This is a genomic window from Actinomadura sp. NPDC048394 (assembly GCF_040651755.1).
GTDB lineage: Bacteria > Actinomycetota > Actinomycetes > Streptosporangiales > Streptosporangiaceae > Spirillospora > Spirillospora montaniterrae.
The window spans coordinates 1-56,065 of sequence record NZ_JBEZJL010000001.1 but is presented as its reverse complement, the minus strand read 5'-3'; the positions used below and the strand labels follow the sequence as shown (position 1 = coordinate 56,065).

At 73.4% G+C, this 56,065-nt stretch carries 58 protein-coding genes and 1 pseudogene (1 of these 59 cut by a window edge); 27 read left to right on the top strand and 32 right to left on the bottom strand.

The window, feature by feature from the left end:
- The 7 genes and pseudogenes from AB0C78_RS00295 to AB0C78_RS00265 form a co-directional block, all read left to right on the top strand.
- On the top strand, positions 1-407 hold the final stretch of the coding sequence (locus tag AB0C78_RS00295; protein ID WP_360739984.1) for an EamA family transporter. It extends 460 nt beyond the left edge of the window; 407 of the gene's 867 nt are visible here — the last part of the coding sequence; its start codon lies off the left edge, out of view; the stop codon is at positions 405-407.
- Positions 408-561: 154 nt separating this feature from the next.
- A complete protein-coding gene (locus AB0C78_RS00290) occupies positions 562-1,911 on the top strand; it encodes a hemolysin family protein (RefSeq protein ID WP_360739981.1) in 1,350 nt (449 codons plus the stop codon).
- Complete coding sequence (locus tag AB0C78_RS00285; RefSeq protein WP_360739978.1) at positions 1,908-2,924, top strand: CNNM domain-containing protein; 1,017 nt, start codon at positions 1,908-1,910, stop codon at positions 2,922-2,924. The genes AB0C78_RS00290 and AB0C78_RS00285 overlap by 4 nt, the downstream gene beginning before the upstream one ends.
- Positions 2,925-2,985: 61 nt before the next feature.
- Entirely contained in the window at positions 2,986-3,273 is a 288-nt protein-coding gene (locus AB0C78_RS00280; RefSeq protein WP_225992568.1) for an RNA polymerase subunit sigma-70, read from the top strand.
- 3 nt (positions 3,274-3,276) lie between these two features.
- Positions 3,277-3,453, top strand: a pseudogene (locus tag AB0C78_RS00275) (Clp protease N-terminal domain-containing protein); the annotation flags it as partial.
- Between the two features lie 36 nt (positions 3,454-3,489).
- Positions 3,490-3,834 carry a Clp protease N-terminal domain-containing protein gene (locus AB0C78_RS00270; protein ID WP_360740448.1) on the top strand — a complete coding sequence of 115 codons (345 nt, stop codon included), beginning with the start codon at positions 3,490-3,492 and terminating at the stop codon, positions 3,832-3,834.
- Between the two features lie 33 nt (positions 3,835-3,867).
- Positions 3,868-5,247 carry an FAD-linked oxidase C-terminal domain-containing protein gene (locus tag AB0C78_RS00265; RefSeq protein WP_360739975.1) on the top strand — a complete coding sequence of 460 codons (1,380 nt, stop codon included), beginning with the start codon at positions 3,868-3,870 and terminating at the stop codon, positions 5,245-5,247.
- A 40-nt stretch (positions 5,248-5,287) separates the two neighbouring features.
- On the opposite strand, the gene AB0C78_RS00260 is transcribed toward AB0C78_RS00265, so the two are convergent.
- The 6 genes from AB0C78_RS00260 to AB0C78_RS00235 form a co-directional block, all read right to left on the bottom strand.
- A complete protein-coding gene (locus AB0C78_RS00260; RefSeq protein ID WP_360739972.1) occupies positions 5,288-6,238 on the bottom strand; it encodes a hypothetical protein in 951 nt (316 codons plus the stop codon).
- A gap of 41 nt (positions 6,239-6,279) precedes the next feature.
- Positions 6,280-6,996 (bottom strand): hypothetical protein, encoded by a 717-nt coding sequence (locus AB0C78_RS00255; RefSeq protein ID WP_360739969.1) that lies wholly within the window; start codon positions 6,994-6,996, stop codon positions 6,280-6,282.
- 102 nt (positions 6,997-7,098) lie between these two features.
- Positions 7,099-7,941 carry an LLM class flavin-dependent oxidoreductase gene (locus AB0C78_RS00250; protein WP_360739966.1) on the bottom strand — a complete coding sequence of 281 codons (843 nt, stop codon included), beginning with the start codon at positions 7,939-7,941 and terminating at the stop codon, positions 7,099-7,101.
- Positions 7,942-8,039: 98 nt separating this feature from the next.
- Positions 8,040-8,840 carry a carbon-nitrogen hydrolase family protein gene (locus tag AB0C78_RS00245; RefSeq protein WP_360739964.1) on the bottom strand — a complete coding sequence of 267 codons (801 nt, stop codon included), beginning with the start codon at positions 8,838-8,840 and terminating at the stop codon, positions 8,040-8,042.
- A gap of 31 nt (positions 8,841-8,871) precedes the next feature.
- Complete coding sequence (locus AB0C78_RS00240) at positions 8,872-11,379, bottom strand: DUF3516 domain-containing protein (RefSeq protein ID WP_360739961.1); 2,508 nt, start codon at positions 11,377-11,379, stop codon at positions 8,872-8,874.
- A gap of 75 nt (positions 11,380-11,454) precedes the next feature.
- Positions 11,455-12,051 carry an HD domain-containing protein gene (locus AB0C78_RS00235; RefSeq protein ID WP_360739958.1) on the bottom strand — a complete coding sequence of 199 codons (597 nt, stop codon included), beginning with the start codon at positions 12,049-12,051 and terminating at the stop codon, positions 11,455-11,457.
- A gap of 87 nt (positions 12,052-12,138) precedes the next feature.
- Here AB0C78_RS00235 and AB0C78_RS00230 point away from each other — a divergent pair, with 87 nt between their 5' ends.
- On the top strand, positions 12,139-12,330 hold the full coding sequence (locus AB0C78_RS00230) for a hypothetical protein (RefSeq protein ID WP_360739955.1): 192 nt from the start codon (positions 12,139-12,141) through the stop codon (positions 12,328-12,330).
- Between the two features lie 139 nt (positions 12,331-12,469).
- Here AB0C78_RS00230 and gndA read toward each other — a convergent pair whose 3' ends face one another.
- Positions 12,470-13,894, bottom strand: coding sequence for an NADP-dependent phosphogluconate dehydrogenase (gndA, locus tag AB0C78_RS00225; RefSeq protein ID WP_360739952.1), 1,425 nt, complete (start codon positions 13,892-13,894; stop codon positions 12,470-12,472).
- 152 nt (positions 13,895-14,046) lie between these two features.
- Here gndA and AB0C78_RS00220 point away from each other — a divergent pair, with 152 nt between their 5' ends.
- Positions 14,047-14,796 (top strand): beta-phosphoglucomutase family hydrolase, encoded by a 750-nt coding sequence (locus AB0C78_RS00220; RefSeq protein ID WP_360740446.1) that lies wholly within the window; start codon positions 14,047-14,049, stop codon positions 14,794-14,796.
- Positions 14,793-17,198 carry a glycosyl hydrolase family 65 protein gene (locus tag AB0C78_RS00215; protein ID WP_151545131.1) on the top strand — a complete coding sequence of 802 codons (2,406 nt, stop codon included), beginning with the start codon at positions 14,793-14,795 and terminating at the stop codon, positions 17,196-17,198. The genes AB0C78_RS00220 and AB0C78_RS00215 overlap by 4 nt, the downstream gene beginning before the upstream one ends.
- A gap of 124 nt (positions 17,199-17,322) precedes the next feature.
- Here the strand turns inward: AB0C78_RS00215 and soxR are convergent, their stop codons facing one another.
- From soxR to AB0C78_RS00175, 8 genes are all read right to left on the bottom strand, one after another.
- A complete protein-coding gene (soxR, locus tag AB0C78_RS00210; RefSeq protein WP_360739950.1) occupies positions 17,323-17,874 on the bottom strand; it encodes a redox-sensitive transcriptional activator SoxR in 552 nt (183 codons plus the stop codon).
- Positions 17,875-17,912: 38 nt separating this feature from the next.
- Positions 17,913-18,497, bottom strand: coding sequence for an HdeD family acid-resistance protein (locus AB0C78_RS00205; RefSeq protein ID WP_360739947.1), 585 nt, complete (start codon positions 18,495-18,497; stop codon positions 17,913-17,915).
- A 114-nt stretch (positions 18,498-18,611) separates the two neighbouring features.
- On the bottom strand, positions 18,612-19,181 hold the full coding sequence (locus AB0C78_RS00200) for a YetF domain-containing protein (protein WP_360739945.1): 570 nt from the start codon (positions 19,179-19,181) through the stop codon (positions 18,612-18,614).
- A gap of 116 nt (positions 19,182-19,297) precedes the next feature.
- The gene (locus tag AB0C78_RS00195) at positions 19,298-21,115 is read right to left on the bottom strand and encodes a phosphoenolpyruvate carboxykinase (GTP) (protein WP_360739943.1); all 1,818 of its coding nucleotides are present in this window, start codon (positions 21,113-21,115) and stop codon (positions 19,298-19,300) included.
- A gap of 177 nt (positions 21,116-21,292) precedes the next feature.
- Positions 21,293-22,375, bottom strand: coding sequence for an ABC transporter ATP-binding protein (locus AB0C78_RS00190; RefSeq protein WP_360739940.1), 1,083 nt, complete (start codon positions 22,373-22,375; stop codon positions 21,293-21,295).
- The gene (locus tag AB0C78_RS00185) at positions 22,372-23,157 is read right to left on the bottom strand and encodes an ABC transporter permease (RefSeq protein ID WP_360739938.1); all 786 of its coding nucleotides are present in this window, start codon (positions 23,155-23,157) and stop codon (positions 22,372-22,374) included. Before AB0C78_RS00185 ends, AB0C78_RS00190 begins: the two co-directional genes overlap by 4 nt.
- A complete protein-coding gene (gene modA / locus AB0C78_RS00180; RefSeq protein WP_360739935.1) occupies positions 23,154-23,930 on the bottom strand; it encodes a molybdate ABC transporter substrate-binding protein in 777 nt (258 codons plus the stop codon). The genes AB0C78_RS00185 and modA overlap by 4 nt, the downstream gene beginning before the upstream one ends.
- Positions 23,931-23,962: 32 nt before the next feature.
- Positions 23,963-24,370 (bottom strand): helix-turn-helix domain-containing protein, encoded by a 408-nt coding sequence (locus AB0C78_RS00175; protein ID WP_151545126.1) that lies wholly within the window; start codon positions 24,368-24,370, stop codon positions 23,963-23,965.
- 180 nt (positions 24,371-24,550) lie between these two features.
- Between AB0C78_RS00175 and AB0C78_RS00170 the strand changes: the two genes are divergently transcribed.
- From AB0C78_RS00170 to AB0C78_RS00160, 3 genes are all read left to right on the top strand, one after another.
- Positions 24,551-25,576, top strand: coding sequence for an alpha/beta hydrolase (locus AB0C78_RS00170; protein ID WP_360739932.1), 1,026 nt, complete (start codon positions 24,551-24,553; stop codon positions 25,574-25,576).
- 64 nt (positions 25,577-25,640) lie between these two features.
- Positions 25,641-26,066, top strand: coding sequence for a PPOX class F420-dependent oxidoreductase (locus AB0C78_RS00165; RefSeq protein WP_360739930.1), 426 nt, complete (start codon positions 25,641-25,643; stop codon positions 26,064-26,066).
- Between the two features lie 103 nt (positions 26,067-26,169).
- Positions 26,170-26,820, top strand: coding sequence for a hypothetical protein (locus AB0C78_RS00160; RefSeq protein WP_360739927.1), 651 nt, complete (start codon positions 26,170-26,172; stop codon positions 26,818-26,820).
- 98 nt (positions 26,821-26,918) lie between these two features.
- On the opposite strand, the gene AB0C78_RS00155 is transcribed toward AB0C78_RS00160, so the two are convergent.
- The 12 genes from AB0C78_RS00155 to xerD form a co-directional block, all read right to left on the bottom strand.
- The gene (locus tag AB0C78_RS00155; RefSeq protein ID WP_151546846.1) at positions 26,919-27,122 is read right to left on the bottom strand and encodes a hypothetical protein; all 204 of its coding nucleotides are present in this window, start codon (positions 27,120-27,122) and stop codon (positions 26,919-26,921) included.
- Between the two features lie 179 nt (positions 27,123-27,301).
- Positions 27,302-28,693: a ribosome biogenesis GTPase Der gene (gene der / locus AB0C78_RS00150; protein WP_151546845.1), complete on the bottom strand. Its 1,392-nt coding sequence runs from the start codon at positions 28,691-28,693 to the stop codon at positions 27,302-27,304.
- 29 nt (positions 28,694-28,722) lie between these two features.
- Positions 28,723-29,385 carry a (d)CMP kinase gene (cmk, locus tag AB0C78_RS00145; RefSeq protein ID WP_225992601.1) on the bottom strand — a complete coding sequence of 221 codons (663 nt, stop codon included), beginning with the start codon at positions 29,383-29,385 and terminating at the stop codon, positions 28,723-28,725.
- A gap of 197 nt (positions 29,386-29,582) precedes the next feature.
- Positions 29,583-30,674, bottom strand: coding sequence for a prephenate dehydrogenase (locus AB0C78_RS00140; RefSeq protein WP_360739922.1), 1,092 nt, complete (start codon positions 30,672-30,674; stop codon positions 29,583-29,585).
- Between the two features lie 178 nt (positions 30,675-30,852).
- Positions 30,853-31,215, bottom strand: a complete 363-nt coding sequence (aroH, locus tag AB0C78_RS00135; RefSeq protein WP_151546844.1) for a chorismate mutase — start codon at positions 31,213-31,215, stop codon at positions 30,853-30,855.
- 34 nt (positions 31,216-31,249) lie between these two features.
- Positions 31,250-31,981 carry a pseudouridine synthase gene (locus tag AB0C78_RS00130; RefSeq protein WP_360739918.1) on the bottom strand — a complete coding sequence of 244 codons (732 nt, stop codon included), beginning with the start codon at positions 31,979-31,981 and terminating at the stop codon, positions 31,250-31,252.
- Positions 31,978-32,679 (bottom strand): SMC-Scp complex subunit ScpB, encoded by a 702-nt coding sequence (gene scpB, locus AB0C78_RS00125; RefSeq protein WP_360739915.1) that lies wholly within the window; start codon positions 32,677-32,679, stop codon positions 31,978-31,980. Before scpB ends, AB0C78_RS00130 begins: the two co-directional genes overlap by 4 nt.
- Positions 32,672-33,628 (bottom strand): segregation/condensation protein A, encoded by a 957-nt coding sequence (locus AB0C78_RS00120; protein ID WP_360739913.1) that lies wholly within the window; start codon positions 33,626-33,628, stop codon positions 32,672-32,674. The genes scpB and AB0C78_RS00120 overlap by 8 nt, the downstream gene beginning before the upstream one ends.
- A gap of 123 nt (positions 33,629-33,751) precedes the next feature.
- Positions 33,752-34,498, bottom strand: a complete 747-nt coding sequence (locus tag AB0C78_RS00115) for a hypothetical protein (protein WP_360739911.1) — start codon at positions 34,496-34,498, stop codon at positions 33,752-33,754.
- A 29-nt stretch (positions 34,499-34,527) separates the two neighbouring features.
- Positions 34,528-34,842, bottom strand: coding sequence for a hypothetical protein (locus AB0C78_RS00110; RefSeq protein ID WP_360739909.1), 315 nt, complete (start codon positions 34,840-34,842; stop codon positions 34,528-34,530).
- 110 nt (positions 34,843-34,952) lie between these two features.
- Positions 34,953-35,819, bottom strand: a complete 867-nt coding sequence (locus AB0C78_RS00105) for a ParA family protein (RefSeq protein WP_225992232.1) — start codon at positions 35,817-35,819, stop codon at positions 34,953-34,955.
- Positions 35,820-36,016: 197 nt separating this feature from the next.
- Positions 36,017-36,931: a site-specific tyrosine recombinase XerD gene (gene xerD / locus AB0C78_RS00100; RefSeq protein WP_360739906.1), complete on the bottom strand. Its 915-nt coding sequence runs from the start codon at positions 36,929-36,931 to the stop codon at positions 36,017-36,019.
- On the opposite strand from xerD, the gene AB0C78_RS00095 reads away from it, so the two are divergent.
- Positions 36,911-37,165: a hypothetical protein gene (locus AB0C78_RS00095; RefSeq protein ID WP_360739903.1), complete on the top strand. Its 255-nt coding sequence runs from the start codon at positions 36,911-36,913 to the stop codon at positions 37,163-37,165. The two genes, xerD and AB0C78_RS00095, sit on opposite strands and share 21 nt — an antisense overlap.
- 413 nt (positions 37,166-37,578) lie before the next feature.
- Here the strand turns inward: AB0C78_RS00095 and AB0C78_RS00090 are convergent, their stop codons facing one another.
- The 3 genes from AB0C78_RS00090 to AB0C78_RS00080 all read right to left on the bottom strand — a co-directional run bounded on the left by AB0C78_RS00090 (position 37,579) and on the right by AB0C78_RS00080 (position 41,567).
- Positions 37,579-38,244: an NUDIX hydrolase gene (locus AB0C78_RS00090; RefSeq protein WP_360739901.1), complete on the bottom strand. Its 666-nt coding sequence runs from the start codon at positions 38,242-38,244 to the stop codon at positions 37,579-37,581.
- On the bottom strand, positions 38,241-39,923 hold the full coding sequence (locus tag AB0C78_RS00085) for a CTP synthase (RefSeq protein WP_360739899.1): 1,683 nt from the start codon (positions 39,921-39,923) through the stop codon (positions 38,241-38,243). Before AB0C78_RS00085 ends, AB0C78_RS00090 begins: the two co-directional genes overlap by 4 nt.
- Before the next feature lie 180 nt (positions 39,924-40,103).
- Positions 40,104-41,567, bottom strand: coding sequence for a hypothetical protein (locus tag AB0C78_RS00080; protein WP_360739897.1), 1,464 nt, complete (start codon positions 41,565-41,567; stop codon positions 40,104-40,106).
- A gap of 503 nt (positions 41,568-42,070) precedes the next feature.
- On the opposite strand from AB0C78_RS00080, the gene pip reads away from it, so the two are divergent.
- From pip to ehuA, 9 genes are all read left to right on the top strand, one after another.
- A complete protein-coding gene (gene pip / locus AB0C78_RS00075) occupies positions 42,071-43,039 on the top strand; it encodes a prolyl aminopeptidase (RefSeq protein ID WP_360739894.1) in 969 nt (322 codons plus the stop codon).
- 606 nt (positions 43,040-43,645) lie between these two features.
- A complete protein-coding gene (gene ectA, locus AB0C78_RS00070; protein ID WP_360739892.1) occupies positions 43,646-44,194 on the top strand; it encodes a diaminobutyrate acetyltransferase in 549 nt (182 codons plus the stop codon).
- 154 nt (positions 44,195-44,348) lie between these two features.
- A complete protein-coding gene (gene ectB / locus AB0C78_RS00065) occupies positions 44,349-45,611 on the top strand; it encodes a diaminobutyrate--2-oxoglutarate transaminase (RefSeq protein ID WP_360739890.1) in 1,263 nt (420 codons plus the stop codon).
- 53 nt (positions 45,612-45,664) lie between these two features.
- Positions 45,665-46,060, top strand: coding sequence for an ectoine synthase (locus AB0C78_RS00060; protein WP_151544656.1), 396 nt, complete (start codon positions 45,665-45,667; stop codon positions 46,058-46,060).
- Positions 46,057-46,965, top strand: coding sequence for an ectoine hydroxylase (gene thpD, locus AB0C78_RS00055; RefSeq protein ID WP_360739888.1), 909 nt, complete (start codon positions 46,057-46,059; stop codon positions 46,963-46,965). Before AB0C78_RS00060 ends, thpD begins: the two co-directional genes overlap by 4 nt.
- Before the next feature lie 121 nt (positions 46,966-47,086).
- Positions 47,087-47,980 carry an ectoine/hydroxyectoine ABC transporter substrate-binding protein EhuB gene (gene ehuB / locus AB0C78_RS00050; protein WP_151544658.1) on the top strand — a complete coding sequence of 298 codons (894 nt, stop codon included), beginning with the start codon at positions 47,087-47,089 and terminating at the stop codon, positions 47,978-47,980.
- Positions 47,981-47,983: 3 nt separating this feature from the next.
- A complete protein-coding gene (gene ehuC, locus AB0C78_RS00045) occupies positions 47,984-48,700 on the top strand; it encodes an ectoine/hydroxyectoine ABC transporter permease subunit EhuC (RefSeq protein WP_360739886.1) in 717 nt (238 codons plus the stop codon).
- Positions 48,700-49,353: an ectoine/hydroxyectoine ABC transporter permease subunit EhuD gene (gene ehuD / locus AB0C78_RS00040; RefSeq protein ID WP_360739883.1), complete on the top strand. Its 654-nt coding sequence runs from the start codon at positions 48,700-48,702 to the stop codon at positions 49,351-49,353. Before ehuC ends, ehuD begins: the two co-directional genes overlap by 1 nt.
- A 100-nt stretch (positions 49,354-49,453) precedes the next feature.
- Entirely contained in the window at positions 49,454-50,236 is a 783-nt protein-coding gene (gene ehuA / locus AB0C78_RS00035; RefSeq protein WP_360740444.1) for an ectoine/hydroxyectoine ABC transporter ATP-binding protein EhuA, read from the top strand.
- A 103-nt stretch (positions 50,237-50,339) separates the two neighbouring features.
- Here ehuA and AB0C78_RS00030 read toward each other — a convergent pair whose 3' ends face one another.
- Both AB0C78_RS00030 and AB0C78_RS00025 read right to left on the bottom strand, forming a co-directional pair.
- Positions 50,340-50,984 (bottom strand): TetR family transcriptional regulator, encoded by a 645-nt coding sequence (locus tag AB0C78_RS00030; protein ID WP_360739880.1) that lies wholly within the window; start codon positions 50,982-50,984, stop codon positions 50,340-50,342.
- Between the two features lie 217 nt (positions 50,985-51,201).
- Positions 51,202-51,855: an HD domain-containing protein gene (locus tag AB0C78_RS00025; protein ID WP_360739877.1), complete on the bottom strand. Its 654-nt coding sequence runs from the start codon at positions 51,853-51,855 to the stop codon at positions 51,202-51,204.
- A gap of 102 nt (positions 51,856-51,957) precedes the next feature.
- Here AB0C78_RS00025 and AB0C78_RS00020 point away from each other — a divergent pair, with 102 nt between their 5' ends.
- The 4 genes from AB0C78_RS00020 to AB0C78_RS00005 all read left to right on the top strand — a co-directional run bounded on the left by AB0C78_RS00020 (position 51,958) and on the right by AB0C78_RS00005 (position 55,766).
- Positions 51,958-52,926 carry a helix-turn-helix domain-containing protein gene (locus tag AB0C78_RS00020; protein WP_360739874.1) on the top strand — a complete coding sequence of 323 codons (969 nt, stop codon included), beginning with the start codon at positions 51,958-51,960 and terminating at the stop codon, positions 52,924-52,926.
- Between the two features lie 76 nt (positions 52,927-53,002).
- Entirely contained in the window at positions 53,003-54,163 is a 1,161-nt protein-coding gene (locus AB0C78_RS00015) for a thiolase family protein (RefSeq protein WP_360739871.1), read from the top strand.
- A 3-nt stretch (positions 54,164-54,166) separates the two neighbouring features.
- Positions 54,167-54,568 carry an OB-fold domain-containing protein gene (locus AB0C78_RS00010; protein WP_360739868.1) on the top strand — a complete coding sequence of 134 codons (402 nt, stop codon included), beginning with the start codon at positions 54,167-54,169 and terminating at the stop codon, positions 54,566-54,568.
- Positions 54,569-54,617: 49 nt separating this feature from the next.
- Complete coding sequence (locus AB0C78_RS00005; protein ID WP_151544667.1) at positions 54,618-55,766, top strand: nitronate monooxygenase; 1,149 nt, start codon at positions 54,618-54,620, stop codon at positions 55,764-55,766.
- Positions 55,767-56,065 lie beyond the last annotated feature (299 nt).

Below are 56,065 nucleotides of genomic sequence, written 5' to 3'. Positions count from 1 at the left end.
CGGCGCTGCTGACCGGCGTGTCCATCGCGGGCTACACCCTGCTGGACGGGGTCGGGGTGCGGCACGCGGGCGGCTCGCTGTCGTACACGTCGTGGATGTTCTCCATCCAGGCACCGCTGACGGTCGCGATCGTGCTGGCCCTGCGCGGCCGCGCGACGCTCACCCGGCTGCCCCGGTCCGCCGTGCTGGGGGGCCTGGCGGGCGGCCTCATCTCGATGGCGGCGTACGGGATCGTGCTGTGGGCGCAGACGCGCGGGGCGCTGGCGTCGGTGGCGGCGCTGCGCGAGACCGGGGTGATCTCGGGCGCGGTCATCGGCGCGGTGTTCTTCTCCGAGCGGCTCGGCGCGCGCCGGATCGCGGCGGCCTGCGTGGTCGCGGCGGGCGTCGTCCTCATCACCGCGCACTAGCGCCGCCGCACCGGACGGGGCGGGCGGGTCTCGCGGCGCGTACCGGCGCCTGGCAGGGTAGAAGGGATCTTGCAGGGACGCGCGGAGGGGGAATGGTGCCCGGGCAGAGCGGGCCGCGGGCCGCCGGTGCGGCCCGGGACGTCGAAGAGGACCGGTGAACGGGGCGCTGGGCCTGCTCGCGGTCCTGGTGCTGACCGCGGCGACGGGCTACTTCGTGGCGCAGGAGTTCGCGTTCGTCACCGCGGACCGGCCGCTGCTGGACCAGCGGGCGGCGGAGGGCGACCGCGCGGCCGCGCGCGCCGTCCGGGTGATGGAGCGGCTGTCGTTCATGCTGTCGGGCGCGCAGCTCGGCATCACGGTGACCGCGCTGGTGGTCGGGTTCATCGCCAAGCCGGCGCTCGCCGACCTGATCGCGCCGGTGCTGGACGCGGCGGGGGTGCCGCGCGGCGTGTCGGGCGGCGTCGCGGTCGCGCTCGGGTTCGTGCTGGCGACGGTGCTGCAGATGGTGCTGGGCGAGCTGTTCCCGAAGAACCTGGCGCTGGCGCGGGCGGAGGCGATGGCGCGGTGGCTGGCCGGATCGACGCTGGTGTACCTGGCGGTGGCGGCGCCGGTGATCCGGCTGTTCGACGCGGCGGCGAACCGCCTGGTGCGGGCCGCCGGGATCGAGCCGGTCGAGGAGCTGCACCACGGCGCGACGCTGGAGGAGCTCGGTCACATCATCGGCGAGTCCGGCGAGCAGTTCCAGGAGGCGCACGCCGACCTGCTGGAGCGCGCGCTGGTGTTCTCCGAGCGGGACGCCGAGGAGGTCATGGTGCCGCGGGTGGACGTGGTGACGGTGCCCGCGTCGGCGCGCGCGTCGGAGCTGAGCGAGATCATCACCGCGAGCGGGCACTCCCGCTACCCGGTCGTCGGGGAGCGGGTCGACGACGTCGTCGGGATCGTCGGGCTGGACGAGCTGATCCTGCTGGACCCGGCGGAGTCGGAGCGGACCGAGGTGGGCGCGATCGCGCGGCCGCCGCTGCTGCTGCCGTCGTCGCTGCCGCTGCCGGACGTGGTGGCGCGGCTGCGCGCCGCCGACGTCCCGGTGGCGTGCGTGGTGGACGAGTACGGCGGCTTCGCCGGGCTGATCACCTGGGAGGACGTCGCGGAGGAGCTGGTCGGGGAGATCGCCGACGAGCACGACCCGGACGAGGACCTCGCGATCCGGCGCGGCGAGTGGTGGACGACCGACGCCGGGCTGCGGGTGGACGAGGTGGCGCACGAGACGGGGATCGCGCTGCCGGAGGGCGACTACGAGACCGTCGCGGGGCTGCTGCTGCAGCGGCTCGGCCGGGTGGCGCGGCCCGGCGACGTGGTGCGGGTGGAGCTGGAGCCCACCCGGCTGGACGAGCCGCCGCGCACGGCGGTGGTGGAGGTGCTGACCGTCCACCGGCACGTGCCAGAGCTGATCCGGGTCCGGACGGTCGTCGCGGCGCCCGGCGAGCGGGACGGCGGTGGCCGGTGAACCTGACCCTGGGCGTCCCGGTGACGCTGGCGCTGCTGGCCGGCAACGGGTTCTTCGTCGCGACCGAGTTCGCGCTGGTGGCGGCGAAGCGGCCGCGGCTGGAACGGGCCGCCGCGCGCGGGAGCCGGGCCGCGGGGGCGGCGGTGGCGGGGATCGGCGAGCTGTCGCTGACGCTCGCGGGCGCGCAGCTCGGCATCACGATGTGCTCGCTGGGGCTGGGCCTGGTGTCCGAGCCGGTGTTCACCGAGGCGCTGGCGCCGCTGTTCCACGCCGCGGGCCTGTCGGGGGGCGTCGCGCACGCGATCGGGTTCGTGATCGCGCTCGGCGTGGTGACGTTCCTGCACATGGTCGTCGGGGAGATGGCGCCGAAGTCGTTCTCGATCGCGGGGCCGGAGCGGTCGGCGACGGTGCTGGCGCTGCCGTTCCGGGCGTTCACGACGGTCGTCCGGCCGCTGCTGGCGGCGCTGAACGGGGCGACGAACCTGCTGCTGCGCGCGGCGGGCGTGCACCCGGGCGAGATGCGGGAGGTGTCGCGGACGCCGGAGCAGCTGCGCAGCATCGCCGAGGAGTCGCGGCGGCTGGGGCTGATCGGGCAGCGCGACCTGACCCTGCTGACCGCCGCGCTGGACGCGCCGCGCGCGCCGCTGTCGGACCTGGTGGTGCCGGTGTCGGAGATCGTGTCGGTGCCGCCGGAGGCGTCCCCGCAGGAGGTCATCGACACCGCCGCGCGGACCGGCCGGGTCCGGATCATGCTGCGCGGCTCGGGCCGGGGGCAGGCGCGGATGGTGCACGTCCGCGACGCCTACCTGGCGCGGGCGCGCGGCCGGGAGGCGACCGCCGGGGAGCTCGCGCATCCGGTGCCGGCGATGCCGGTGGGCACGCCGGTCGGCGAGGCCGTTGCGACGCTGCGGGCGCGGCACAGCCAGCTGGGCCTGGCGATCGGCCCGGACGGGCAGGTGGCGGGCCTGGTCAGCCTGGACGACCTGCTCACCACGCTGCTGAGGCTCACCTGACCCGCGTTCACCTGTCAACGCCGGTTGACATCGCGGCGAGTGTCAACCTACATTGACAGGCATGAGCGATGGAGTGACGCTCGCCCAGGAGGCGAGCAGCAGGGACCCGGCGGTCGGCCTGCGGGCCGTCCGCGCGCTGCGCGAGCTGGCCGAACGGCTGGAGGCGCTGCAGGTGGCCAGCGCCCGCGACCAGGGCTGGTCCTGGCAGGACATCGCGGTCTGCCTCGGCGTGAGCAGGCAGGCCGTCCACAAGAAGCACGGCGGCGGGCGCCGCCTCCCCCTCCCGACGAAGTCGGCCGGGGGGCGCGGGGGGTCGTCCCCCCTCGGAAAAGCACGGAAGGAGCAGTAGGAGATGTTCGAGCGTTTCACCGCGGACGCGCGGGCGGCCGTCGTCGGCGCGCAGGCGGAGGCGCGCGCGCTGCGCGACCACCACATCGGCACCGAGCACGTCCTGCTCTCGCTGCTCAGCGGCGACGACACCATGGGCCGGGCGCTGCGCGAGCACGGGCTCGACGCGGCGGACCTGCGCACCCGGATCGCCCGCGTCAACCGCGCCGGCGGCGACGTGCTGGACTCCGGCGCCCTCCGCAGCATCGGCATCGACCTGGACGCCGTCCGCGAGGCCACCGAGCAGACCTTCGGCGAGGGTGCCCTCGACGTCCCCGCCGGCAAGCTCCCCCGCTACGCGCGGGGCCACATCCCGTTCACGCCGAAGGCCAAGAAGGCCCTGGAGCTGAGCCTGCGGCACGCGGTGCGGCTCAAGCAGAAGCAGATCCGCAGCGGCCACATCCTGCTCGGCATCCTGCACGACGAGGACTTCCTCGCGGCGCGGCTGGTGGCCGAGGCGGGCGTCGACCTCCCGGGGCTGCGCGCCGACGTCACCCGGCTGATCACCACCGAGGCGGCGTGAGGCGGGCGCCCGCCCATGTGATTACGTGAGGACATGCCCGAGATCCTGGACGCCCTCCGCGGCACCCTCCCCGCCCCCCGGCTCGTCACCGACCCGGACGTGATCGCCTCCTACGCGCACGACGAGGCGGAATGGGCCCCGTACGGGACGCCCGCCGCCCTCGTCCGCGCCGGATCCACCGAGGACGTCCGGGCGGTGGTGGCCGCCTGCGCGGAGCACGGCGTCCCGGTCGTCCCGCGCGGCGCCGGCACCGGGCTGTCCGGCGGCGCGAACGCCCTGGACGGCTGCGTCCTGCTGTCGCTGGAGGCGATGAACGAGATCGTCGAGATCGACGCCGCCGAGCGGCTCGCGGTCGTCCAGCCCGGCGTGGTCAACGACGCGCTGCGGCTCGCCGCCGCCGAGCACGGCCTGTGGTACCCGCCGGACCCGGCCAGCTCGCCGTGGTCCACGATCGGCGGCAACGCGGCGACCAACGCCGGCGGCCTGTGCTGCGTCAAGTACGGCGTGACCCGCGACTACGTGCTCGCGATGCAGGCGGTCGTCGGCCGCGGCGAGGTGGTGCGGCTCGGCCGCCGCACCGCCAAGGGCGTCGCCGGGTACGACCTGTGCGGGCTGATGGTCGGCTCGGAGGGCACCCTCGGCGTGATCACCGAGATCACCGTGCGGCTGCGCGGCGCCCGCGCCCCCGAGCGCACCGTCGTCGGCTACTTCGACACGCTGCGGGAGGCGGGCGAGGCCGTCAGCCGCGTCACCGCCGCCGGGATCGTGCCGAGCGCGCTGGAGCTGGTCGACCGGCACTGCCTGGCGGCGGTCGACGCGTGGCGGAACATGGGGCTGTCCGCCGACGCGAACGTCCTGCTCCTCGGCCGCACCGACCTGCCCGGGGAGGCGGGCGAGGCGGAGGCCGACACGATGGTCGCCCTGTTCAAGGAGGCGGGCGCGACCTGGAGCGCCCGCTCGTCCGACGAGGCGGAGGCCGAGGCGCTGTTCGCCGCGCGCCGGCTCGCCTACCCGGCGCTGGAGCGGCTCGGGCCCGTCCTCACCGAGGACGTGTGCGTGCCGCGCGCGCTCGTCCCGGAGATGCTGGCCCGGATCGAGGCCGCCGCGTCCGAGACCGGCACCCACATCGCCAACATCGCGCACGCCGGGGACGGCAACCTGCACCCGCTGATCATCGCGCCCGCCGGTGACGACGACGCGCGGGTGCGGGCGCAGCGGGCGTTCGACCGCATCGTTGCGGACGCCATCGACCTCGGCGGGACCGTCACCGGCGAGCACGGTGTCGGCCTGCTCAAGCGGCGCGGCCTGCACGCCGAACTGGAGCCGGCGGTGATCGCCATGCACCGGGCGGTGAAGGACGCGCTGGACCCGGCGGGCATCTTCAACCCCGGCAAGGTGTTCGGGACGCCCTGAGCCCGGCCCGGGCCTGGGCCCGAGCCCGGGCGCGGGTGGGTCAGCCGCGCGCGGCCTCCCAGCCCTGGACCAGCTCGGCGGTCGGGTCGCCGACCAGGCCGACGCTCAGCCGCCCGTCCTCGCCCTGCTCGATCTGCACCCCGACCGGCCGCAGGTCGGGGACCCGCCCGCTGTAGAAGCCCGCGCGCTCCTCCATCCGCTCGTACTCCCCCGGACGCCACCAGTAGACCTGCGGGCTGATCGGCCGCTCCCCGCTCCCGGCGAGCCGCGCCGCGACCTCCTGCATCGTCTTGAGCGCTAGGACGAGGTGCGGGTCCGTGCCGATCTCGTGCACCGCGACGTACTCGGGCAGCGGGAAGGCGACGAGGGCGCCGAACGGCAGCGGCCCCGGGAAGTGCCGGCGCAGCGCGTGCGCGTGGGCGCCGATGTAGCGGTGCTGCTCGCCGATGTGCGCGATCTTCACCCCGTCGACGTCGGTGGCCTGCACGTAGTGCGGCTCGGCCTCGACGGACCGGGCCAGCGCGGCGCCGAACGCCTCGTGCTCGGGCACGTCGCCGAGGTCGGCCCGGTTCAGCGGGACGATCGAGTCGGGCAGGTCCGCCACGACCGTCTCCAGCAGCCCGGGGGCGAGCGGCCGGGTCAGCAGCGCCGCGCGCATCCGCTCGTCGAGCGCGCTCTCCGGGTAGAGGCGGACGCGCAGGCTCCCCTCCTCCAGCATGCGCCGCGCGCCCCCGCCGGCGGGCGCGGCGGCGGGGCCGCGCTCGAACGCCTGGACGGCCCGGTCGGCGTACTGCGCGGCGAGACCGGGCAGGTCGGCGCGCGGGTTCCGGCCCGCGTGCGCCCGCCATTCGGTGATGTCCGCGTGCGCCTGGGAGCCGTCCTTGAACGTGACCGCGAGCGTGTTCGGGTCGGGCAGCGAGCACGGATATCCGCGCCGCGCGAAGGCATCGATGAGGGCGGTGGCGATGACGTCGTTCGGGTTCATGGTCATGTACGACTCGGCCCGCGTCGCCGCGGTTCACGTGATCTCGATCATTTCGCGTAGTAGCGGGTCAGGGCGGCGACGCAGGCGGACTGGCGGGCCGGGTCGGCGGGAAACCGGCGGTGGCACTCCGGTCCGATCCACGAGGGCGCGGCCGGGCGGGCGGGGCGCGGCTTGGACGGCGCGTGCGGCCGGGGCGCGGGCCGGGGGCGGGGCTTCGGGTGCGCGTGCGGCGGGCGGGTCGCGGCGGGACGGGCGTGCACCGGGGCAGGTGCGGCGGGCCGCCCTCCTGGCGTCCCTCCCGGCGTCCCTCCTGGCGCCGACGGACCGCTGCCCGGCGGGTCGTCCTCCGCGTTCACCGGGCCGGGCGCCGGGGCGGGGAAGGCCGGCGGCGACGCACCGGACGGGCCGGAGAACGGGGGCGGCGACGGCGCGTCCGGGAGGGCCGCGCCGCCGCCGGGTGCGCTCGGCGCGGCGGGCGCGGCGGGCATGGCGGGCGCGGTCGGGCTCGCCGCGTCCGGGGTGAGGCTCCTGGCCGGGGGTTCGCGCCTCGTCCCGTAGCCGATCAGGCCGACGATCCCGGCCGCCAGGACGAGGGCGAGCGCGACGGCCGGGAAGGGCGAGCGGACGCGGGGCCGGGCGCTCAACGCCCGGGCGTTCAGCGCGCGGGCGGGGAGAGCGCGGACGCCGAGAAGGCGGGAGCGGAGCGGCGGGCGCGGCGTGGCGCGGGTGTATCCGGCCGGGGGGAGGTCGCGGGATTCGGGCACGATCCGATCGTCACGGTCCGCGCACGCCCGCACACGGAGAATGCCGGAGACCGTTGCCCGCTCGATACAGTCCCGGACCCCGCGGCCCCCGAGGAGACGGGCTTAGCGCCCGGCGAGCAGCTCGACCACCGGCGCGAACTCCTCGGCGAACACCGACGGGACCGACACGTACGACACGCCCAGCTCGTCCCGCCGCCGGGCGAGCGTGCCGGCCATCTCGCGGGGCGCCCCGGTCAGCATCGCGATGGACCCGGCGGACGCCATCGCCGCGCCGTCCACCCCGAGCCGCGGGGCGAGCCATCCGGGCACCTCGTCGCCGACGACGTGGACCTGCGTGCACAGCTCCACGTCGTCGAACCGCTCCCCCGCCGCGTCGCGGACGATGCCGACGAGCGGCGCCAGCTCCTTGTCGCCGGTCAGCGGCGACACCCCGAACGCGACCGTGTCCGCCCGGCGCGCGGCGAGCTCCAGCATCCGCCGCCGGGACGCCGCGACGAGCACCCGCGGCGGGCGGCCCGTCCCGGCGAACAGCCCGTCCGGCGGGCTCGCCACCGCGTCCATGGCCGCCTCGACCCGGCGGACGCGCTCGGCGGCCGTCCCGTACGGCACGCCGAACAGCGCCGCGTCGGCCTCCCCGCCGGGCCGTCCGGCGCCGAGCCCCAGCTCGAAGCGGTCGCCGGTCGCGAACGCCAGCGAGGCGGCCTGCCAGGCGACCATGGCGGCGGGACGGGTCGCCGCGGACAGCACGAACGTGCCGACGCGCAGCGAGGACGTCGCGCCCGCGGCGGCCGCGAGCGACGCCACGGGGTCCGCCGTGCCGGTCGTGTCCGGGGTGAGCAGCGTCGCGTACCCGAGGTCCTCGGCGCGGCGGGCGAGCGCCGCCCATGCGGCGCCGTCGCGCGCGCCTCCCGCCATCAGCCCGAACCGGAACCGCCGATCCGCCATGGTCTCCGCCTTCCGCTCGCGTCCCTTCCTCCAATTTGAGTGAGCACTCACTCATCTGTCAAGCCCCGCCGTGCCCGGCAACGGGCCCAAGGCACGGGTCAGGGCAGCGGGACGGTGGTGAAGCGGCGCAGCGACAGCGCCGGGTTCTTCTCCCGCACGGCCGCGACGCGCTCGGGCGACACGTCCGCCGCCGCCGTGCCCGCCGTCTCCCCCAGCGCCGCGACGACGACGCCCATCGGGTCGACGATCATGCTGTTGCCGGCGCCGGTCGGGGCGCACTGGTCGGCGGCCGCCACGTAGATCGTGTTCTCGATCGCGCGGGCCCGCACCAGCGTCCGCCAGTGGTCCTCCTTGAGGGGCCCGGGCACCCACTCGGCGGGCAGCGCGAGCACCTCCGCGCCCGCGTCCACGATCCGCCGCGTGACCTCGGGGAATCGGACGTCGTAGCAGGTCTGCATGCCGAACCGCACGCCGTCAACGGCGAACGTCTCCGGCTCGCCGATCGGTCCGTGCCGGACGACCTCCGACTCCTTGTACCCGAACGCGTCGTACAGGTGCGTCTTGCGGTACGTCGCCGCTACGGCGCCGTCCGGGCCGATCGCGAGGAGCGTGTTGGAGATCCGTTCCGGATCGTCCAGCCGCTCGTTCATGCCCGCCACCACGTGCACGCCGTGCCGGCGGGCCAGCTCGCCGAGCCCGGACGCGAACGGGCCGTCCAGCGGCTCGGCCGTGTCGATGAACCGCCGGTCCAGCCGCGGCGCGGTGAACATCGCGAACTCCGGGAACACGACGACCTTCGCGCCGCGCCCGGCCGCCTCCGCGGCGAGCTTCCCGATCGCCGCCAGGTTGGCGTCCTTGTCCTCGCCGGGCGCGAACTGCGCGACCGCGACCTGCACCATTCCTCGGCCCTCCGTCACATCCGTCCTCGGCTCACATGCGGTCCACGGCGGTGACCCGGACGACCGCCGCGCCCTCCTGGTCCGAGCCCGCCAGGTCGACCTCGGCGGAGATGCCCCAGTCGTGGTCGCCCGCCGGGTCGTCGAACACCTGCCGGACCCGCCACAGCGCGTCGTCCGGCACCTCCTCGATCTGCAGCAGCTTCGGGCCGCGCGCGTCCGGGCCGGTGAGCAGCTCGTCGTGCTCCTCGAAGTAGGCGTCCATCGCCTCGCGCCAGGCGTCCTCGCCGAAGTCGGGGTCCAGCTCGCCGAGCTCCCGGTACCGCTCCAGCGCCGCCAGCTCCACCCGGCGGAACAGCGCGTTGCGGACCAGCACCCGGAACGCCCGCGCGTTCGCCGTCACCTTCGTGACCCGGTCCTCGATCGGCTCGCTGACGTCCTCGTCGGCCGGGTTGGCGAGCTGCTCCCACTCGTCCAGCAGGCTGGAGTCGACCTGCCGGACCAGCTCCCCGAGCCACTCGATCAGGTCGATGAGGTCGTCGGTCTTGATCGACTCGGGGACGGTCTGCTGCAGCGCCTTGTACGCCCCCGACAGGTACCTCAGCACGAGCCCCTCGGCCCTGGCCAGCTCGTAGTACCCGATGTACTCGGTGAACGTCATCGCCCGCTCGTACATGTCCCGCACGACCGACTTCGGCCGCAGCGGATGGTCGCCCACCCAGGGGTGCCCGGCCCGGTAGATCTCGTACGCGGCGTCGAGCTCGTCCTCCAGCGGCTTCGGGTGGTCGACGTCCTGGAGCAGCTCCATCCGCTCCTCGTACTCGATCCCCTCCGCCTTCATCTCCTGGACGGCCTCGCCGCGCGCCTTGTTGACCTGCGCGGCGAGGATCTGCCGCGGGTCGTCCAGCGTCGCCTCGATCACCGACAGGACGTCCAGCGCGTACGACGGCGACGCCGGGTCCAGCACCTCGAACGCGGCCAGCGCGAACGTCGACAGCGGCTGGTTGAGCGCGAAGTCCTCCTGCAGGTCCACGGTGATCCGCGCGTACCGGCCGAGGTCGTCGGGCTCCGGCAGCACCTCCACCACCCCGCCCGCCAGCAGCGACCGGTAGATCGCGATGGCGCGGGAGATGTGCCGGCGCTGCGCCGACGGCTCCTCGTGGTTGTCGGTCAGCAGCCGCTTCATCGCCTGGAACGCGTTCCCGGGACGCGCGATCACCGACAGCAGCATCGCGTGCGACACCTGGAACCGGGACCGGAGCATCTCCGGCTCGGCGTCCTGGAGCTTGTTGAAGACCTCCTCGTCCCAGCCGACGAACCCCTCCGGCGGCTTCTTGCGCTGTACCTTCCGCCGCTTCTTCGGGTCGTCGCCGGCCTTGGCGAGGGCCTTCTCGTTCTCCACCACGTGCTCGGGGGCCTGCGCGACGACGAACCCGACCGTGTCGAACCCGGCGCGCCCGGCACGCCCGGCGATCTGGTGGAACTCCCGTGCCCGCAGCCGCCGCACCCGGTGCCCGTCGTACTTGCTCAGCGCGGTGAACACCACCGTCCGGATCGGCACGTTCACCCCCACGCCCAGCGTGTCGGTGCCGCAGATGACCTTCAGCAGCCCGGCCTGCGCGAGCCGCTCCACCAGCCGCCGGTACTTCGGCAGCATCCCCGCGTGGTGCACCCCGATCCCGTGCCGGACGAACCGCGACAGGTTCCGCCCGAACTTCGTCGTGAACCGGAACCCGCCGATCAGCTCGGCGATCCGCGCCTTCTCCGCCTTCGTGCACACGTTGATGCTCATCAGCGACTGCGCCCGCTCGATCGCCGCCGCCTGCGTGAAGTGCACCAGGTAGATCGGCGCCTTCTGCTCGGCCAGCAGCTCCTCGATCGTCTCGTGCAGCGGCGTCACCCGGTAGTCGTAGATCAGCGGGACGGGCCGCTCCGCCGACGTCACCAGCGCCGTCGGCCGGCCCGTCCGGCGCGTCAGGTCCTTCTGGAAGAACCCGACGTCGCCGAGCGTCGCCGACATCAGCAGGAACTGCGTCTGCGGCAGCTCCAGCAGCGGGATCTGCCACGCCCAGCCCCGCTCCGGCTCGGCGTAGAAGTGGAACTCGTCCATCACGACCACGCCGATGTCGGCGTCGGCGCCGTCCCGCAGCGCGATGTTCGCCAGCACCTCGGCGGTGCAGCACACGATCGGCGCGTCCGCGTTGACGCTGGCGTCGCCGGTCATCATCCCGACGTTCTCCCGCCCGAACATCTCGCACAGGTCGAAGAACTTCTCCGACACCAGCGCCTTGATCGGCGCGGTGTAGAAGCCGACCTGGTCCTTGCCGAGCGCCGCGAACAGCGCCCCCGCCGCCACCAGGCTCTTGCCGGACCCGGTCGGCGTCGAAAGGATCACGTTGGCGCCCGAGACGACCTCGATGAGCGCCTCCTCCTGCGCGGGATACAGCGTGATCCCGCGCCCGGACACCCACCGCTCGAACGCCTCGAACAGCGAATCGGGATCAGCGTCGGTACCGGAAGGAAGCTCATCGATAAGACTCACCCCTCCATCCTGCCCCGGATCGCCCACTGCCCGCGTCACCGGCCGCCGCGCGGCCCGTCCGGGCCGGGCCCGGGGTCACACGAGGGTGTGGCCGTATTCGGCTGCCAGGGGTTCGAGATCGGGCTCGCCGTAAAGGTCGCGCATCTCCTTGAACGCGGCGACCTTGCCGCCGCCGAACCGGCGCACGTGGACCGCGTAGGACGAGGCGTTGACGAAGGAGGGCGGGTCGGTCTTGCTGTGGAACTTGTCCGCGTACATGACGAGCCGCTCCTCGCCCGTCTCGGCCAGGTAGTCGGCGGGCGGCAGGGGCAGGTTCTGCCGCTCGATGTCGTCCCTGGTCAGCCCCATTCCGGTGTGGTGCGAGCAGAACCGGCAGAGCGTCTCGGGGAAGCCCTCCTCCGCGAGCAGCTCGTGCCCGAGCACCCCGTGCCGGACGTACTGCCGGTGGTCGAACTCCCCGGTGATGTCGTACAGCCGGTACACGCCGACGTCGTGCAGCAGGCATCCGGCCCGCACGAGCTCCTTGTCGACGTCCAGGCCGCCCGCGTCCATCAGCCGCTCGGCGATCCGGCACACGATCACGCAGTGCGTCCAGACCAGGTCGAACGCCTTCCGGCTCGGCGCCAGCCGCTCGTGCAACGCCAGAATCTCGCCGTCCCCCGGTATCCGCACGGGCCCGACCCTACCCAGCGGCCGGTTAGGGGGCGGCCGTTCGGTTACAACGTGCTGGACGAACCAGCGAGACGAGGGGGCAGAGCGATGGCGAAGAAGACGAAGACCGATCCCGCCGACCGGGGTCCCGGGGCCAGCTCGGGACGCGAGGAGCTGCCGCGCGAGCGGATCGTGCCCGGCAACGGCAGCGCCGCGGAGGGCTACGAGTCCAGGGAGGGCAGCGGGGTGCGGGACGGCAACCCGATCGCCGGCGTCGAGAAGGACGACGACGGGTCGTGACCGGCTGCGACCGGCCGGGCGGCCGAGGCCGTGGACGAGCCGCCCGGCGGGCTCGGCGGGCTCAGGGTGCTCGTCCGGCCTGGCGCGAGGGCCGAGCGTCCCGCCCCGGACGAGGCGGGACGCCCGTCCCAGGCGCCGGTCAGGCGGAGACCTCGGTGCGGTCGCCGCCCCAGAGGGTGTGGAAGGAGCCGTCGCGGTCGACGCGGCGGTAGGTGTGCGCGCCGAAGAAGTCGCGCTGCCCCTGGGTGAGCGCGGCCGGCAGGCGGTCGGCGCGCAGCGAGTCGTAGTAGGCGAGCGCGGTGGAGAAGCCCGGCGCGGGGACGCCGATGCGGGCGGCCGTGGCGACGACGTCGCGCCAGGCGTCCTGGGCGTCGCCGAGGGCCTCGGAGAAGTGGTCGTCGGTGAGCAGCGTCGGCGTGGACGGGTCGGCCTCGTAGGCGGCGCGGATCCGGTCGAGGAACCGGGCCCGGATGATGCAGCCGCCGCGCCAGATGGTCGCCATCGCGCCGGCGTCGATGTTCCAGCCGTACTCGGCGCTGCCCGCCTGGATCTCGTGGAACCCCTGCGCGTAGGCGACGATCTTCGACGCGTACAGCGCCTTCTCGACCTTGTCCGCGAAGCCGGACTCGGCGACGGCGGAGCGGGACGGCCCCGGCAGGTTCCGGGACGCCTCGCGCAGGTCGGCGTGGCCGGAGACGGACCGGGCGAACACCGCCTCGGCGATGCCGCCGACGGGGACGCCGAGGTCCAGGGCCGTCTGGACGGTCCAGCGGCCGGTGCCCTTCTGCTCGGCCTGGTCGAGCACCACGTCCACGAACGGCTCGCCGGTGGCGGCGTCGGTGTGCGCGAGCACCTCGGCGGTGATCTCGATGAGGTAGGACTCCAGCCGGCCGGTGTTCCAGGTGCGGAACACCTCGGCGATCTCGGCGGGCGCGAGCCCGGCGGCGTGCCGCAGCAGGTCGTAGGACTCGGCGATCAGCTGCATGTCGGAGTACTCGATGCCGTTGTGCACCATCTTCACGAAGTGCCCGGCGCCGTCCGGGCCGACGTGGGTGCAGCAGGGGGTGCCGTCGACGTTCGCGGCGATGTCCTCCAGCAGCGGGCCGAGCGCCTCGTAGGACTCGGCGGAGCCGCCCGGCATGATGCTCGGGCCGTGCAGCGCGCCCTCCTCGCCGCCGGAGATGCCGGTGCCGACGAAGTGGATCCCGCGCTCGCGCAGCGCGGCCTCGCGGCGGCGCGTGTCGGCGAAGTGCGCGTTGCCGCCGTCCACGATCATGTCGCCGGGCTCCAGCAGCGGCGCGAACTCGTCGATGACCGCGTCGGTCGGCGCGCCCGCCTTCACCATGACCACCAGCCGCCGGGGCCGCTCCAGCGACGCGACGAACTGCTCCGCCGTCTCCGCCGGCAGGAAGGTGCCCTCGTCGCCGAACTCCTCCACCAGCGCCTTCGTGCGGGCGGCGGTGCGGTTGTGCACGGCGACCGGATGACCGTGCCGGGCGAGGTTGCGTGCCAGGTTACGGCCCATCACCGCGAGCCCCGTGACGCCTATGCGCGCCGTTTCCATTGGTTCTCTCCTCTTCGTGTGCCACCCTGGCCAAGGGGTTGTACGACGATCATGATCCCCCCCGTTCGAACGCCGGCCCCGCATGTCCTGTTCCGGCACGGGAACGGGACGCACTTGAGAACGATTCCGATCGTGTCATCCAGGGGGTGCGGATGCTGGGACTGCCGGACGCGGCGGCGGCGTGTCTGTTCGATCTCGACGGGGTGCTTACCCGCACCGCGGCCGTGCACGCCGCGGCGTGGAAGGAGATGTTCGACGGCTACCTGCGCGAACGCGCGCGGGAGACGGGCGAGCCGTTCGTCCCCTTCGACCCGGTGAAGGACTACGGGCGCTACGTCGACGGCAAGAAGCGCGAGGACGGGACGCGCTCGTTCCTGGAGTCGCGCGGCATCACGCTGCCCGAGGGCACCCCGGACGACCCGCCGGAGAACGCGACCGTCCGCGGCCTCGGGAACCGCAAGAACGCCCTGGTCCTCAAGCTCATCGAGGAGAAGGGCGTGGAGACCTTCGACGGGTCGATCGACTTCGTCCGCGCCGCCCGCGAGGCCGGGCTGAGGACGGCGGTGGTGTCCTCCAGCGCCAACACCGTCCAGGTGCTGCGCTCGGTCGGGATCACCGACCTGTTCGACGCGCGGGTGGACGGCGTCGTCGCGGCGGAGCGGAACCTGCCCGGCAAGCCCGCGCCCGACATGTTCCTCGCGGGGGCGAAGGAGCTGGACGTGCCCGCGGACCGGGCCGTGGTGTTCGAGGACGCGCTCGCCGGCGTGCAGGCGGGCCGGGCCGGCGGGTTCGCGTACGTGGTGGGCGTCAACCGGGTCGACGGCGAGCACGCGAAGGAGCTCGCCGCGCACGGCGCCGACGTGGTGGTGAACGACCTGTCCGAACTGCTGGAGGACAAGTGACGGACCCGGAGGGACAGACCAGCACCGAGCGGCCCGTGTTCACCGTGGAGCCGTGGTGCGTCCGCGAACCGGAGCTGCGGCTGGACCGGCTGGCGCAGAGCGAGTCGGTGTTCGCGCTGTCGAACGGCCATCTCGGCCTGCGCGGCAACCTCGACGAGGGGGAGCCGCACGGCCTGCCGGGCACCTACCTGAACTCCTTCTACGAGCAGCGGCCGCTGCCGCAGGCGGAGACCGCCTACGGCTACCCCGAGTCGGGGCAGACGGTCATCAACGTCACCAACGGCAAGGTGATCCGGCTGCTGGTGGACGACGAGCCGCTCGACGTGCGGTACGGGCGCGTCCACCACCACGAGCGGATCCTGGACATGCGGGCGGGCACCCTCACCCGGCACGTGGAGTGGACATCGCCCGCCGACCAGCGCATCCGGGTGACGTCCACGCGGATGGTGTCGCTGACGCAGCGGGCGGTCGCGGCGATCTGCTACGACGTGGAGCCGGTGCACCAGTCCATGCGGGTGGTCGCGCAGTCGGAGCTGGTCGCCAACGAGGCGCTGCCGGACGGCGACAAGGACCCGCGGGCGTCGGCGATCCTCGACCATCCGCTGATCAGCGAGGAGCACGTCGCCAACGGCACGAAGGTGCTGCTGCTGCACCGGACGCGGCAGAGCGGGCTGCGGATGGCGGCGGGCATGTCGCACCACATCGAGGGCCCCGAGTCGATGGCGGTGGAGACCGAGAGCTCGCCGGACGTGGGCCGGCTGACGGTCGCGACGCGGCTGGAGCCGGGGCAGCGGCTGCGGATCATCAAGTACCTGGCGTACGGGTGGTCGAGCCAGCGGTCCCGGCCGGCGCTGCACGACCAGGTGGTCGGGGCGCTGGCGGGCGCGCGGCAGACCGGCTGGGACGGGCTGCTGGCCGAGCAGCGGCACTTCCTGGACGACTTCTGGTGCGGCGCGGACGTGGAGGTCGACGGGGACGCCGAGATCCAGCAGGCGGTCCGGTTCGGGCTGTTCCACACGCTGCAGGCGGGCGCGCGCGCCGAACGGCGCATGATCCCGGCGAAGGGGCTGACGGGCCCGGGCTACGACGGGCACACGTTCTGGGACACCGAGACGTTCGTGCTGCCGGTGCTGACCTACACCGCGCCCGACGCGGCCGCCGACGCGCTCGCCTGGCGGCACATGACGCTGCCGCTGGCGTGCGAGCGGGCCGCCCAGCTCGGGCTGACCGGCGCCGCGTTCCCGTGGCGGACGATCCGCGGCCACGAATGCTCCGGCTACTGGCCCGCCGGGACCGCGGCGTTCCACATCAACGCCGACATCTCCGACGCCGTCGTCCGGTACGTGGACGCCACGCAGGACGAGCGGTTCGAGCGGGAGATCGGGCTGGAGATCCTGGTGCAGACGGCGCGGCTGTGGCGCAGCCTCGGCCACCACGACGTCGGCGGGGTGTTCCGCATCGACGGCGTCACCGGCCCGGACGAGTACAGCGCGGTCGTGGACAACAACGTCTACACCAACCTGATGGCGCGCCGGAACCTGCTGGAGGCGGCGGAGACGGCGATGCGCCATCCGGACATGTGCGACCGGCTCGGCGTGGACGCCGAGGAGGCCGCGTCGTGGCGGGACGCGGCGTCGGCGATGGTGATCCCCTACGACGAGCGGCTGGGCGTCCATCCGCAGAGCGAGAACTTCACCAACCACGCCCGCTGGGACTTCGCGTCGACCAAGCCGGACCACTACCCGCTGCTGCTGAACTTCCCGTACTTCGACCTGTACCGCAAGCAGGTGGTGAAGCAGGCGGACCTGGTGCTGGCCCTGCACCTGTGCGGGGAGGAGTTCACCGACGAGCAGAAGGCCCGCAACTTCGAGTACTACGAGGGCCTGACGGTGCGGGACTCGTCGCTGTCGGCGCAGACGCAGGCGGTGGTGGCGGCCGAGGTCGGGCATCTGGAGCTGGCGCACGACTACCTCGGCGAGACCTCGCTGATGGACCTGCACGACCTGAACCGCAACACCCGCGACGGGCTGCACGTGGCGTCGATGGCGGGTGCGTGGAGCGGGCTCGTCGCCGGGTTCGGCGGGATGCGGGCGGGCGGCGGGCGGCTGCGGTTCGCGCCGCGGCTGCCGGGCGGCATCAGCCGGCTGGCGTTCCGGATGCGGTACCGGGGCAGCCGGGTGCGGGTCGAGGTGACCGGGGAGTCGGCCACCTACGAGCTGCTGGACGGCCCGGCCATCACGCTGTGGCACCACGGCGAGGAGTTCGAGCTCGGGGACGAGCCGGTCGAGCTGCCGATCGAGCAGGTCGCCGCCCGTCCGGCGCCGACGCAGCCGGCCGGCCGGGAGCCGGCGCCGCGGCGCATCGACCCGCACAGCAGGGAGCCGCGTCCGGTCGACTCCTGACCGGTCCGGCACCGGCCGGTTCCGGCCACGGGCGAGCGCCCGCTCTCAGGAGCCAGGGGACAGGAGCCCGGGCTCAGGACCGAGGTCAGGAGCCCGGGTCAGGACCGGGATCAGGAGCCCGGGGTCAGGAGCGGGCGGCGCAGGACGCCGGGTCGCAGTCGTCCTCGGCCGCGACGCCGTCGCCCGGGGCCGTCCGGGCGGGCTCCGGGCGGGCGTCGACGAGCAGGCGGCGCGGGCCGGGCCCCTCGTCGCCGAGCCGGTCGTAGGGGTTGGCGAGCGCGCACTTGCTGATCGACAGGCAGCCGCAGCCGATGCACTCGGTCAGGTCGTCGCGCAGCCGCTCCAGCTGCCGGATGCGGGCGTCGAGGTCGGCGCGCCACAGATCGGACAGCCGCGCCCAGTCCGCGACGGTCGGCGTGCGCTCCTCGGGCAGCGTGGCGAGGGCGTCCCGGATGTCGGCGAGCGGGATGCCGACCCGCTGCGAGACCTTGATGAACGAGACGCGGCGCAGCGTGTCGCGGCTGAAGCGGCGCTGGTTCCCGGCCGTGCGGCGGCTGCTGATCAGGCCTTTGGCCTCGTAGAAGTGCAGCGCCGAGACGGCCACGCCGCTGCGCTCGGCGAGCTGCCCGACGGTCAGTTCGTGCTTGCGGTGCTCGAGGCGCGTCATGCCGCGCATCCTATGCGACCTCAACCGGACTTGAGGTTACCGGGCGGTCAGCGCCAGTGCGGGCTCGCCGCGCCCATCCCGGCGCCGCGCCCCTCGGCCCTCTTGCCGAGGCCGCGCAGCCGGAGCGCCGCGCCGACCAGCGCGGCGCCGAACAGGATCGCGAACAGGCCGATCAGCCAGACGACGGCGAGCGCGCCCGACACCGGCCAGGCGAACAGCAGGATCCCGAACACGATCGAGATCGCGCCGGTCACCGCGTACATCCACTCGCCGCGCAGCTCCCGGCGCAGCGACACCGCGGCGACGATCTCCAGCACCCCGGTGACGACCGCCCACGCGGCGATCAGCATCAGCAGCGCGAGCGCGGTGACGCCCGGCCAGGCCATCGCGACGATGCCGAGCACGATGCCGGCGGCGCCGGACACCGCGAGCAGCCCGCGCGGCCCGCCGGTCGTGCCGCGGACCGCCTGCGCCACCGCGGTCACGCCGTCCACCAGCGCGTACGCGCCGAACAGCACGACCAGGACCCAGAGCGTGATGTGCGGCCACACCCACGCGACCACGCCGAACAGGATCGCGAACGCGCCGCGCAGCGCGAGCACCCACCAGTGGCGCGTCATCAGGTCGAACATCGCGGCCTCCCCCGGGGCGGTGGACTTCCCCCCATTGCAGCCCACCCGCACCGACAAAACCGCCAACAACCGTTCCAAAATGGGCAAAGTCCCTGCGCAGTCAGCGCCGCGTGGTCAGCGCTGCCCGGCGAGCCGCTCCAGGTGCCGTTCGATGCGCTCCAGCCGAGCGCGCAGGTCCGCGACGTCCCGGGCGGTGGCGGACTGCTCCTCCTCCCGCAGCCGGACCACGACCGCGCCGCCCGGCTCGAGGGTGACCAGCCGGGTGTCGGCGACGTCGTCGCCGCCCTGCTCCTGGATCGCCTCGTCGACGTCGCCGGGCCGCAGCCCGAGCCGCAGCAGCGTCCGCCGCCGGTACGCGCCGTCCCGCGCGAGGACGCTCGCCCGGCCGTGCACCAGCCCGGCCAGCCACGGCAGGAACAGCGCCGCGCGGACCAGCGCGGCGTTCAGCGCCAGCAGCACCACGGCGCCGAGCACTCCCCCGGTCAGCGAGTCGTCCGGGCCGATGACCGCGTTCTGCACGACGTTCGACAGCAGCAGCATGACCACGAAGTCGAAGCCGTTGAGCTGCGCCAGCTCCCGCTTCCCGGCGACCCGCAGCAGCACGATGACCACCAGGAACACCGCCGCCGACCGGATCACCTTGTCGGCCACCGGGACGCCCATCCCGAACAGGTCATGCCACATGTTCCGCTCCGATTCCCCTGAAGGTCGCGCCCGCTCGCCGAAGGATCTCAGCGAACGGGCGCGGACGGGGGCGGATCGGGCCCGTCCCGCGCGATCGGCGGGACGGGCGGCGCGGATCAGGCCTCCAGGCGGCGCACCAGGTCGTGGTACTCGTCCCACAGCGCCTTCGGCATGTGGTCGCCGAACTTCTCGAAGAACTCCGGCACGAGGGCGGCCTCCTGCTTCCACACCTCGCTGTCGACCGACAGCAGCGTCTCCAGGTCGGCGTCGTCGATCTGCAGGCCGTCGGTGTCGAGGGCCTCCTTGGTCGGCAGGTGCCCGATCGGGGACTTGGCGGCGTCGGCCTTGCCGTTCAGCCGCTCGACGATCCACTTCAGCACCCGGCTGTTCTCGCCGAAGCCGGGCCAGATGAACCTGCCGTCGGCGTTCTTGCGGAACCAGTTGACGTAGTAGATCCGCGGCAGCTTCTCGGCGTCGGTGGCCTTGCCGATCTCCAGCCAGTGGCCGAAGTAGTCGCCCATGTTGTAGCCGCAGAACGGCAGCATCGCGAACGGGTCGCGGCGCAGCTCGCCGACCGTGCCCTCGGCGGCGGCGGTCTTCTCGGACGCGATGTTCGCGCCGAGGAACACGCCCTGCTGCCAGTCGAAGGACTCGGTGACCAGCGGCACCGCGGACGCGCGGCGGCCGCCGAACAGGATCGCCGAGATCGGCACGCCCTTCGGGTCCTCCCACTCGTCCGCCGCGATCGGGCACTGCCCGGCCGGGGTGGTGAAGCGGGCGTTCGGGTGCGCGGCGGGCGTCTCGGACGCGGGCGTCCAGTCGTTGCCCTTCCAGTCGGTCAGGTGCGCGGGCGGCTCGTCGGTGAGGCCCTCCCACCACACGTCGCCGTCGTCGGTGAGCGCGACGTTGGTGAAGATGCTGTTGCCCCACAGCGTCTTCACCGCGTTGGCGTTGGTGCTCTCGCCGGTCCCGGGCGCGACGCCGAAGAAGCCGGCCTCGGGGTTGATGGCGTAGAGCCGGCCGTCGTCACCGAACCGCATCCAGGCGATGTCGTCGCCGATCGTCTCGACCTTCCAGCCCGGGATGGTCGGCTCGAGCATGGCGAGGTTGGTCTTGCCGCACGCCGACGGGAACGCGGCGGCGACGTACCGGGTCTCGCCCTCCGGCGGGGTGAGCTTGAGGACGAGCATGTGCTCGGCCATCCAGCCCTCGTCGCGCGCCATCGTCGAGGCGATGCGCAGCGCGTAGCACTTCTTGCCCAGCAGGGCGTTGCCGCCGTAGCCGGACCCGTACGACCAGATCTCCCGGGTCTCGGGGAAGTGGGTGATGTACTTGGTGGAGTTGCACGGCCACTTGACGTCGGCCTGCCCCGGCTCCAGCGGCGCGCCCACCGAGTGGACCGCCTTGACGTAGCCGCCGCGCTCCTCGATCAGCCGCAGGGCGCCCGTGCCCATCCGCGTCATGATCTTCATCGAGACCGCGACGTAGGCCGAGTCGGTGATCTCGACGCCGAGCTGGGAGATGGTGCCGCCGAGCGGGCCCATGCAGAACGGCACCACGTACATGGTGCGGCCCTTCATGCAGCCGTCGAAGAGCCCGCCGAGGGTCCGCCTCATCTCGGCCGGCGCGACCCAGTTGTTGGTCGGGCCCGCGTCCTCCTCCTTCTCGGAGCAGATGAAGGTCCGGTCCTCGACCCGGGCCACGTCGGTGGGGTCGGAGGCGGCGTGGAAGCTGTTGGGCCGTTTGGCCGGGTCGAGGCGCGTGAGGGTGCCCTGCTCGACGAGGAGACCGGTCAGGCGCTCCCACTCTTCGTCCGAGCCGTCGCACCACTCGACGCGGTCGGGCTTGGTCAGCTCGGCGATCCCGCGTACCCACTCCACGAGTTCGGTGTGGCCGGTAGGGGCCTGGTCGAGGCCGGGGACCTGGTTGGACACGGGCAACTCCTTCAGCTGTTCGCAGGATGTTTGCATGATGAACAAGACCCGACGTTTTTGCCATTTGGTCTGGACCAATCCCGTCGCCTTCTGGGCCTTCCCGCGCAGTTTTGTGATTGATATCACTGAAGCACGGGCGCCGACGGCGGCGCGCCGCCGCCCTCGGCTTCGACCCGCTCAAGCTGGGTAAACGTGGGTTTCGGTGGCCTTCACGGCCGCCCAAATCGTGCTGCCCTCGGACAAATCCAGTTCCGCGACGGAGGCCGGAGTGATGTCCGCGACGGCGTCGAATGGCGGCCCGGACAACCGCACCCGCACCCGGTCTCCATGCCGTTCGACGGCGGCGACACGCGCACGCCACAGGTTGCGCGGGCTGCCGTCGGGGCGAGTGCGGTACAGCGCGACCGACGATGGCGCGAAGGCCAGGAAGACCTCACCCCGAAGCGAGTCGACTGTGTCCAGCGTGTGCTCGCCTTCGGTGCCGCCGATGACTACGGTGCCCCCCTCGGCCGACCCCCGGTACAGGTTCAGCCCGACGAGCCTCGCGACGTAGTCCGTGCGCGGCCGCCGGGCCACCTCCGCGGGCGTGCCCTCCTGGACCAGACGGCCGTCCTCCACCACGACGATCCGGTCCGCCAGCACCATCGCGTCCAGCGGGTCGTGGGTGACGAGCACGGCGGCGCCCTCGAACCCGGCCAGATGCCGGCGCAGCGCGGCGCGGATCTCCAGCCGGGTGTGCGCGTCGAGCGCGGCGAGCGGCTCGTCCAGCAGCAGCAGGCCCGGCTCGACCGCCAGCGCGCGCGCCAGCGCGACCCGCTGCGCCTGCCCGCCCGACAGCGCCCGGGGGCGCGCGGACGCGTACTCGGCGAGCCCCACCCGCTCCAGCCACTCCGCGGCGCGGCGGCGCGCGGCACGGCGCCCGGCGCCCTGGCAGCGCGGCCCGAACGCGACGTTCTCCAGGACGCTGAGGTGCGGGAACAGCAGGTAGTCCTGGAACACCATGCCGACGCCGCGGCGCTCGGCGGGCAGCGGGCGCAGGTCCGTCCCGTCCAGCCGGATGTGGCCGTCCGGCATCGCGACGAGCCCGGCGAGCGCGCGCAGCGCGGTGCTCTTGCCCGCGCCGTTCGGCCCGAGCAGCGCCACGACCTCGCCTGGCTCGGCGGCGAGCGCGAGGTCCAGCTCGAACGCCGCCCGCCGCACGACGAGCCGCGCGTCCAGCCCCTTCGCGCCGCCGTCCGGGGCCCCGCCGGCCCGGGTCACGTGTCCACCCAGCGGTCGCGCAGCGCCGCCAGCACGGCCACCGACACCGCGAGCAGCACCAGGCTCAGGACGATCGCGGCCTGCGGGTCGTTCTGCAGCGCGAGGTACACCGCGAGCGGCATCGTCTGCGTCCGGCCCGGGAAGTTGCCCGCGAAGGTGATCGTCGCGCCGAACTCGCCGAGGGCCCGCGCCCAGCACAGCACCGCGCCGGCCGCGACGCCGGGCGCCACCAGCGGCAGCGTGACCCGGCGGAAGATCGTCCAGCGGCCCGCGCCGAGGGTGGCGGCGGCCTCCTCGTAGCGCAGGTCGGCCGCGCGCAGCGCGCCCTCCACGCTGATCACCAGGAACGGCATCGCGACGAAGGTCTCGGCGAGCACCACCCCGGCGGTGGTGAACGGCAGCGTGATCCCGAACGCCGCGTCCAGCCACTCGCCGACCAGCCCGCGGCGGCCGAGCGCCAGCAGCAGCGCCACGCCGCCGACGACCGGCGGCAGCACCAGCGGCACCGTGACCAGCGCCCGGACGAGCCGCAGGCCGGGGAACGACGCCCGCGCCAGCACCCAGGCCAGCGGCACGCCGAGCAGCAGGCACACGCCGGTGCTGATCGTCGCGGTCAGCAGCGACAGCCGCAGCGCCTCCAGCACCTGGCCCTGGCCGAGCCGGGTGCCGAGGGTGGACCACGGCGCGCGGGCGAGCAGCCCGGCCAGCGGCAGCACCAGGAACGCCAGCCCGGCCAGCGCGGGCAGCAGCAGGAACCAGGGCGGCCGTCCGGTCCGGCTCACGGCGCCTCGAAGCCCGCCCCGGTGAGCACGGACCGGCCCTGCGCCCCGAGGACGAGCTGGATGAACTGCTTGGCGAGCGCGCCCTGCGGCGCCTTCCTCACCTCGACGATCGGGTAGTCGTTGACCGCCTTCGCCGACTCGGGGAACTCGATGGCCTTCACCTTGCCGGCCGCGGCCTTGGCGTCGGTGCGGTAGACGAGCCCGGCGTCGGCCTCGTCGAGGCTCACCTTGGTCAGCACGGCCTTGACGTCGCTCTCCTCGGACGCGGGCTTGACCTTGACGTTCGCCGCCGCGAGCGCCTTCTTCGCCGCCGCGCCGCACGGCACCGCCGGCGCGCACAGCACGACCTTCAGCCCGGACCGCGCCAGGTCCGCCAGCTCGGCGACCTTGCCGGGGTCCTTCGGCGGGACGGCGATGACCAGCCGGTTGCGGGTGAACACCTGAGGCGTCCCGTCGGCGTCCCCGGCGTCGGTGACGGTCTTCATGGTCGCCGGGCTGGCGGAGGCGAACACGTCCGCCGGGGCGCCCTGCGTGATGCCTTGGGCGAGGCTGTCGCTGCCGCCGAAGTTGAACCGGACCTTCACCCCCGGATGCGCGGCCTCGAAGGTCTTGCCGAGCGCGGTGAAGGTCTCGGTGAGGGAGGCCGCCGCGAACACGGTGAGGGTCTTGGACCCGCCGCCGCCCGAGGACGTGTCGTCGCCGGTGTCGCCGCAGCCCGCCGCCGCCAGTGCCAGGGACGCCGCGAGCACGGCCGCCGATGTGCGCTTGAACATGTCTCTCCTCAAGGGGGGTGCGCCGGGTGCGATCAGCCCGGGTCGGACACCTCGACGACGACGTTCGTCGACTTCACCACGGCCTCGGCGACCACGCCGACCCGCAGGCCGAGCTCGTCGGCCGCCTCGCGGCTCATCAGCGACACGACCCGGAACGGGCCCGCCTGGATCTCCACCTGGGCCATCACGCCGTCCCGGACGACCTCGGTGACGATCCCGCGCAGCCGGTTGCGCGCCGAGGAGAACCGCTCGCCCTGCTCGGGCGCCGCGCCGCCGCGCGCCTGGTCGCGCACGAAGGCGGCCAGCTCGGCGCCCGGCACCCGCCGGTGGCCGTGCTCGTCGCGCTCGGCCGGCAGCCGCCCGCCGTCGACCCAGCGCCGGACGGTGTCGGCGCTGACCCCGAGCAGCGCGGCCGCCTCACTGATCCTGAACGTCGTCACGAGGGACGATGGTAGCCCTCGCAGATTCGACCCGCATCTGGGCAAATAGCCAGACATTGCAAGCGTCTCACGGTCTTCTCTCTGGCATTTGCCACAGCAACGGCTCATCGCCCCCCGGCTTCGGGAGGGCGGCGGCCGGATGTCACCATCTACTTACATCCCCGTCGCGAGGAGGACCCGGTGACGCAGCCACGCCCGACGACCCTGGTCATCGAACGCCACGGGACCGCGAGCCTGCGGTCCCGCGCCGTCTCGGCGGGCATCCGCCGCTTCCTGCGCCCCCGGCTCGCCAAGGCCGCCGCGCTCCCGTTCGACGACCGCGCGCTGCGGCGCGCGGCGGCCCTCGACCGGCTCGCCGCGCGGGCGCCGGCGCCGCGGCGCGTCCGCACGGAGAAGGTCCGCTTCGACGGGTTCGGCGCGGAATGGGTGCGCGGGCCCGGCGCGTCGTCCGCCCGCGACCGGGTGATCCTCTACCTGCACGGCGGCGGCTGGGTCTGCTGCGGCCTCAACACCCACCGCCGGATGATCGCCTCGTTCAGCGCCGCCGCCGGCGTGCCCGCGCTGTCGGTCGACTACCGGATGATCCCCGCCGTCCCGTTCGAGCGGGAGGTCGAGGACTGCCTCGCCGCCTACCGGTGGCTGCTGGACGACCGCGGCGTCGACCCCGCCAAGATCGTGATCATGGGCGACTCGGCGGGCGGGCACCTCACGTTCGCCACCGCGCTGCGCGCCCGCGCCGAGGGGCTGCCGATGCCGGCGGCGCTCGTCGCGCTGTCCCCCATGCTCGACATGGACCTGACCGACAAGCTCGCGCACGCCAACATGGGCCTCGACCCGTCCGACCCGGGCGTGCTGCTGGAGAAGCTGGTCGAGGCCTTCCTCGGCCACCTCGACCTCAAGGACCCGGCGGTCTCCCCCGTCCGCGCCGACCTGGCCGGGCTGCCGCCCGTCCTGCTGACGGCGGGCTCCACCGAACTGCTGTACTGCGACTCCGAGCTGATGGCGCGGCGGCTCGCCGAGGCCGGCGTGCCCGCGACGCTGCAGGTGTGGGACCGGCAGATCCACGTCTTCCAGATGTTCGGCCCGCTCCTGCCCGAGTCCCGCGCGGCGGTCGCCGAGCTCGGCCGGTTCGTCCGCGACGCCCTCGACGGCCGCCTCGCCACCGCCCCCGCCGGCGCCTCCCCGGACCTGAAGAGCGCCGGTTGACCTGAATCGCGGTTGAGGTCCTAGCGTCGGCTCCGTGAGCACCACCGACGATCGGAGAGCGACGATGAGCGACCCTTTCACCCCCGCGGAGCGCGCCTACCTGGCCGGCCAGGACCTCGGGCGGCTGTCCACGATCGGCCCGGACGGCGGGCCGCAGGTGCGTCCCGTCGGGTTCCGGCTGAACCCCGACGGGACGATCGACATCGGCGGCCCGGCCAACGCCGCCAGCCGCAAGTACCGCAACGTCCTCGCGGACCCGCACGTGTCGTTCCTCGTGGACGACAAGACGGCGCCCGACGACCCGGACGCGGTGCGGCCCGGCTGGGGCCGCGGCGTGGAGATCCGCGGCACGGCGGAGCCGGTCAAGGGCGAGATGCACATCGGCAAGGGGTTCTTCAGCGACGACCTGATCCGGATCCGCCCGGTCCGCGTGATCAGCTGGCACATCGACGCCGAGCGCCCCGAGCAGCAGGCCCGCACCGTCGCCTGAAAGGGCGGGGTGACCGTCGCCTGAAAGGGCGGTGTGGAGGCGGGCGGCGCGGGTAAAGGGGGTGCAAAACTGAAACCACGTCGCCCGGTCAGGAGGAATGATCATGACTGGGACCATGCGAGTACCGCGCAGCAGGGGCGGGTTCAGCGGGATCCTGCTGGTGCTGCTGGGCCTCTGGGGCGGCCTGCTCCCCTTCGCCGGCCCCTACTTCGACTTCGGGTTCGCCCCCGACGACACCTGGGTCTACAACACCGACCGGCTCGAGCTCAGCATCGCCCCGGCGGCCGCCGCCGTGCTGGGCGGGCTGGTCGTGCTGTTCAGCGCGCACCGCGCGGTCGCGATGCTCGGCGCGTGGCTGGGCGTCCTCGGCGGTGCCTGGTTCGTGGTGGGCGGGCCGCTCGCCACGCTGTGGGACGTGCCGGGCGTCGGCGCGCCGCTCGGCACCGGCAACGGCCGGCACCTCGCCGAGCAGCTGTCCGGCTTCGCCGGGCTCGGCACCGTCATCGTGTTCTTCGCCGCGCTCGCCCTCGGCCGGTTCGCGGTGGTCGGCGTCCGCGAGGCGCTGCCGCCGGACGAGCCGGAGCGGGACGCCTCCGGCACCACGCAGCCGCTGGTGTTCGGACGCTACGCGCGCGAGAACGCCGGGCCGGGGCAGCCGGCCGAGCCCGGCCTGCCCGGTCCGCGCCCGCCGGGCGACCAGCGGGTCGCGGGCGAGCCGCGCGTCGCGGGCGAGCAGGGCGGCGTCGAGCGGTAGCCGCCCGGCCGCCAGCGGTAGCGGCCCGGCCGCCGGTGCCGGCTCCGCGCGCGTGGTCCCGCGCGGAGCCGGCGCCGGCGGCCGGCTCCGGACGCCCGTCAGCGGTTCCGGCTGCGCATGTTCCGGACGGACTTGGTGGTCTCGTAGCTGCCCTTCTCGTCGTCCAGCTTCACGTCGTCGCGGTCGGTGAACATCGCGACGAACGCGACGAGCAGGCCGACACCGCCGATCCACGGCTCGCGCCAGACGAAGCTGGCCGCCACGCAGGCGACCGCAACGGCAATGAGCAGCAAGAGCTTCACGTCGCACCCCTCGACCGCGCCATGAACGTCCGGGAGAACCGCTCACCCAGACTAGAACACGCTTTCGTTGCGGAATCAACGAGTAATGGAAGACTTACCCGCGGCCCGCAGGATGCATCCTGACATGCCGCGGCCCGCCGGGGAAAGATCCCCGGCGGGCCGCGCGGCGGAAAATCCGGCTACTTGCGCGCCTTGCCGCGCTTCTCGCGGATCTTCATCGCGATGTCCAGCGGCGTCCCGGCGAACCCGAACTCCTCGCGCAGCCGGCGCTCGATGAACCGCCGGTACCCCTCCTCGAGGAACCCCGACGTGAACAGCACGAACCGCGGCGGCCGCACCCCCGCCTGCGTCGCGAACAGCACCCGCGGCTGCTTGCCGCCGCGCACCGGGTGCGGATGCGAGTTCACCAGGTCGGCGAAGAACTGGTTCAGCTTCGACGTCGGGACGCGGGTGTTCCAGCCGTCCAGCGCCGTGTCGATCGCCGGGACGAACCGGTCCATGTGCCGACCCGTCTTCGCCGAGATGTTCACCCGCGGCGCCCACCGCGCGTTGTGCAGCTGCCGGTCGATCTCGCGCTCCAGGTAGTGGCGGCGCTCCTCGTCCAGCAGGTCCCACTTGTTGTACGCGATGACCAGCGCCCGGCCCGAGTCGATCACCATCGACACGATCCGCAGGTCCTGCTCGGCGAGCGGCTCGTCCGCGTCCACCAGCACCACCGCGACCTCGGCGCGCTCCAGCGCCGACTGCGTGCGCAGCGTCGCGTAGAAGTCGGCGCCCTGGTTCTCCCGGTGCCGCCGCCGGATCCCGGCCGTGTCGATGAACCGGAACGTCCGGCCGCCCAGCTCGATCAGCTCGTCGACCGGGTCGCGGGTCGTGCCGGCCACCGCGTCCACCACGGCCCGGTTCTCCCCCGCCAGCCGGTTCAACAGGCTCGACTTGCCGACGTTCGGACGGCCCAGCAGCGCGATCCGGGTCGGCCCGCCCTGCTCCCCGAACGTCTCGCGCGGCGCCTCCGCCGGCAGCGCCTCCAGCACCGCGTCCAGCAGGTCCCCGCTGCCCCGGCCGTGCAGCGCCGACACCGGATGCGGCTCCCCGATGCCGAGCGACCACAGCATCGCCGCGTCCGCCTCGGTGCCCGCGTCGTCGACCTTGTTGGCCACCAGCACCACCGGCTTGCCGGACCGGCGCAGGATCTCCACCACGGCCTCGTCGACGTCCGTGGCGCCCACCGTCGCGTCCACCACGAACATCACCACGTCGGCCAGGTCGACCGCGAGGCGCGCCTGCTCGGCGATCGCCGCGGCCAGCCCGGCCGCGTCCGGCAGCCAGCCGCCGGTGTCGACGACGGTGAACCGCCGCCCCGACCACGTCGCGTCGTAGGCGACCCGGTCCCGGGTCACCCCCGGCACGTCCTCCACGACGGCCTCGCGGCGCCCCAGGATCCGGTTCACCAGCGTCGACTTGCCGACGTTGGGCCGCCCCACCACCGCCACCACCGGCGCCGGGCCGGCGTCGGCGGCGACGTCCTCGACGACGTCCGCGGTCTCGATCTCGTAATCGCTCACAGTCATATCCCCACAGGGGCCGTCAGGCCGCCCGCTCACTCATGCTCTTTGGCGAGGCGGACGACCGCCTCGATGACCTCGGCGAGGCCCAGCTCCGTCGAGTCGATCTCGTGCGCGTCCGCCGCCTTCGCCAGCGGCGACGCCTTCCGGGTGGAGTCCAGCCGGTCGCGGCGCGCCTGCTCCGCCTGCGTGACGGTCACCGACGCGCCCGGGTCCGCCGCCAGGTCCTTCGCGCGGCGGGCCGCCCGCACCTCCTCGCTGGCGGTGAGGTACACCTTGACGGGCGCGTCCGGCGCGACGACCGTGCCGATGTCGCGCCCCTCGACCACGATGCCCCCGCCCGCCATGATCTCACGCTGCAGCTCCACCAGCCGCGCCCGGACGGCCGGGACCGCGCTGACCGCGCTGACCGCGTTCGTCACCTCGCGGGTGCGGATCGGCTCCGACACGTCCCGCCCGTCCACGCTGATCGACGGGGCGTCCGGGTCGGTGCCGGACACGATCACCGGGTCCTGCGCGCGGGCCGCGACCGCGTCCGCGTCCTCGACCGGGACGCCGCTGCGCAGCATCCACCACGTCATCGCGCGGTACATCGCGCCGGTGTCGAGGTAGCGCAGGCCGAGCGCGCGGGCGACGCCCTTGGACGCGCTGGACTTGCCCGAACCGGAGGGTCCGTCCATGGCGATGACGAGCGGCACGATCGCTCCCTTTCGTCGGCATCGAAGCGCCCGCCGGCACGGGCGGGCGGCGGGCGGGGCGGGCGGCGGAACGCGAGCGCTTCCCTCGCGGGGCCCAGCGCTTCAGGCTACCGGCCCGCGCCCACCACCGCGGCCCGCCGCGAGGTCCCGAGGCCGGCCGCCGGCCTCGCACCGGCCGGGCGGCGCGAGGTCCCGGGCTACCGGCCGGGGACCGACCAGCCGCGGGAGCGCAGCTCGGCGGCGAGCCGGTCCGCCGCCTCCGGCACCACCGCCAGCTCCAGCACGCCCAGCGGGCGGCCCGGCGAATGCTCGATCGTCACGTCCTCGATGTTCACGCCGGCGATCCCCGCCGCCTGGAAGATCATCGCCAGCTCGCCCGGCCGGTCCGGGATGACCACCTGCACCGTCGCGTACGCCGACTGGCCGCCGCCGTGCTTGCCCGGGATCCGGGACCGGCCCGCGTTCCCGCGCAGCAGCAGGTCCGCGACGTGCGCCGCCGCGCCCTCGCTGCCGTCGCGCAGCAGCGACGCCGCGACCGCCAGGTCCGTCGCGACCGCCTCCAGCACGTCCGCGACCGGCTCGGCGTTCGCCGACAGGATCCCGATCCACAGCCGCGGGTCGCTCGCCGCGATCCGCGTCACGTCCCGGACGCCCTGCCCCGACAGGCCCAGCGCGGTCTCGTCGGCGCCCGTCAGCCGCGCCGCGACCGCCGCCGACACCACGTGCGGGCCGTGCGACACCAGCGCCACCGCCCGGTCGTGCTCCGCGGCGTCCACCTCCACCGGCATCGCGCCGCACGCCTTCGCCAGCGCCGTCACCGCGGCCACCGTCTCCGGCGCCGCCTCCGGCGTCGCGCACAGCGCCCACGGGCGGCCGAGGAACAGGTCCGGACGCGCCGCGCCCGGCCCCGACCGCTCGCTGCCCGCGAGGGGATGCCCCGCGACGAACGTCGACAGGTCGCAGCCCAGCTCCGCCGCCTGCGCCAGCGGCAGCGCCTTCACGCTCGCCACGTCGGTGTACGCGGTCGCCAGGCCGCGCTTCTGCGCGTCCAGCAGCGTCACCGCGACCGCCGCGGGCGGCACCGCCAGCACCGCCAGGTCCGCGGGCTCCGCGGACGCCCCGTCCGGCAGCGCCTCCCCCGCGCCCAGCTCCACGGCCAGCGCGAGCGCCGCCGCGTCCCGGTCGGTCAGCAGCACCTCCGCGCCGCGCTCGCGCATCGCCAGCGCGATCGACGTGCCGATCAGGCCCGTCCCGACCACGACGATGCGGCCCACCACGTCCTCGTCCACGCCCGTCACCCTACTGCGCCCCGTCCACCCCGATCCGCGCCGTCCGCGCCGATCCCCTGCCTTACCGCGCTCGGGCGCTATTGCGCCCTGCCCGCGCTCGGGCGCTACCGCGCCCTGCCCATGCCTCGCTGCGCTCGGGCGCTACTGCGCCCTACCCATGCCTCGCTGCGCTCGGGCGCTATTGCGCGATGTCCAGCCGGAGCGCCTTCGCGCCGCGCAGGTACACGTGCTGGACCTCCGCGCGCGGACGGTCCGTCGCGACGTGCGCCATCAGCCGGATCACCCGCGGCAGCGCGTGCGGCACCGCGATCTCACTCGCGCACATCAGCGGCACCTCCTGGAAGCCGAGCTTGCGCGCCGCCAGCGCCGGGAACTCCGCCGTCAGGTCCGGCGTCGCCGTGAACAGCACGCTGATCACGTCGTCGGTGGTCAGCTCGTTGCGGCTCATCACCTCGCTCACCAGCTCGGTCGTCGCCGCCAGGATCTCCCCCCGGTCGTCGGCGTCCACCTGCGTCGCCCCGCGGACCGCGCGTACCGCCACGTCGCTCCCTCTCCGTCCCGTCCGATCGCCGGGCCTACAGCCCGACCGCCTGGTACAGCTCGCCGACCTCCTGCACGGTCAGCGCCCGCATCGTGCCCGGCTTCAGCTGGCCGAGCTTGATCGGCCCGAACTCTATGCGGGCCAGCTGCTGCACCGGGAACCCGACTTCCTTCAGCAGCCGCCGCACGATGTGCTTGCGGCCCTCGTGCAGGGTGATCTCCACCAGCACGCGCTTGCCGATCTGGTCGAACACCCGGAACCGGTCCGCCTTGGCGGGCCCGTCGTCCAGCGTCACCCCGGCGCGCAGCCGCTTGCCGAGATCGCGCGGGATCGGCCCGTGGATCTCGGCGAGGTAGGTCTTGAACACCCCGTAGCTCGGGTGGGTGAGCCGGTGGGCGAGCTCACCGTCGTTGGTGAGCAGGATCAGGCCCTCGGTGTCGGTGTCGAGCCGGCCGACGTGGAACAGCCGCTCCGGCACGTCCACGTAGTCCTCCAGGGACTTGCGGCCCCGCTCGTCCGACATCGTGCTGACCACGCCGCGCGGCTTGTTGATCATGTAGTACCGCATCTCGGCGCGCGTCTCGACCCGCTTGCCGTCGACGTGGATCACGGCCCGCTGCGGGTCGACCCGCTCGCCGAACCGGAACACCCGCTTGCCGTCGACGGTCACCCGGCCCTCGCCGATCAGCTCCTCGCAGTGGCGGCGGCTGCCGATCCCGGCCTCGGCCAGCACCTTCTGCAGCCGCACGCCCTCGTTGTCAGTCACGATTCCTCAACTATGTCTTCTGGCAGGTCGTCGGGGAGGAAGGGGGCCAGCTCCGGCAGCTCGCCGAGGTCGCGCAGCCCCAGCCGCTCCAGGAAGTACCCGGTGGTGCGGTACAGGTGCGCGCCGGTCTCCGGTTCCTGGCCGGCGTTCTCGATCAGGCCGCGCAGCGTCAGCGTCCGCATCACGCCGTCGCTGTTGACGCCGCGGACCGCCGACACCCGCGCCCGGCTCACCGGCTGCCGGTAGGCGACGACCGCGAGGGTCTCCAGCGCGGCCTGCGTCAGCCGGGCCTGCTGGCCGTCGGTGACGAACCGCTCCACCACCGGGGCGCACACGTCCCGGGTGTAGAACCGCCAGCCGCCGGCGACCTCCCTGAGGTCGAACCCCCGGCCCTGCTCGGTGTATTCCGCGGCCAGCTCCCGCAGCGTCGCGGCGACCTCGCCGCGCGGCCGCTCCAGCAGCTGCGCCAGCGTGATCTCCGCGACCGGCTCGTCCACCACCAGCAGGATCGCCTCGATCGACGCGCGCAGCCCCGGCCCCGCGTCACCGCCGGCGTCCGGCGCCTCCTCGGGCGCCTCGACCGGCGGTTCGGCGGGCTCCTGCTCCGGCGGCTCGGCGGGCGTCTCGGCCTGCGGGGCGGCGGGCCCGTCCTGGGGCGGGTGCTCCTCCGGCACGTCCGGGCCGGGTCCCTCAGTCATCGTCGTCCTCGTCCTTCCCGTCCTTCTCGGCCGCGTCCCGGGCCTCGCGGGAGCCCTCGTAGTCGTCGCCGACCGCGACGTCGCCCTCGTCGGTGCCGGTCCACGTGACGTGCAGCTCACCGAGCGGCTCGAGCTGCTCGAACGTGACGGCCCGCTCCCGGTACAGCTCCAGCAGCGCCAGGAACCGCGCGACGACCTCGTAGGTGCCGTCGGCGTCGGACGCCAGCACGCGGAACGTGGTCCGGCGGAGCCGCCGCAGCTTCTCCACGACGATCGCGGCCTGCTCCTTGACGCTCGCCTTCGGCTGGTACATGTGCTCGACCGACACCGACGGCGGCGCCTTCGGGGCGAGGGCCTTGGCGGCGAGCCGGGCGAACTCCTCCGGCCCGAGGCCGAGCAGCACCTCCGGCAGCAGGTTGGCGAACTTCGGCTCCATCGGCACCATGCGCGGGAACCGCTTCGCCGCGTCGGCCATCCGGGCGGCGAGCACCTGCGCGACCTCCTTGTACGCGCGGTACTGCAGCAGCCGGGCGAACAGCAGGTCGCGGGCCTCCAGGAGGGCCAGGTCCTCCTCGTCGTCGACCTCGCCGGACGGCAGCAGCCGCGCCGCCTTCAAATCCAGCAGGGTCGCGGCGACCAGCAGGAAGTGGCTGGCCTGGTCGAGGTCCCAGTCCTTGCCGTAGGAGCGGATGTGGGCGATGAAGTCGTCGGTGACCTTGTGCAGGGACACCTCGGTGATGTCGAGCTTGTGCTTGGAGATCAGCCCGAGCAGCAGGTCGAAGGGGCCGTCGAAGTTGTCGAGGTGGACGCGGAAGCCCTGCTCCCCGCCCTGCTCACCGGCCTGCTCCCCGCCCTGCTCACCGGCCTGCTCCGCGCCCTGCTCGTCGGTCCGTCCGGCGGCCGCCTCCCGCTCCGGCTCCGCGCCGTGCTCCGGCGCCGTCTCGTCCACGTCGCTCACGGTAGCGGAGGACGCCGCCCGCCCCGTGCTCCCCGGCAACATGCTCACCGGCCACATCGTCCCATGCCCGGCGGGGTGCGGGTGCCCGTCCGCCAGACGCGGGCGGCGCGGGCGTCAGGACGGGCGGCGCCCGATGATCCGGGCGACGAGGTCCTCGGCCTTGGCGCGGGTGAAGTCGCCGCTGATCTGCAGGGTCCCGCCGGTGATCGGACCGCCGGTGACCGCCGGGGCCGACAGCACCTGCCCGCCGACGACCATCGCGATCCGCTGTCCGGGCTCGTTGGGCTGCTGCTGCGCCGCGATGCCGGTGAGGCGGGCGAACGCCTGCCCGTCCGCCCTGGTGAAGCCGATCTGGATCGTCCAGAACGTGGCGCCGCCCGACGGCGGCTCGGCCTTCATGTGCTCGACGCGGCGGACGGTCATGCCGCCCCCGGCGAGCCGGTAGCAGGACGTCCCGGACGCCTCCGGCAGCGTCCCGGCGGCGCAGGGCGCCTGGGAGACCGCGGCGACCTGCTGGAGCACCATCGGCTGCCGGAGGTCGGCCGGCCCGCCGTCGTATCCGCCGTCGCCGCGCGTCGCCAGGTAGACGGCCGCGCCGGCGACCAGCAGGACGAGGACGAACGCGGCCGCGACCGCTCCGATGATCAGCGGTGTGCGGCGGGTCGGCCGCGCTGACGGCGGGTACGGCTCGGCGGCGCCCGGCAGCGGGTAGGCCCCCGGCGCGGCCCCGGCCGGGGGCGGACCGGGCGGTGGCGGGGGCGCGTACGGCGGAGGCGGCGCGCCCTCGCCGGTGGGCGGCGGCGCGTAGATCGGCGGCGGCGGGCGGAACGGCTCGGGCGGATCGTCGGGGGGCTGGGCCATGCGGGTCCCTCCCGTGCGAGGGGTGGCGGTCAGGACGTGTCGCGCAGGCGCCGGACGAGCGTGCTGTGCTCGCCGAGCGCGTCGAAGTCGCCGATCATCGCCGCGACGGCCTCGCGGACCAGCCGGCCCCGGTCGACCGGCAGGGCGTGGTCGGCGCGCAGCCGCAGCCTCAGCTGCTCGAGGGCGAGCAGCTCGTCGGAGGAGATGTACACGGTGATCTTGGAGTCGTGGCGCTGGCGGCCGGTGGGGCGGCGGCCGGCGTCCGGCGCCGCGATCCGGGACGGGCCGGTGCCCGGCACGGCGCGCTCCGCTCCCGCGCGCTCCGGGGCGGGGTACTCCGGCACGGCGTGCTCCGGGCGCGCGCGCCCGGTTGCAGGCGGGTGCCCGGACGTGCCGGGGGCGGGGCCGGGCGGCGGCGCGGTGGGCCGGAAGATCTCATCGACACCGGGCAGCCTTACCCGACGTGAGCCCACCTTCCGAGCACCTCCCGCGCCAGACCCCGGTATGCGTTCGCGCCCATCGAGTTCGGGTCGAAGTACGTGATCGGCTCCCCGGCGACGGTCGCGTCAGGAAACCGTACCGTGCGGTTGATGACCGTGTGGAAGACCTTGTCGCCGAAGGCCTCGACGATGCGGCCGAGGACCTCGCGGGTGTGCAGGGTCCGCGAGTCGTACATGGTGCCGAGCACGCCGTCGATCACCAGGCCCGGGTTGATCCGGCCCTGCACCTTGTCGATGGTCTCCATCAGCAGCGCGACGCCGCGCATCGCGAAGTACTCGCACTCCAGCGGGATCAGCACGCCCTCGCTGGCGGCCAGCGCGTTCACGGTCAGCAGGCCGAGCGACGGCTGGCAGTCGATCAGGATGTAGTCGTAGTGCGGGACGGCGGACTTCAGCGCGCCCTGCAGGATGTACTCGCGGCCGACCTCGTGGACGAGCTGGACCTCGGCGCCGGACAGGTCGATGTTGCTCGGCAGCAGGTCCATGCCGTCGACGCCGGTCTCCAGGACGACGTCCTCCCACTCGGTGTCGCGCTCGAGCAGCAGGTTGTGGATCGTCATGTCGAGCTGGCGCGGGTCGCCCTTGCCGAGGCCGACCGACAGGGCGCCCTGCGGGTCGAAGTCGACGAGCAGCACCCGGCGGCCGTACTCGGCGAGCGCGGCGCCCAGGTTGATCGTCGTGGTCGTCTTGCCGACGCCGCCCTTCTGGTTGCAGACGGCGACGATGCGGGCGGGCCCGTGCTCGGCCAGCGGTTCCGGCTCCGGAAAGACGGGCACGGGTCGCTGAGTCGGGCCGAGGGCCCGACTCGGATCGGTCTCTATGGTGGCGGAGGAGAGGACTCCATGCCCGCCGTTCGTGCTGGTCACCAGATCCCTCCCCGGCGGCCGGGAATGCCGTCCAGAACGGGGACTCTAGGGCTCCGTCCCCCGGGTCTCAAGCCGACGCGCGCCGAGTGTCGGGATTTGTCGCGGCGCCGCGGCCGTGCGTCCCCGCGTGCGCGGCGGGCGCGGCCGCACGCTCAGCTCCGGGCGCGCGGGTGCGAGGTGGCGTACACCTCGCGCAGCAACTGGACCGTCACCAGAGTGTAGACCTGTGTGGTCGTCACGGAGGCGTGTCCGAGCAATTCCTGGACGACGCGCACGTCGGCGCCGCCGTCCAGCAGGTGGGTGGCGAACGAGTGCCGCAGCGTGTGCGGCGACACGTGCGTCAGCCGGGCCCGGTCGGCGGCGGCGCGCAGCACCATCCAGGCGCCCTGCCGCGACAGCCGCCCGCCGCGGGCGTTCAGGAACAGCGCGGGGCCGCCGCGTCCGGCCCCGGCGAGTTCCGGGCGCGCGCGGACGAGGTAGGCGTCGACGGCCCGCGCCGCGTAGTCGCCGATCGGGACGACGCGGGCCTTGCCGCCCTTGCCGGCGACGCGGGCGAACCCGTCGGCGAGGTCGAGGTCGTCGACGTCGAGGCCGACCGCCTCGGAGATCCGGGCGCCGGACCCGTACAGCAGTTCCAGCAGCGCGCGGTCGCGCAGGCCGCGGGCGGTGCCGGCGTCGCCGTCGGACGGCCCGGCGGCCGCGGCGAGCAGCCGCTCGACCTCCTCCAGCGTGATGGCCTTGGGGAGCCGCCGCGGCGGGGTCGGCGGTTTGACGTCGTGCGCGGGGTCGTCGGACGTGAGGCCCTCGCGCAGCGCGAACCGGTGCAGCCCGCGGACGGCGACGAGTGCGCGCGCGGCCGACCCCGCCGACAGCGGCGGGTGTTCCTCATCGCCTTCCCGCAGGCCCACGAGGAACGCGCGGACGTCGTCCTCGGTGATGGCGTCGATGGAGGTGCGGCCCCGGCCCTCCTGCACCCGGACGTAGCGGAGCAGGTCGCGGCGGTAGGACGACAGGGTGTTGGCGGCGAGGCCCCGTTCGACGGCCAGGTGCCCCAGATAGGTGCGCACCACCGCCTCAAGCGCGGATCCGGTGCCCTGCACGGCCGCGACGTCCTCAGCGGATGCGGCGCCCTGACCAGGCGCGACGCCCTCGCCAAGCGCGACGCCCTCGCCAAGCGCGACGCCCTCGGCAGGCGCGGCGTCCTCAGCGGGCGCGGCGTCCTCGGCGGATGCGGCACCCTGACCAGGCGCGACGCCCTCGGCAGGCGCGACGCCCTCGCCAAGCGCAACGTCCTCAGCTGACGCGACGCCCTCAGCTGGCGCGACGTCCTCGGCAGGCGCGACGTCCTCGGCAGGCGCGACGTCCTCGGCAGGCGCGACGTCCTCGGCAGGCGCGACGTCCTGAGCGGGCGCGGAGTCCTGGGTGGACGGGGCGTCTTGGGCGGGGGGCCGCTCGGCGGGCCGGCGGGTCGTGCTCGGGGACAGTGCGGCACCTCTTCTGACGGTCGGTCGGCTCGGTCGGGGTCGGCTCGAGGCGGGTCGCGACGTGCCCCATCATGCCCCCTCCCGCCCCGCCGCGCAGGGGTCTGCGGTGCCGCCGTGTCGCATTCCGCACCGGCGCCGTCCCGGCCGGCGGCGAAGCGCGCCCGGACACGGGAACGCCCCGCCGTCCCGGACCGGGCGGCGGGGCGTTCCCGTGGCGTGGGCGGGCGGTGTCAGCCCTCCGGGGCGTCGACGGGGCGCAGGTCGCGGTAGCCGCCGGCGCGCGCCGCGTGCACCGCGAGGATCCCCACGCAGGCGATCATGTTGTGCACGTCGCCCGCGAGGACCTTGCGGACGGCCTCGTCCAGCGGCACCCACACGACCGGCATGTCGGCCTCCTCGTGCACCCGCTCGAAGTCGATCTCCTCGGCGGGCACCTGGACGAGGTCGCGGGCGAGGAAGATCCGGCTGCGCTCGTTCGACATCCCCGACGAGGGGAACACGTCGGCGAGGGTGTCCCAGCGCGCGGCCCGGTACCCGGCCTCCTCCAGCAGCTCCCGCTCGGCGAGCTTGTGCAGCGGCTCCCCCGCGACGTCGCGGAGCCCGGCGGGGGTCTCCCACAGCAGCCGCTCGACGGGGTGCCGGTACTGGCGGAGCATCAGCACCCGGTCGCGGTCGTCGAGGGCGAGGACGCCGACGGAGCCGAGGTGCTCGATGACGTCGCGGCCGACGACCTCGATCCCGCCGGCGGGTCCGGCCGGCATCTCGACGCGGTCGCGGCGGACGTTGAACACGTGCCCGGTGAACGCGGTCGACTCCTCGACGACCTTCCAGCGCTCCGGCAGGTCGCGGACGTCGTCCGGGCCGAGCTCGGGGCCGGCCCCCGGGCCGGCGCTCACGACGCGTCCGACGCGTCCGCCGCGCGGGCGTCGGCGTACTCGATCGCCGCGGCGACCAGGCCGGTGAACAGCGGGTGCGGGCGGGTCGGCCGGGACCGGAACTCCGGGTGCGCCTGCGTGCCGACGAAGAACGGGTGGGCCTCGCGGGGCAGCTCGACGTACTCGACGAGCCGGCCGTCCGGGGACAGCCCGGAGAACCGCAGCCCCGCCTCCTCCAGCCGGCCGCGGTAGGCGTTGTTGACCTCGTAGCGGTGCCGGTGCCGCTCGGAGACCTTCGCCTCCCCGTACAGCTCCCGCACCACGGACCCGTCGGCGAGGTCGGCCGGGTAGAGGCCGAGCCGCATGGTGCCGCCCATGTCGCGCTCGCCGGCGACGACGTCGACCTGGTCGGCCATGGTCGCGACCACCGGATGGGCGGTCTCGGCGTCGAACTCGGCGCTGCCGGCGCCGGCGAGGCCGGCGAGGTCGCGCGCCGCCTCGATGACCATGCACTGCAGGCCGAGGCAGATGCCGAGCAGCGGGACGCGGTTCTCGCGGGCGTGCCGGATCGCGCCGAGCTTGCCCTCGATGCCGCGGACGCCGAACCCGCCGGGGATCAGCACCCCGTCCACGCCGTCCAGCTCCCGCTTGGCGCCCTCGGGCGTCTCGCAGTCGTCGCTCTTCACCCAGCGGATGTGCACCTTGGCGTCGTTGCCGAAGCCGCCGTGGCGCAGCGCCTCGGTCACCGACAGGTACGCGTCGGGCAGGTCGATGTACTTGCCGACCAGCGCGATCGTGACCTCGCGGGCGGGCTTGTGGACGCGGCGCAGCAGCCGGTCCCAGGCGCCCCAGTCGACGTCCCGGAACGGCAGCCCGAGCCGGCGCACCACGTAGGCGTCCAGGCCCTCGGCGTGCAGCACCTTCGGGATGTCGTAGATGGACGCGGCGTCGACCGCGGACACCACGGCCTCGCGGTCCACGTCGCACATCAGGCTGATCTTGTGCTTGAGCCCGTCGGTGATCGGCCGGTCGGACCGGCACACGATCGCGTCGGGCTGGATGCCGATGGAGCGCAGCGCGGCGACGGAGTGCTGCGTCGGCTTGGTCTTCAGCTCGCCGGACGGCCCGATGTAGGGCAGCAGCGAGACGTGCAGGAAGAAGCAGTTGTCGCGGCCGATCTCGTGCCGGATCTGCCGCACCGACTCCAGGAACGGCAGCGACTCGATGTCGCCGACGGTCCCGCCGACCTCGGTGATGACGATGTCGACCTCGGTGTCGTCCGCCATCCCGCGGATGCGGTCCTTGATCTCGTTGGTGATGTGCGGGATCACCTGCACGGTGTCGCCGAGGTACTCGCCGCGCCGCTCCTTGGCGATCACGTTGGAGTACACCTGGCCGGTGGTGACGTTCGCGGACCCGTGCAGCTCGGTGTCCAGGAACCGCTCGTAGTGGCCGATGTCCAGGTCGGTCTCGGCGCCGTCGTCGGTGACGAACACCTCGCCGTGCTGGAACGGGTTCATGGTGCCGGGGTCGACGTTGAGGTAGGGGTCCAGCTTCTGCATGGTGACCCGCAGCCCGCGAAGGGTGAGAAGCCGCCCCAGGCTGGAGGCCGTCAGTCCCTTGCCGAGGCTGGAGGCGACACCGCCGGTGACGAAGAGGTGCTTGGTAGGACGTGATCTACCAGTGGCTGCCGAAGGCAAGAAGGCGCTCCCGTGGTCGTTGCGAGGCGGCGTTCCGACGTGCTCGGTACCGCACTGTCCACGGGCCACCAGGATAACAGCCGGGCACGGGTGCGCCATCCCGGGCGTGTCCCGCTCCCGCTGGTCAGAGGGTGTGGGACGGGCGGCCCGCGCCCCCCGGCCCGCGGGCCGGGGGGATGGTCAGATCCGCGGGGTCGCCGCGGTCGGCATGATGGTGCGCAGCTGGCGGGTCAGCTCGTCGATCAGGGAACGGGCCTGGTCGGCGGCCTGCCGGGCGGCGTCGCGCTCCTGGGACAGCTCGGCGATCTGCGCGCGCTGCTCGGTGACGGCCTGGGCGAGCTGGTCGACCCACTGGTCGCGTTCGGCGAGCTTCTCGGCGACCGCGTCGCGCTCGGCGGCCATCTGCCGCATCCCGGCGACCGCCTTGTCGCGCTCCCGGCCGGCCTGGTCGGCACGGCCGCGGGCGAGCGTCAGCTCCGACTCGGCGCGCGCCTGCGACTGCACCGCGGCCTCCCGGGTGCGGTCGGCGGCCTCGCGCGCCTTGGCGCTGGCGTCGCGCTCGCGCTCGGCCTTCTTGGCGGCCTCCAGCGACTGCGCGGCGGTGTCGAGGGCCTGCTGGCGCTCGGCCTCGGCGGCCTCGGCGCGGGTGATGGCCTCCTGCGCGCGGCGCTCGGCGTCCTGGGCGCGCCGCTCCGCCTCCTGCGCGCGGCGCTCGTTCTCCTGGGCGCGGCGCTCGGACTCCTGCGCGCGGCGGCGCGTCTCGTCGGCCTCCTTGCCGGCGGCGACGACGGCGTGCTGCAGGTTCTGCGCGGTCATCTCCGCGTCGGTCACCTTGGAGCGCAGCGCCGACAGCTCGCCGTGCGCGGCCTCCAGGGCGCGCGACAGCTCGGCGGCCTGCTCGGCGACCCGGTCCCGCTCGGCCTCGGCGGAGCGGCGGCCGCCGACGGCGTCCTCGACGGCGCGCAGCGCGTCGTCGCGGGCCTCGCTCATCGCGTCGCGCTGCTGGATGGCCTGCCGGACGGTCGCCTCGGCCTCGGCGACGCGGCGCTCGGCCTGCTCGGCCTGGGCCTGCGCCTGCTCCATCTGGGCGCGGGCCTGCTCGGCCTGCGCGCGCGCCTGGTCGGCCTGGACGCGGGCCTGCTCGGCCTGCCCGCGGGCCTGGTCGGCCTGGGCGCGGCCCTGCTGCGCCTGGTTCCAGGCGGCCGCGGCGTCGCGCTGCGCGGCCTCCTTCTCCTGCTGCAGGGCGGCGATCTGGGTGACGGCCTCGTTCTGCACCTCGCCGGCGCGCCGCTCGGCCTCGGCCACCTTGCGCTCGGCGTCCACGGCGCGGCGGTCGGCCTGCTCGGCCTGGCCGCGGGCGCGCTGCACCTCGCCCCAGGCGGCGGCCGCGTCGCGCTGCGCCGACTCCTTCTCCGCCTGGATCGCCGCCACCTGCGAGGCGGCCTCGTTCTGCGCCTCGGTGACCTTGCGCTCGCCGGCGGCGAGCGCGTCGCCGATGAGGTCGGCCATCTGGCGCAGCCGCTCGACGATGTCCCAGGGCTGGGCCTCGGGCTGCTCGCCCTCGGGGCGTCCGGCGTCCGCGCCCTGGCCGGGCTGCTTGGGCTTGGCCATCTGGATCGGCTGCTGGGCGGCAGGCACGGGCACGTCGGACCCGCGGCCCGGGTCACGCCCCATCGCGGGCCAGGGAGAACCCGCGTCCGGGACTCCGCGCGAACCACCCGATCCGTTCAGCTCACTCACTGGTCTCCTCGCCTCGTGGTCCGGAGACGGTCGAGCGGTGCGCCGGGACGCCCGCTCGGGTCGCTGCGTTCCTCGCCTCGCGGCTCGTCACTTCGCTCACACGTCTCCTCGCCGACGGCTCCGTACAGGGGGCCGTGTTCCGCGGGGGCTGTCATGGACATGGCGCTCGCGTCACTCCTCGCCCTTGGGCTCGTCGCTCCGCTCACTGAAGGCACTCTAGTGCCGACCAGCGGAACGTTTGCCCAGTTTGGGGTTTAGTTTCGTGCTCGCCTCTCGGTGCGGACGGGGGCCGCACGCCTGGTCACACCCGGTGCGGGCCCTCTGCCGACCCCCCAACGGTGCCACGGGTCACACCGCGCCGCGCGGGAAAGCGCGGACCCGGCCGCCGGGTGGGATGATTCCGCACCATGGAGCTTCGCACCCTGTATCCGCCGATCGAGCCCTACGACTCGGGGCTGCTGGACGTCGGCGACGGCAACCGGATCCACTGGGAGGTCTGCGGGAACCCCGACGGGAAGCCGGCGGTGATGCTGCACGGCGGGCCGGGCGGCGGGTGCAGCCCCGCGCACCGCCGGCAGTTCGACCCCGAGCGGTACCGGATCGTGCTGTTCGACCAGCGCAACTGCGGCCGGAGCCTGCCGCACGCCAAGGATCCGGAGGTGTCGCTGGAGGCGAACACCACCTGGCATCTCGTCGCGGACATGGAGCGGCTGCGCGAGCACCTCGGCATCGAGCGGTGGCTGGTGTTCGGCGGGAGCTGGGGCAGCGCGCTGGCGCTGGCGTACGCGCAGACGCATCCGGACCGGGTGAGCGAGCTGGTGCTGCGCGGCATCTTCACGCTGCGGCCGTTCGAGCTGTACTGGTTCTACCAGGAGGGCGCGTCGCTCATCTTCCCCGACCTGTGGGAGAAGTACGTCGAGCCGATCCCGGAGGACGAGCGGGAGGACCTGATGTCGGCGTTCCACGAGCGGCTCAACTCCCCCGACCGGGACGTGCGGGTCGCGGCGGCGAAGGCGTGGGCGACGTGGGAGGGCTCGACGCTGACGCTGCGCCCGGACCCGGAGCTGGCGGAGGGGTTCGGGGAGCCGGACTACGCGGTGGCGTTCGCGCGGATCGAGAACCACTACTTCGTGAACGAGGGGTTCTTCGAGGACGAGCAGCTGATCAGGGACGTCGACAAGATCCGGCACATCCCGGCCGTGATCGTGCAGGGCCGCTACGACGTGTGCACGCCCGCGGCGACGGCGTGGGACCTGCACCGGGCGTGGCCGGAGGCGGAGTTCCACATCGTGGACGACGCGGGGCACGCCTACAGCGAGCCGGGGATCCTGCACCGGCTCGTGGAAGCGACCGACCGTTTCGCCGAGTCGGGCTGAGCCGCCCCGGCCGGCCGGGCCGGGACGCCGTACCGGACATGCCTCAATGACGTCCGGAGCATGACCGCAAAGGGCCGGGATTCCGCGGGCGCGCGGGGTCCCGGCCGCGTCCGAAACGCCCTCGGGACGGGCGTAATCCTTACCATGCCGCTAACCCTGTCTTACCCGGCGGCAAGGCAACCTCCCCCTTGAAGGTGAGGCACCCGGGGCTCCCAGGGCCCGCGTCCGCGCCCTTGGCCCACATCCGCCCCACGACCCCGCGCGGCGGCCCGACCTCCCGCGATGCGGCGTGACGCCGACCGCACCCGTCCCGTTGTCACCGAATCCTAGTGACTTACCTCACACAACCGATACACAAAAAAGCTCTGTTCGCGAGCGCCGAACATTAAGGTTGCGTTCAGGAACGCGCACCGCGCGCCCGCCCGCGAAGCCGCCAGTACCTCCTGCGTAACGCGGGGAATGGCGCGCCACGGCCCCGAGAACGGTCGGCCGAAATTACCCCGAATTTGGCAAGCGTCTTGCCATACCCGCTGCCCGCCGGGCTAAACATCCTGACGATAACATTACGGAACGATCACCCGGCGAGATTCGCTAAGTTGCCTGGACATGGCACCGCAACCCCTGGAATCACCGACCCGACGCCCCGATCCGGACGAGACGAGCGAGGACGTGCAACTCCAGGAGCCGAGCCTCACCGACGGCCCCGAACTGTGGCGGATCGCCCGGGACTCCAAGGTCCTGGACGTCAATTCGCCGTACAGCTACGCCCTCTGGTGCCGTGACTTCGCCGACACCTCCGTGGTCGCCCGCGACGGCGGCCGCCCCTGCGGTTTCGTCACCGGCTACGTCCGTCCGTCCCGCCCCGACACCTTCTTCGTGTGGCAGGTGGCGGTTGACGACGCTCATCGCGGGCAGGGATTGGCACGCCGCATGCTGGACCGCCTCGGCGACCGGCTGTCGGCCCGCGGCCTCCGCTTCATGGAGGCCACCGTGACTCCGGACAACAAAGCGTCGGAGGCGATGTTCGCCTCGTTCGCCCGGGCCCGCGGCTGCGACCTGACCCGCGAGCCGCTGTTCGGCCCGGAGCACTTCCCGGGCGGCGGACACGAGCCCGAGGTGCTGTTCCGGATCGGCCCGTTCGGCCCCGCGACCTGACCCGCGGCCGGCGGAACCGCCGCCGGCCGGACCGCCCGAGTCCGCCTCGAGTCCGCCCCGAGTCCGCTCCGACCCGTACGCACCCGACCGGTGCCGACCGGCACCGCGTCCCGCCCGAACCGCTCCCACCCCCGACACCTGCCGGAGGCAGAACATGGACGTTTTCGCCCGCATGGAATCGGAAGTCCGCGGCTACTGCCGAAGCTGGCCCACGGTGTTCAGCACCGCACAGGGCTCCCACATCACCGATGAGAACGGCCGCACCTACCTCGATTTCTTCGCCGGCGCGGGAACCCTCAACTACGGACACAACAACCCTCAGCTGAAACGCCGGCTGATGGACTATCTCGCGAGCGACGCCATTGTGCACAGCCTCGACATGTACACCACGGCCAAGCGGGAGTTCCTGGAACGCTTCAACGAGCACGTGCTGGAGCCGCGCGGGCTCGACTACAAGGTCCAGTTCCCCGGCCCGGCGGGCAACAACTCGGTCGAGGCGGCACTGAAACTGGCGCGCAAGTACACCGGGCGGGAGACCGTCGTCAGCTTCACCAACGCCTTCCACGGCATGACGCTGGGCGCGCTGGCGGTCACCGGGAACTCGATGAAGCGCACCGGCGCCGGCGTGCCGCTCGGGCACGGCGTCGCGATGCCCTACGACAACTACCTCGACGGCCGCACCCCCGACTTCCTGCTCTTCGACACGATGCTGGACGACAGCGGCAGCGGCCTGGACAAGCCCGCCGCCGTGATCGTGGAGACCGTCCAGGGCGAGGGCGGCATCAACGTCGCCACCGCCGAGTGGCTGCGCGGCCTGCAGGACCTGTGCCGCCGGCACGACATCCTGCTGATCGTCGACGACGTGCAGATGGGCTGCGGCCGCACCGGCCCGTTCTTCAGCTTCGAGGACGCCGGGATCACCCCCGACATCGTCTGCCTGTCCAAGTCCCTCAGCGGCTACGGGCTGCCGTTCGCGGTCACGCTCATGAAGCGCGAGCTGGACGTGTGGGACCCGGGCGAGCACAACGGCACCTTCCGCGGCTTCAACCCCGCGTTCGTCACCGCCGTCGCCGCGCTGGAGGACTACTGGGCCGGCGAGGGGATGGAGAAGCAGACCCTCAAGAAGGGCCAGCAGGTCCAGACGGCGCTGGAGGAGATCGCGCTCGCGCACGCCGGCGCCGTCGACTCCGTCCGCGGCCGCGGCCTCGCGTGGGGCCTGGTGATGAAGGACCCGCAGGACGCGCCGAAGGTGTGCGGCGAGGCGTTCGCCCGGGGGCTGCTGATGGAGACCTCCGGCCCCGAGGGCGAGGTCGTCAAGCTGCTGCCGCCGCTCACCACCACCGAGACCGAGCTGGCCCACGGCCTGGAGATCATCGCCGAGTCCGTCGAGGCCGTCCGTACCAAGGTGTCGGTCTGACCCGGCCGCCGGGCCGGATCGCCGCCGCGTAACACACCGGAAAAGAGGAATTCATGATCGTTCGCTCCCTTGACGAGATCATCGGCACCGAGCGCGACGTGCAGGCGCCGACCTGGTGCAGCCGGCGCTTCGTGCTGGCCAAGGAGGGCGTGGGGTTCTCGCTGCACGAGACGATCCTTTACGCGGGCACCGAGACGAAGATGTGGTACGCGAACCACATCGAGGCCGTCTACTGCATCGACGGTGAGGGCGAGCTCACCAACGACGAGACGGGCGAGAAGCACGAGATCAAGCCGGGCGTGATGTACCTGCTCAACGGGCACGAGCACCACACCCTTCGCGCCCACACGGACGTCAAGACCGTGTGCGTCTTCAATCCCCCCTGCACCGGTCGGGAGGTCCATGACGAGAACGGGGTCTATCCGCTGCTCACCGAGGAGGACGCATGAGCATCATCGAGTCGCACCCGTCGATCGACGACGCCTACCCCACCCGCAAGGCCGCCGAGGCGGCGCTGCTGTACCGGCAGGACCCGGTCGTGTACGGCGGCCCCGGCGACGGCCCCATCGACGCCGCCACCCTCGACTCCTTCGACCGCGACGGATTCCTGTCCGTCGAGCAGCTGCTCGCGCCGGAGGAGGTCGAGGACTACCGCGCCGAGCTGCGCCGGCTGGCCTCCGACCCGCGGATCCTGGCCGACGAGCGCACGGTCACCGAGCGCGGCTCCGACGAGGTCCGCTCCATCTTCGAGGTCCACAAGATCAGCGACGTGTTCGCGCAGCTGGTCCGCGACCCGCGGGTGGTCGGCCGGGCCCGGCAGATCCTCGGCTCCGACGTGTACGTGCACCAGAGCCGGGTGAACTACAAGCCGGGCTTCACCGGCAAGGACTTCTACTGGCACTCCGACTTCGAGACCTGGCACGCCGAGGACGGCATGCCGAGGATGCGCGCGGTGAGCATTTCCATCGCGCTGACGGAGAATTTCGTGCACAATGGCGGGCTAATGATCATGCCCGGTTCGCACAAGACGTTCGTGGCCTGTGTCGGGGAGACCCCGTCCGACCACTACAAGGAGTCGCTGCGCGGGCAGGAGATCGGCACCCCCGACCCGAACAGCCTGTCGATCCTCGCCGACAAGCACGGGATCGAGCTGTTCACCGGGCCCGCGGGCTCGGCCACCATGTTCGACTGCAACTGCATGCACGGCTCGAACGGGAACATCACCCCGTTCCCCCGGTCCAACGTGTTCGTCGTGTTCAACAGCGTGGAGAACACGTGCGTCGAGCCGTTCTCCGCCCCGGCGCCGCGCCCGCCGTTCATCGGCGCCCGCGACTTCACCCCCATCCGCGACTGACGCGGCGTCACGTTCCCCGCTCCCAACTGGATATCCCCGACAACGGTCCCGCGCCCGCGGGGGGCTTCTCCACGGCCCCCCGCGGGCGCGGGCCACCCCCCATCCCTGCAGGAGTTCAACGATGACTTCCTCGAGACGCGACTTCCTCCGCACCGCCGTTCTGCTGTCCGCCGCCGTCCCCCTGGCCGCGGCGGGCTGCTCCACGACGGATCCGGACAAGGAGGTCTCCGGCGGCGGCACCCTCGACAAGGCCAAGAAGGCCGGCAAGATCACCGTGGGGTTCGCCAACGAGGCCCCCTACGGCTTCACCGACAAGGACGGCAAGCTGACCGGCGAGGCGCCGGAGCTGGCCCGCGTCATCTTCAAGAAGCTCGGCATCGACAAGGTCGAGGGCGTCCAGGTGGACTTCGGCGGCCTGATCGGCGGCCTCAACGCCAAGCGGTTCGACGCGATCGCCGCCGGCATGTTCATCACCCCCGAGCGGTGCGCGTCCGCCGCGTTCGCCAACCCCGAGTACGTCGCCAAGAGCGCGTTCATGGTGCCGAAGGGCAACCCGAAGGGCCTGAAGAACCAGAACGACCCGGCGAAGGCCGGCGTCCGGGTCGGCGTGCTGACCGGCGCCGTCGAGCAGGGCTACGCCGAGAAGAGCGGCGTCAAGAAGAGCAACATCAAGACGTTCCAGGACCAGGCCAGCGCCTACGAGGGCCTGAAGTCCGGGCGCATCGACTGCATCTGGCTGACCCGCATCTCGCTGGCGGACCTGCTGTCCAAGCACCAGGACGGCAAGTACGAGGTGACGGACGCGTTCACGCCCGTCATCGACGGCAAGGAGCAGCTCGGCGCCGGCGCGTTCGTGTTCCGCAAGGCCGACTCCGACCTGCTGAACGCCTGGAACGCCCAGCTCGCCGCGCTGGAGAAGGGCAACCAGCTGCTGCCGGTCCTGCAGCCGTTCGGGTTCACCCAGGCGGAGATGCCGAGCCCGGCCGACACCGCCGCCAAGTTCTGCCAGGGCTGATCGGTGTCGCAGGTCCTCGACAGCTATCACCAGTGGCTGGAGGGCGCGTGGCTGACCTTCCGGCTCACCGTCTTCGGCGGCGTGCTCGCGCTGGTGCTCGCGCTGCTCTTCGGGCTCGCGGGCACCGCGCGCAGCGGGTGGGTCCGCGCGCTGAACCGGGTGTACGTGGAGTTCTTCCGCGGCACCGCGACGCTGGTGCTGCTCTACTGGTTCTTCTACGCGCTGCCCCTCATCGGCCTCCGGTTCACCACCCTGTTCGCGGCGGTCCTCGCGCTCGGCATGAACGTCGGCGCGTACGGCGCCGAGGTGGTGCGCGGCTCGATCAGGGCCGTCCCCCAGGCGCAGTACGAGGCGACGGTCGCGCTGAACTTCACGCCCTTCCAGCGGATGCGGCGCGTCCTGCTGCCGCAGGCGTTCGCGCTGATGCTGCCGCCGTTCGGCAACCTGCTCATCGAGCTGATGAAGGGCACCGCCATCGTCTCGCTCGTCGGCCTCGTCGACATCACGCACGTGTCCAAGAACGTGCAGGGCAGCACCGGGCAGACCGTCTGGTCGTTCACGGTCGCGCTGGTGCTGTACTTCGTGATCGCGCAGGTCCTGCAGCTGTTCGTCCGGTACGCCGAACGGCGGGTGGACCGCATGCTCGGCCGCCGTCCCTCCCGTGAGCCCGACCTCGGCACGGTCGCGGCGGGCGCCCCCGGAGCGGGGGTGGCCGGCTGATGAGCTGGGACTGGAACTACACCGGCGACATCATCCCCGACCTGCTGGACGGGCTGCGCTACACCGTCATCGCGACGCTCGCCGGCTACGTCATCGCGGTGCTCCTCGGCCTGGTGTGGGCGATGCTGCGCCGCACCCCGAACGTCGTCGTCAGCCAGACCGTACGGTGGGTCACCGAGTTCATCCGGTCGACGCCGCTGATCCCGCAGCTGTACTTCGTGTACTACGTGCTGCCGTCGTGGGGGCTGACCATCGGGTCGCTCACCGCCGGGATCATCACCCTCGGGCTGCACTACTCGACGTACACCGCCGAGGTGTACCGGGCGGGCATCTCCGACATCCCGAAGGGCCAGTGGGAGGCGTGCACCGCGCTGAACCTGCCCCGGTCGCGCGTGTGGCTGGACGTGATCCTGCCGCAGGCGATCCGCCGGGTGATCCCGACGCTCGGCAACTACCTCATCGCGATGTTCAAGGACTCGCCGATGCTGCTGGCGATCAACGTGACGGAGCTGCTGATGTCGGCGTACCAGGTGGGCTCGCGGAGCCTGCGGTTCCTGGAGCCGATCACGCTGGTGGGCCTGCTGTTCATCATCGTCAGCGTCATATCCTCGATTCTCGTCCGCCGCCTGGAGAGGCGCTATGCCACCAACTGACACCGCACCGGAAGCCCCCACGCCCGAAGAGGAGTCGCCGGGCGTCTCCACCGAGAAGAAGGGCGTCCGCAAGGAGGACGGCGACGGCGCGGCGGCCGCGCTGCCGCACGGCGACGCGCCCGGGATCCGCTTCGAGAAGGTCGTCAAGCGGTTCGGCTCCAACGTCGTCCTGCGCGAGCTCGACTTCGCCGTCGAGCCCGGCGAGCGGGTGACGCTGATCGGGCCGAGCGGATCGGGCAAGACCACGATCCTGCGGCTGCTCATGACGCTGGAGAAGCTCGACGACGGGCTGATCTGGATCGGCGACGACACCCTCTGGCACATGGACAAGGGCGGGCGCCGCGTCCCGGCCAACCAGAAGCACCTGCACGAGATGCGCAAGCAGGTCGGCATGGTGTTCCAGCAGTTCAACCTGTTCCCCAACATGAACGTGCTGCGCAACCTCACCGAAGGGCCGGTGCGGGTGCTCGGCACGTCCAAGGACGAGGCCGTCGAGCGCGCCCGCGGCCTGCTGGACATGGTCGGGCTCTCCGACAAGGAGAACGCCCACCCCTCGCAGCTGTCCGGCGGCCAGCAGCAGCGCGTCGCGATCGCGCGGGCGCTCGCCATGCAGCCCCGGGTGCTGCTGCTGGACGAGGTGACCTCCGCGCTGGACCCCGAACTCGTCGTCGGCGTGCAGGACCTGCTGCGCGACATCGCCCGCGAGAGCGACCTGACGATGCTGTGCGTCACCCACGAGATGAACTTCGCCAAGGACATCTCCAACCGGGTGCTGATGTTCGACCAGGGCCAGATCGTCGAGGAGGGCCCGCCGGACCGGATCTTCGGCGAGCCCGCCGAGCAGCGCACTCGCGACTTCCTGCAGGCGGTGCTCGCCACCTGACCGCGGCCCGCAGGGGTTAGTCTCGATCCGTTCGACATCGCCCGCGTCCCCGTCGCCCCGGGGACGCGGGCGATCCCCGTCCAGGCCTTCGTCGGGCGCGCCGTCAGGGTTCTTCCGGCGGCCGGCGGGTGATCATCGGGGCGAGGTGGCGGCGGGCGTAGCGGCGCGCGCGGTCGTCGTCGCCCAGTGGGACGCAGCCGTCCGGCGCCAGCACGAACGACAGCATCACCCGGATCAGCGTCTCCGCGGTCACGTCGGCGTCCTCGGCGACGTCCGGGGCGACGCCGTCCGCGCCCCGCAGCACCCCGGCCAGGAACGTCCGCGCCGCCGCCAGGAAAGGGCCGCTGTCGACCGTCAGGAACGGCAGCAGCGCGTCCGGCTCCGTCGCCATCAGCCGCTGGAACAGCCCGTGCCCGCGGGCGTGCCGCAGCGTCACCACGAACCCCTCCGCGACCCGGTCGGCGACGCCGGGCAGGCCGTCCACCGCGGCGGTGAACACCTCCAGGAACCGCCGCACCTCCCGCAGCAGCACCGCCTCGACCAGCGCGTTCTTGGACGCGAACCGGCGGTAGACGGTGATCCGGGCGACACCGGCGCCGCGCGCGACGTCCTCCATCGACGTGCGCCGCAACCCGAACTCGGCGAACTGCTCCAGCGCGGCGTCCAGCACACGCGTGCTGGTCGGGTCCGCGTCGTGATCGTGCGCGAGGACGCGGGCGAGCATGTTCTCGGGGGGAACGGCGGCCATCGCCCGCCAGCGTAACGGTGTCGGCTGCAATCCCGGCTGTGCTGCCACAGCCCGGCACGCTCGCCTCGCCGGCTCGCGCGCTGACCGTGCTTGGGCGAGCGCGACCTCGCTTCGCGAGCTTCCCGGTGGGGGCTCGCCTTCGGCTTCTCCCCCACCGGTCAGATAGCGCGCTCGCGCGACGGCTGAGGTCGCCGCCTCTGTGCCCCGGTGGCGCAGGTCAGGCGATGCCGGGCCAGGCTGCTGTCACGAGGTCCGTCCAGCGGGGCTGCGGGATGTCGGCGCCGAACTGGCGGGCCAGCTCGTACGGGAGCGAGCCGATCGGGGCCTTGGCCGGGTTCGCGACGATCTGGCCGACGATGATCTCGGCGAGGCCGCAGCCCGGCTCGAGGCGGGGGAACGCGGCGTGGGCGGCTTCGGCGACGCCGCCGGGGAGCCGCCCGGTGCCGAGGCCGGCGACGTCGGCGCTGGTCCCGGCGTGGGTGAGGGCGATCTCCGGGCGCATGCGGTTGGCGATGTCGCGGCTGGTGTGCAGGGCGATGGCCTCCCAGACGACGCGGGCCCGGTCGGCGTCGAACCCGTTCGTGGTGAGGAACTCGGCGGCGAGGTCGGCGCCGTCCACCTCGAAGCGGTGGCCGCCGTTCCCCTGCTCGGTCAGCCCGAGGTCGTGCAGGACGCTCGCCAGGAACAGCGTCTCGTCGTCGTAGTCGGCGCCGGGACGCAGGCCCCGCGCCTCACCGATGGCGCGGGCGAACAGGTAGGTGCGGACGCTGTGGTTGGCGAGCGCCGCCGTCCCGGTGGCGAACACCAGGTCGTAGGACTTGCGGGTCAGGTCGGTGTCGGGCAGCGAGAACTCGGCGAAGTGGTCGGACACGAGGGCTCCTCGGACGTGGTGCTCGGGGACGCCACCGATCGTCCGACGCCGTCCGGGGGCGCGGACAGTGTCCGGACTGCCGATGTGCGCTACGTTCTGGCCATGCCCGAACCTCACGTCGTCGCGGTGCTCGCGCTGGACGGGGTCGTGGCGTTCGACCTCGCGACCCCTGGCCAGGTGTTCGGGACGACGACCACGGCGGACCTCGTCCCGCTCTACGACGTCCGTGTCTGCACGCCTCCGGGCGGCGCGCGCACCTCCGCCGCGCTCGGCCGGATGCGGGTGGACGCCCCGTACGGCCTGGACGCGCTGGCGGCGGCGGACACGATCGTCGTCCCCGGCCACGAGGGCGTCGCGGACGATCCGCCCGGCGAGGTCCTGGACGCGCTGCGGTCCGCGGCGGCCCGGGGTGCCCGGATCGCGTCGATCTGCGTCGGCGCGTTCGTGCTGGCGGCGGCGGGCCTGCTGGACGGGCAGCGCGCGACGACGCACTGGCACTACGCGCGCGCTCTGGCGCGGCGGTATCCGCGGGTGGAGGTCGATCCGTCCGTCCTGTACGTCGACAACGGGCAGGTGCTCACGTCGGCGGGCGTCGCGGCGGGCGTCGACCTGTGCCTGCACATCGTCCGCCGCGACCACGGCTCGGCGGCGGCGGCGCGGACCGCGCGGCGGATCGTCATGCCGCCGCAGCGCGACGGCGGGCAGGCGCAGTTCATCCGGCACGACGAGCCGCCGGACGGCGCGGCGGCGCTGCAGCCGACGCTGGCCTGGCTGGAGGCGAACCTGCACCGTCCGCTGGCGCTGGACGACATCGCGCGGCAGGCGTCGTGCAGCGTCCGGACGCTGACCCGGCGGTTCCGGGAGCAGGCCGGGACGACGCCGCAGCAGTGGCTGTCGCACGCGCGGGTGCGCCGCGCCCAGCAGTTGCTGGAGGACACCGACCTGCCGGTCGAGCGGGTGGCCGTCGAGGCGGGGTTCGGGTCGCCGGTGACGCTGCGGGCGCACTTCGCGCGGCGGGTCGGTGCGTCGCCGCTGGCGTACCGGGGTGCGTTCCGCGCGCGCTCGGAGTGATCGTCCGCCCCGCCGCTCCGTCTACCGAATGCTGTTCGGTACCGTGGCCGTGACGATGCGGGGAGGGATGCGACGGATGAGCGCTGCGATCGCCGGGCTCGGAATGACGGAGCTCGGCCGGGTGTACGGGCGCAGCCCGCGGCGGCTGGCGGCCGACGCGGTGCGGCTCGCCGCGGCCGACGCCGGCCTCGGCCTGGCCGACCTGGACGGGCTGCTGGTCAGCCACGGCATGGGCGGCTCGCCCGGGATCGAGCTGGCCGACACGCTCGGCCTGCGGGACCTGCGGCTGCTGACCCAGATGAACGCCTTCGGCGCCACCGCCGGGGCCATGGTCGCGCACGCGGCGATGTCGGTGATGAGCGGCGCCGCGACCACGGTCGCGTGCGTGTTCGCCGACGCGCCGCTGAAGCCGAAGCAGTCGGCGGGCTCGGCCTACAACCGCAACGCCCGCGAATGGTACGGCTACGGCGGCATGACGGCGGCGCTCGGGCTGCGCAGCGTCAACTCCTTCTACGCGCTCGCCGCGCAGCGGCACATGTCCCGGTACGGGACGACCAGTGAGCAGCTCGGCGCGATCGCGGTGTCCACGCGGGAGTGGGCGACCCGCAACCCCCTCGCGCAGATGCGCGAACCGATCACGATCGCCGACCACCAGGCGTCCCGCTGGGTGTCGGAACCCCTGCACCTGCTCGACTGCTGCCTGGTCTCCAACGGCGCCATCGCGGTGATCGTGACCAGCGCCGACCGCGCCCGCGACCTCGCCCGGCCGCCCGTCCACCTGTGGGGATGGGGGCAGGGCCACCCCGGGCACCGCAAGGAGCGCGGCAGCGAGTTCGGGCTGACCACCGGCGCCGTCTCCTCCGGCGCGACCGCGATGAAGATGGCCGGGATCACCCCGTCCGACGTCGACGTGTGCGAGCTGTACGACTGCTACACCTACACCGTCCTGGTGTCCCTGGAGGACTACGGGTTCTGCGCCAAGGGCGAGGGCGGCGCGTTCGCCGCGTCCGGCGCGCTCGGCCCCGGCGGGTCGCTGCCCACCAACACCGGCGGCGGGCAGCTGTCGGCGTACTACATGTGGGGCTTCACGCCGCTGTCCGAGGCCGTCATCCAGGCGCGCGGCGACGGCGGGGAGCGGCAGGCGCCGTCCAACGACGTCGTCCTCGTCAGCGGCAACGGCGGCATCCTCGACCACCACTCCACCCTGATCGTCAGCCCGCACCCGAAGGGAGCCTGACCGATGGAGATCGGCGTTCTGCGGCGCGACGGGCGCACCGACCCGTTCTTCGACGGCACCGCCGCCGGCAAGCTCGTCATCAAGCGCTGCGAGGCGTGCGACCGCTGGTACGCGCCGGACGCGGGCGGCTGCCCCGAATGCGGCGAAGAGGAGCTGGCCTGGGCGGAGGCGAGCGGCGAGGCGACCCTCGTGACCTGGACCGTCACCCACGGCCGGCCCGCCGAGGACGGCACCGTCCCGCCGCCCGCCTACCTCGCGCTCGTCGAGCTGGCCGAGGGCCCATGGATGTACGCGCGGCTGGACGGCGTCTCCCCCGGCGACCTGCGCGAGGGGCTGCCGCTGCGGGCCTCGTTCGAGCACCCCGGCGAGGGCGAGTCGTACGTGCTGTTCCGCCCGGCCGCCTGACCGTCCGAGGCCTGGACCGAATGACGTTCGGTCCGTTAGCGTCGGGGACATGAACACCGAGGTCTGCGCCACGTTCGGGATCGAGTTCCCGCTGTTCGCCTTCAGCCACTGCCGCGACGTCGTCGCCGCCGTCACCAACGCCGGCGGCTTCGGCGTCCTCGGCGCCGTCGCCTACACCCCCGACCGGCTGGAGGAGGAGCTGCGCTGGATCGACGACCACGTCGGCGGCCGCCCCTACGGCGTCGACGTCCTCGTCCCCGCCAAGATCGACGAGGCGGCCGAGCGCGCCGGACGCGGCGAGGGCGGCCTCGACACCCTGCTCGCGGCGGTCCCGCAGGAGCACTGGGACTTCCTCATCGGCCTGTTCGGCAAGTACGACGTCCCGCTGCCCGACTTCGAGAAGGCCAAGAAGACCAACGCGCGCGGCGGCACCTCGGTCACCAAGGAGGGCGCCACCGAACTGATCGACGTGTCCCTCGCCCACCCGATCCGGCTCATCGCCAGCGCCCTCGGCACCCCGCCGCCGATCATGGTGGAGAAGGCCAAGGCCGCCGGGATCCCCGTCGCCGCGCTCGTCGGGACGGCCGAGCACGCCCGCCGCCAGGTCGCCGCCGGCGTCGACCTCGTCATCGCGCAGGGCGGCGAGGCCGGCGGGCACACTGGCGAGATCTCCACGATGGTGCTCGTCCCCGAGGTCGTCGACACCGTCGCGCCGGTGCCCGTCCTCGCCGCCGGCGGCATCGCCACCGGCCGCCAGATGGCCGCCGCGCTCGCCCTCGGCGCGTCCGGCGTCTGGTGCGGCTCCGTCTGGCTCACCACCGAGGAGGCCGAGACGGCGCCCGCCGTCAAGGAGAAGATGCTCGCCGCCACGTCCCGCGACACCATCCGGTCGCGGTCCCGCACCGGCAAGCCCGCCCGCCAGCTGCGCTCCGCCTGGACCGACGAGTGGGAGGGGCCGGACAGCCCCGGGCCGCTGGGGATGCCGCTGCAGATGATCGTCGCCGAGGGCGCGATGCGGCAGATCACCAAGGTCGCCGAGTCCGGCAACCCGGGCGCCCGCGCGCTCGCGAACTACTTCGTCGGCCAGTGCGTCGGCCTGATGAACACCGTCAAGCCCGCCCGCCAGGTCGTCTACGACATGGTCGAGGAGTTCGCCGACGCCGTCGAGCGCCTCAACACCATCACCTCGGCCGACTGACCGGTCCTGTGCAGTACGCCAGCCGAGTGGTTCGACATCGAGAGCATCGCTTTCACGCGCATGTCGAAAGGCTTCGGGCCGAGTTCCGGTGCCCTTGGAGTTTGAAGTTCGCCGTGACTATCGGCTTTTTGCGGTAATGATTCGCCATCGCTTGATGGGGACATTCTGAGGGCGCAATGGATGGCCTCCGTCAGGAGGCATTGGGATGACACGTTGATTGGAGAATCACAAGAGGGGTGTTCGGGTGGTGGGGTGGCGCTTGCGTACGGGGCCGCCCCTCCAAAGTCAAGGGCGCCTTC

What these genes read in the sequence shown, in the direction of transcription:
- AB0C78_RS00280 (WP_225992568.1), top strand. Translation starts at nt 2,986, where the DNA reads ATGAGCGATGGAGTGACGCTCGCCCAGGAGGCGAGCAGCAGGGACCCG.
- AB0C78_RS00265 (WP_360739975.1), top strand. Translation starts at nt 3,868, where the DNA reads ATGCCCGAGATCCTGGACGCCCTCCGCGGCACCCTCCCCGCCCCCCGG.
- AB0C78_RS00260 (WP_360739972.1), bottom strand. Translation starts at nt 6,238, where the DNA reads ATGACCATGAACCCGAACGACGTCATCGCCACCGCCCTCATCGATGCC.
- AB0C78_RS00250 (WP_360739966.1), bottom strand. Translation starts at nt 7,941, where the DNA reads ATGGCGGATCGGCGGTTCCGGTTCGGGCTGATGGCGGGAGGCGCGCGC.
- AB0C78_RS00245 (WP_360739964.1), bottom strand. Translation starts at nt 8,840, where the DNA reads ATGGTGCAGGTCGCGGTCGCGCAGTTCGCGCCCGGCGAGGACAAGGAC.
- AB0C78_RS00230 (WP_360739955.1), top strand. Translation starts at nt 12,139, where the DNA reads ATGGCGAAGAAGACGAAGACCGATCCCGCCGACCGGGGTCCCGGGGCC.
- gndA (WP_360739952.1), bottom strand. Translation starts at nt 13,894, where the DNA reads ATGGAAACGGCGCGCATAGGCGTCACGGGGCTCGCGGTGATGGGCCGT.
- AB0C78_RS00220 (WP_360740446.1), top strand. Translation starts at nt 14,047, where the DNA reads ATGCTGGGACTGCCGGACGCGGCGGCGGCGTGTCTGTTCGATCTCGAC.
- soxR (WP_360739950.1), bottom strand. Translation starts at nt 17,874, where the DNA reads ATGCGCGGCATGACGCGCCTCGAGCACCGCAAGCACGAACTGACCGTC.
- AB0C78_RS00205 (WP_360739947.1), bottom strand. Translation starts at nt 18,497, where the DNA reads ATGTTCGACCTGATGACGCGCCACTGGTGGGTGCTCGCGCTGCGCGGC.
- AB0C78_RS00200 (WP_360739945.1), bottom strand. Translation starts at nt 19,181, where the DNA reads ATGTGGCATGACCTGTTCGGGATGGGCGTCCCGGTGGCCGACAAGGTG.
- modA (WP_360739935.1), bottom strand. Translation starts at nt 23,930, where the DNA reads ATGTTCAAGCGCACATCGGCGGCCGTGCTCGCGGCGTCCCTGGCACTG.
- AB0C78_RS00165 (WP_360739930.1), top strand. Translation starts at nt 25,641, where the DNA reads ATGAGCGACCCTTTCACCCCCGCGGAGCGCGCCTACCTGGCCGGCCAG.
- AB0C78_RS00160 (WP_360739927.1), top strand. Translation starts at nt 26,170, where the DNA reads ATGACTGGGACCATGCGAGTACCGCGCAGCAGGGGCGGGTTCAGCGGG.
- der (WP_151546845.1), bottom strand. Translation starts at nt 28,693, where the DNA reads ATGACTGTGAGCGATTACGAGATCGAGACCGCGGACGTCGTCGAGGAC.
- scpB (WP_360739915.1), bottom strand. Translation starts at nt 32,679, where the DNA reads ATGACTGAGGGACCCGGCCCGGACGTGCCGGAGGAGCACCCGCCCCAG.
- AB0C78_RS00115 (WP_360739911.1), bottom strand. Translation starts at nt 34,498, where the DNA reads ATGGCCCAGCCCCCCGACGATCCGCCCGAGCCGTTCCGCCCGCCGCCG.
- pip (WP_360739894.1), top strand. Translation starts at nt 42,071, where the DNA reads ATGGAGCTTCGCACCCTGTATCCGCCGATCGAGCCCTACGACTCGGGG.
- ectA (WP_360739892.1), top strand. Translation starts at nt 43,646, where the DNA reads ATGGCACCGCAACCCCTGGAATCACCGACCCGACGCCCCGATCCGGAC.
- ectB (WP_360739890.1), top strand. Translation starts at nt 44,349, where the DNA reads ATGGACGTTTTCGCCCGCATGGAATCGGAAGTCCGCGGCTACTGCCGA.
- AB0C78_RS00060 (WP_151544656.1), top strand. Translation starts at nt 45,665, where the DNA reads ATGATCGTTCGCTCCCTTGACGAGATCATCGGCACCGAGCGCGACGTG.
- thpD (WP_360739888.1), top strand. Translation starts at nt 46,057, where the DNA reads ATGAGCATCATCGAGTCGCACCCGTCGATCGACGACGCCTACCCCACC.
- ehuB (WP_151544658.1), top strand. Translation starts at nt 47,087, where the DNA reads ATGACTTCCTCGAGACGCGACTTCCTCCGCACCGCCGTTCTGCTGTCC.
- ehuD (WP_360739883.1), top strand. Translation starts at nt 48,700, where the DNA reads ATGAGCTGGGACTGGAACTACACCGGCGACATCATCCCCGACCTGCTG.
- AB0C78_RS00030 (WP_360739880.1), bottom strand. Translation starts at nt 50,984, where the DNA reads ATGGCCGCCGTTCCCCCCGAGAACATGCTCGCCCGCGTCCTCGCGCAC.
- AB0C78_RS00020 (WP_360739874.1), top strand. Translation starts at nt 51,958, where the DNA reads ATGCCCGAACCTCACGTCGTCGCGGTGCTCGCGCTGGACGGGGTCGTG.
- AB0C78_RS00015 (WP_360739871.1), top strand. Translation starts at nt 53,003, where the DNA reads ATGAGCGCTGCGATCGCCGGGCTCGGAATGACGGAGCTCGGCCGGGTG.
- AB0C78_RS00010 (WP_360739868.1), top strand. Translation starts at nt 54,167, where the DNA reads ATGGAGATCGGCGTTCTGCGGCGCGACGGGCGCACCGACCCGTTCTTC.
- AB0C78_RS00005 (WP_151544667.1), top strand. Translation starts at nt 54,618, where the DNA reads ATGAACACCGAGGTCTGCGCCACGTTCGGGATCGAGTTCCCGCTGTTC.